The sequence below is a fragment of the Frankia sp. CpI1-P genome, assembly GCF_001421075.1.
Classification (GTDB): Bacteria; Actinomycetota; Actinomycetes; order Frankiales; family Frankiaceae; genus Frankia; species Frankia torreyi.
Genome location: NZ_LJJX01000001.1, coordinates 116,053 through 158,551, shown reverse-complemented (window position 1 = coordinate 158,551; position 42,499 = coordinate 116,053). Strand labels below are relative to the sequence as shown.

Annotated in this window: 33 protein-coding genes and 28 pseudogenes (2 of these 61 running past the window's edge); 34 read left to right on the top strand and 27 right to left on the bottom strand. The window is 71.7% G+C overall.

Annotation, left to right across the window (positions count from 1 at the left end):
- Positions 1–77: 77 nt before the first annotated feature.
- The 4 genes and pseudogenes from FF86_RS37450 to FF86_RS37435 all read left to right on the top strand — a co-directional run.
- Positions 78–609, top strand: a pseudogene (locus tag FF86_RS37450) (DUF4158 domain-containing protein); the annotation flags it as partial.
- A gap of 1 nt (position 610) precedes the next feature.
- Positions 611–2,105: pseudogene (locus FF86_RS37445) on the top strand (Tn3 family transposase); the annotation flags it as partial.
- Between the two features lies 1 nt (position 2,106).
- Positions 2,107–2,846, top strand: a pseudogene (locus tag FF86_RS37440) (Tn3 family transposase); the annotation flags it as partial.
- A 1-nt stretch (position 2,847) separates the two neighbouring features.
- A partial coding sequence (locus tag FF86_RS37435; RefSeq protein WP_242417929.1) for a transposase occupies positions 2,848–3,165 on the top strand: 318 nt, incomplete at its 5' end.
- Positions 3,166–3,513: 348 nt separating this feature from the next.
- On the opposite strand, the gene FF86_RS37430 is transcribed toward FF86_RS37435, so the two are convergent.
- A complete protein-coding gene (locus FF86_RS37430) occupies positions 3,514–4,017 on the bottom strand; it encodes a site-specific DNA-methyltransferase (RefSeq protein ID WP_052680899.1) in 504 nt (167 codons plus the stop codon).
- Complete coding sequence (locus FF86_RS37425; protein WP_044883179.1) at positions 4,014–4,406, bottom strand: DNA modification methylase; 393 nt, start codon at positions 4,404–4,406, stop codon at positions 4,014–4,016. The genes FF86_RS37430 and FF86_RS37425 overlap by 4 nt, the downstream gene beginning before the upstream one ends.
- Before the next feature lie 219 nt (positions 4,407–4,625).
- Here FF86_RS37425 and FF86_RS64640 point away from each other — a divergent pair, with 219 nt between their 5' ends.
- On the top strand, positions 4,626–5,516 hold the full coding sequence (locus FF86_RS64640; RefSeq protein ID WP_396229728.1) for a tyrosine-type recombinase/integrase: 891 nt from the start codon (positions 4,626–4,628) through the stop codon (positions 5,514–5,516).
- Between the two features lie 125 nt (positions 5,517–5,641).
- Here the strand turns inward: FF86_RS64640 and FF86_RS35195 are convergent.
- Positions 5,642–5,839, bottom strand: a pseudogene (locus tag FF86_RS35195) (hypothetical protein); the annotation flags it as partial.
- A gap of 385 nt (positions 5,840–6,224) precedes the next feature.
- On the opposite strand from FF86_RS35195, the pseudogene FF86_RS64635 reads away from it, so the two are divergent.
- The 4 genes and pseudogenes from FF86_RS64635 to FF86_RS34065 form a co-directional block, all read left to right on the top strand.
- Positions 6,225–6,584: pseudogene (locus FF86_RS64635) on the top strand (peptidase dimerization domain-containing protein); the annotation flags it as partial.
- Between the two features lie 66 nt (positions 6,585–6,650).
- Positions 6,651–6,977, top strand: a complete 327-nt coding sequence (locus FF86_RS64630; protein ID WP_396229727.1) for a hypothetical protein — start codon at positions 6,651–6,653, stop codon at positions 6,975–6,977.
- Between the two features lie 85 nt (positions 6,978–7,062).
- Positions 7,063–7,290, top strand: a complete 228-nt coding sequence (locus FF86_RS37420; protein WP_044883182.1) for a hypothetical protein — start codon at positions 7,063–7,065, stop codon at positions 7,288–7,290.
- A gap of 2,356 nt (positions 7,291–9,646) precedes the next feature.
- The gene (locus FF86_RS34065) at positions 9,647–10,024 is read left to right on the top strand and encodes a hypothetical protein (RefSeq protein ID WP_157866916.1); all 378 of its coding nucleotides are present in this window, start codon (positions 9,647–9,649) and stop codon (positions 10,022–10,024) included.
- Positions 10,025–10,255: 231 nt separating this feature from the next.
- Here FF86_RS34065 and FF86_RS64625 read toward each other — a convergent pair.
- The 4 genes and pseudogenes from FF86_RS64625 to FF86_RS37415 all read right to left on the bottom strand — a co-directional run.
- Positions 10,256–10,574 (bottom strand): annotated as a pseudogene (locus FF86_RS64625) (CHAT domain-containing protein); the annotation flags it as partial.
- Position 10,575: 1 nt separating this feature from the next.
- A partial coding sequence (locus FF86_RS64620; protein WP_396229726.1) for a CHAT domain-containing protein occupies positions 10,576–10,813 on the bottom strand: 238 nt, incomplete at its 3' end.
- Positions 10,746–11,054, bottom strand: a pseudogene (locus tag FF86_RS64615) (CHAT domain-containing protein); the annotation flags it as partial. The pseudogene FF86_RS64615 and the gene FF86_RS64620, both read right to left, overlap by 68 nt.
- Positions 11,055–11,457: 403 nt before the next feature.
- Positions 11,458–11,910: a hypothetical protein gene (locus tag FF86_RS37415; protein ID WP_044883186.1), complete on the bottom strand. Its 453-nt coding sequence runs from the start codon at positions 11,908–11,910 to the stop codon at positions 11,458–11,460.
- A 1,159-nt stretch (positions 11,911–13,069) separates the two neighbouring features.
- Between FF86_RS37415 and FF86_RS00720 the strand changes: the two genes are divergently transcribed.
- The 6 genes and pseudogenes from FF86_RS00720 to FF86_RS00685 all read left to right on the top strand — a co-directional run.
- Positions 13,070–13,321, top strand: a complete 252-nt coding sequence (locus FF86_RS00720; RefSeq protein WP_044883189.1) for a hypothetical protein — start codon at positions 13,070–13,072, stop codon at positions 13,319–13,321.
- A 540-nt stretch (positions 13,322–13,861) separates the two neighbouring features.
- Positions 13,862–14,290 (top strand): PadR family transcriptional regulator, encoded by a 429-nt coding sequence (locus FF86_RS00710; protein WP_044883191.1) that lies wholly within the window; start codon positions 13,862–13,864, stop codon positions 14,288–14,290.
- Complete coding sequence (locus FF86_RS00705; protein ID WP_044883192.1) at positions 14,287–14,892, top strand: hypothetical protein; 606 nt, start codon at positions 14,287–14,289, stop codon at positions 14,890–14,892. The genes FF86_RS00710 and FF86_RS00705 overlap by 4 nt, the downstream gene beginning before the upstream one ends.
- Before the next feature lie 445 nt (positions 14,893–15,337).
- Positions 15,338–16,340, top strand: a pseudogene (locus FF86_RS00695) (DMT family transporter); the annotation flags it as partial.
- A gap of 1 nt (position 16,341) precedes the next feature.
- A partial coding sequence (locus tag FF86_RS61650) for a hypothetical protein (protein WP_255355671.1) occupies positions 16,342–16,432 on the top strand: 91 nt, incomplete at its 5' end.
- A 1,207-nt stretch (positions 16,433–17,639) separates the two neighbouring features.
- Positions 17,640–18,586, top strand: a pseudogene (locus tag FF86_RS00685) (NAD-dependent epimerase/dehydratase family protein); the annotation flags it as partial.
- A gap of 221 nt (positions 18,587–18,807) precedes the next feature.
- On the opposite strand, the gene FF86_RS00680 reads toward FF86_RS00685, so the two are convergent.
- Positions 18,808–19,518 (bottom strand): MOSC domain-containing protein, encoded by a 711-nt coding sequence (locus FF86_RS00680; RefSeq protein WP_044883197.1) that lies wholly within the window; start codon positions 19,516–19,518, stop codon positions 18,808–18,810.
- Positions 19,519–19,751: 233 nt separating this feature from the next.
- Between FF86_RS00680 and FF86_RS00675 the strand changes: the two genes are divergently transcribed.
- Positions 19,752–20,189: a TIGR03618 family F420-dependent PPOX class oxidoreductase gene (locus FF86_RS00675; protein WP_011604801.1), complete on the top strand. Its 438-nt coding sequence runs from the start codon at positions 19,752–19,754 to the stop codon at positions 20,187–20,189.
- On the opposite strand, the gene FF86_RS33010 is transcribed toward FF86_RS00675, so the two are convergent.
- Positions 20,177–20,467 (bottom strand): hypothetical protein, encoded by a 291-nt coding sequence (locus FF86_RS33010; protein ID WP_128423245.1) that lies wholly within the window; start codon positions 20,465–20,467, stop codon positions 20,177–20,179. The genes FF86_RS00675 and FF86_RS33010 overlap by 13 nt on opposite strands.
- 120 nt (positions 20,468–20,587) lie before the next feature.
- Here FF86_RS33010 and FF86_RS00665 point away from each other — a divergent pair.
- From FF86_RS00665 to FF86_RS63880, 7 genes and pseudogenes are all read left to right on the top strand, one after another.
- Positions 20,588–21,237: pseudogene (locus FF86_RS00665) on the top strand (SAM-dependent methyltransferase); the annotation flags it as partial.
- Between the two features lies 1 nt (position 21,238).
- On the top strand, positions 21,239–21,412 hold a 174-nt coding region (locus FF86_RS37410; RefSeq protein ID WP_242417976.1), incomplete at its 5' end, for an SAM-dependent methyltransferase.
- A 205-nt stretch (positions 21,413–21,617) separates the two neighbouring features.
- Positions 21,618–22,142 (top strand): PadR family transcriptional regulator, encoded by a 525-nt coding sequence (locus FF86_RS00660; protein ID WP_044883200.1) that lies wholly within the window; start codon positions 21,618–21,620, stop codon positions 22,140–22,142.
- Positions 22,139–22,650: pseudogene (locus FF86_RS37405) on the top strand (ABC transporter ATP-binding protein); the annotation flags it as partial. The gene FF86_RS00660 and the pseudogene FF86_RS37405, both read left to right, overlap by 4 nt.
- Position 22,651: 1 nt before the next feature.
- The coding region (locus FF86_RS37400) for an ATP-binding cassette domain-containing protein (RefSeq protein WP_242417928.1) at positions 22,652–22,924 on the top strand (273 nt) is incomplete at its 5' end.
- Positions 22,921–24,859, top strand: a pseudogene (locus FF86_RS63885) (FtsX-like permease family protein); the annotation flags it as partial. The gene FF86_RS37400 and the pseudogene FF86_RS63885, both read left to right, overlap by 4 nt.
- 1 nt (position 24,860) lies before the next feature.
- The coding region (locus tag FF86_RS63880) for an FtsX-like permease family protein (protein ID WP_313954286.1) at positions 24,861–25,170 on the top strand (310 nt) is incomplete at its 5' end.
- A 367-nt stretch (positions 25,171–25,537) separates the two neighbouring features.
- On the opposite strand, the pseudogene FF86_RS64610 reads toward FF86_RS63880, so the two are convergent.
- Both FF86_RS64610 and FF86_RS00640 read right to left on the bottom strand, forming a co-directional pair.
- A pseudogene (locus tag FF86_RS64610) lies at positions 25,538–25,712 on the bottom strand (DsbA family protein); the annotation flags it as partial.
- Positions 25,713–25,731: 19 nt separating this feature from the next.
- Positions 25,732–26,154, bottom strand: a 423-nt coding sequence (locus FF86_RS00640) for a DsbA family protein (RefSeq protein ID WP_242417927.1), incomplete at its 3' end; no start/stop codon positions are given.
- Positions 26,155–26,242: 88 nt separating this feature from the next.
- Here FF86_RS00640 and FF86_RS61645 point away from each other — a divergent pair.
- Positions 26,243–26,476, top strand: a pseudogene (locus FF86_RS61645) (TetR/AcrR family transcriptional regulator); the annotation flags it as partial.
- A gap of 15 nt (positions 26,477–26,491) precedes the next feature.
- Positions 26,492–26,878 (top strand): hypothetical protein, encoded by a 387-nt coding sequence (locus tag FF86_RS64605; protein ID WP_396229725.1) that lies wholly within the window; start codon positions 26,492–26,494, stop codon positions 26,876–26,878.
- A gap of 438 nt (positions 26,879–27,316) precedes the next feature.
- On the opposite strand, the pseudogene FF86_RS64600 reads toward FF86_RS64605, so the two are convergent.
- The 6 genes and pseudogenes from FF86_RS64600 to FF86_RS00605 all read right to left on the bottom strand — a co-directional run.
- A pseudogene (locus FF86_RS64600) lies at positions 27,317–28,131 on the bottom strand (endonuclease/exonuclease/phosphatase family protein); the annotation flags it as partial.
- 1 nt (position 28,132) lies between these two features.
- Positions 28,133–28,390: pseudogene (locus FF86_RS37390) on the bottom strand (hypothetical protein); the annotation flags it as partial.
- 519 nt (positions 28,391–28,909) lie between these two features.
- Positions 28,910–29,815: pseudogene (locus FF86_RS00625) on the bottom strand (beta-ketoacyl-[acyl-carrier-protein] synthase family protein); the annotation flags it as partial.
- A 1-nt stretch (position 29,816) separates the two neighbouring features.
- A partial coding sequence (locus FF86_RS37385; protein WP_396229716.1) for a beta-ketoacyl synthase N-terminal-like domain-containing protein occupies positions 29,817–30,121 on the bottom strand: 305 nt, incomplete at its 3' end.
- 2,157 nt (positions 30,122–32,278) lie between these two features.
- A partial coding sequence (locus FF86_RS00610) for an epoxide hydrolase family protein (RefSeq protein ID WP_242417925.1) occupies positions 32,279–33,488 on the bottom strand: 1,210 nt, incomplete at its 3' end.
- 86 nt (positions 33,489–33,574) lie between these two features.
- Positions 33,575–33,934, bottom strand: a complete 360-nt coding sequence (locus FF86_RS00605) for a hypothetical protein (protein WP_044883207.1) — start codon at positions 33,932–33,934, stop codon at positions 33,575–33,577.
- A 121-nt stretch (positions 33,935–34,055) separates the two neighbouring features.
- Here FF86_RS00605 and FF86_RS64595 point away from each other — a divergent pair.
- From FF86_RS64595 to FF86_RS00595, 7 genes and pseudogenes are all read left to right on the top strand, one after another.
- Positions 34,056–34,180 (top strand): annotated as a pseudogene (locus tag FF86_RS64595) (Clp protease N-terminal domain-containing protein); the annotation flags it as partial.
- Between the two features lie 20 nt (positions 34,181–34,200).
- A pseudogene (locus FF86_RS64590) lies at positions 34,201–34,563 on the top strand (Clp protease N-terminal domain-containing protein); the annotation flags it as partial.
- Position 34,564: 1 nt separating this feature from the next.
- Positions 34,565–34,615 (top strand): annotated as a pseudogene (locus FF86_RS64585) (hypothetical protein); the annotation flags it as partial.
- A gap of 1 nt (position 34,616) precedes the next feature.
- Positions 34,617–34,880 (top strand): annotated as a pseudogene (locus FF86_RS64580) (Clp protease); the annotation flags it as partial.
- A 215-nt stretch (positions 34,881–35,095) separates the two neighbouring features.
- Positions 35,096–35,232, top strand: a pseudogene (locus tag FF86_RS37380) (hypothetical protein); the annotation flags it as partial.
- Between the two features lies 1 nt (position 35,233).
- Positions 35,234–35,395: pseudogene (locus tag FF86_RS37375) on the top strand (amidase family protein); the annotation flags it as partial.
- Position 35,396: 1 nt separating this feature from the next.
- On the top strand, positions 35,397–36,583 hold a 1,187-nt coding region (locus FF86_RS00595; RefSeq protein WP_242417924.1), incomplete at its 5' end, for an amidase.
- On the opposite strand, the gene FF86_RS00590 is transcribed toward FF86_RS00595, so the two are convergent.
- The 3 genes and pseudogenes from FF86_RS00590 to FF86_RS37365 form a co-directional block, all read right to left on the bottom strand.
- The gene (locus FF86_RS00590; protein WP_044883210.1) at positions 36,567–37,208 is read right to left on the bottom strand and encodes a bifunctional 2-polyprenyl-6-hydroxyphenol methylase/3-demethylubiquinol 3-O-methyltransferase UbiG; all 642 of its coding nucleotides are present in this window, start codon (positions 37,206–37,208) and stop codon (positions 36,567–36,569) included. The two genes, FF86_RS00595 and FF86_RS00590, sit on opposite strands and share 17 nt — an antisense overlap.
- 134 nt (positions 37,209–37,342) lie before the next feature.
- Positions 37,343–37,854: pseudogene (locus tag FF86_RS37370) on the bottom strand (transcriptional regulator); the annotation flags it as partial.
- A 1-nt stretch (position 37,855) separates the two neighbouring features.
- On the bottom strand, positions 37,856–38,126 hold a 271-nt coding region (locus tag FF86_RS37365), incomplete at its 3' end, for a helix-turn-helix domain-containing protein (RefSeq protein ID WP_242417923.1).
- A gap of 18 nt (positions 38,127–38,144) precedes the next feature.
- Between FF86_RS37365 and FF86_RS00580 the strand changes: the two are divergent.
- Positions 38,145–38,630, top strand: a pseudogene (locus FF86_RS00580) (SDR family NAD(P)-dependent oxidoreductase); the annotation flags it as partial.
- A gap of 94 nt (positions 38,631–38,724) precedes the next feature.
- Here the strand turns inward: FF86_RS00580 and FF86_RS00575 are convergent.
- From FF86_RS00575 to FF86_RS64570, 7 genes and pseudogenes are all read right to left on the bottom strand, one after another.
- Positions 38,725–39,585 carry a class I SAM-dependent methyltransferase gene (locus FF86_RS00575; protein ID WP_044883212.1) on the bottom strand — a complete coding sequence of 287 codons (861 nt, stop codon included), beginning with the start codon at positions 39,583–39,585 and terminating at the stop codon, positions 38,725–38,727.
- Positions 39,582–40,601, bottom strand: coding sequence for a cation diffusion facilitator family transporter (locus FF86_RS00570; protein WP_044883213.1), 1,020 nt, complete (start codon positions 40,599–40,601; stop codon positions 39,582–39,584). Before FF86_RS00570 ends, FF86_RS00575 begins: the two co-directional genes overlap by 4 nt.
- A complete protein-coding gene (locus FF86_RS33005; protein WP_128423249.1) occupies positions 40,541–40,861 on the bottom strand; it encodes a hypothetical protein in 321 nt (106 codons plus the stop codon). The genes FF86_RS00570 and FF86_RS33005 overlap by 61 nt, the downstream gene beginning before the upstream one ends.
- A 39-nt stretch (positions 40,862–40,900) precedes the next feature.
- On the bottom strand, positions 40,901–41,308 hold the full coding sequence (locus FF86_RS00560) for a helix-turn-helix transcriptional regulator (RefSeq protein WP_044883215.1): 408 nt from the start codon (positions 41,306–41,308) through the stop codon (positions 40,901–40,903).
- Between the two features lie 137 nt (positions 41,309–41,445).
- On the bottom strand, positions 41,446–41,931 hold the full coding sequence (locus FF86_RS00555; protein WP_199865307.1) for a group II truncated hemoglobin: 486 nt from the start codon (positions 41,929–41,931) through the stop codon (positions 41,446–41,448).
- Positions 41,932–42,131: 200 nt separating this feature from the next.
- Positions 42,132–42,268 (bottom strand): annotated as a pseudogene (locus tag FF86_RS64575) (ergot alkaloid biosynthesis protein); the annotation flags it as partial.
- Between the two features lie 2 nt (positions 42,269–42,270).
- Positions 42,271–42,499 (bottom strand): annotated as a pseudogene (locus FF86_RS64570) (hypothetical protein); its annotated part runs 19 nt beyond the window's last position; the annotation flags it as partial.
- A pseudogene (locus tag FF86_RS00545) lies at positions 42,427–42,499 on the top strand (TetR/AcrR family transcriptional regulator) (its annotated part continues 122 nt past the right edge of the window); the annotation flags it as partial. The pseudogenes FF86_RS64570 and FF86_RS00545 sit on opposite strands and share 92 nt — an antisense overlap.

The window sequence follows — 42,499 nt, the reverse complement described above, 5'->3', positions numbered from 1 at the left end:
GTCCGAGGAAGAACCGCGCAGGATTGAACGGTTAGGGCGGCTCGGTCGTCGGCGGCCGCAGGGTCGATGATCTGTGTGTGCCGGTGGAGTTCCTCGCAGATGAGCAGGTTGCGGCGTACGGGCGGTTCGATGGTGAGCCTGTGCGGGCTGAGCTGGAGCGGTTCTTCTTCTTGGATGACGCCGACCGGGAGCTCGTGGGCCGGCACCGGGGCGAGCACTCGCGGCTGGGGTTCGCCGTTCAGCTCGGGACGGTGCGTTTCCTGGGGACGTTCCTGAGCGATCCGCTGGAGGTGCCGTGGGTGGTGGTGGACTACCTCGCGGGCCAGCTGGACGTTGCGGACTCGTCGGTGGTGAAGCGGTACACCGAGCGGCTGCCGACGCAGCATGAGCATGCCCGGGAGATCCGGTCGGTCTACGGCTACCGAGACTTCACCGACCCGCAGGCAGCCGCGGAGCTGCAGGCGTTCCTGGCGAGCCGGGCGTGGACGCAGGCAGAGGGCCCGGTGGCGCTGTTCGGCCAGGCCACCGCGTGGCTGCGCCGTAGCCGGGTCCTCTTGCCGGGAGTGAGTGTTCTGGCTCGTCTGGTGGTCTCCGTGCGCAGCGAGGCCANCGACCGGGTGCACCAGGAGCTCGCCGTCGCGGCTGAGCAGGCCGACCGGCAGCTGGCCGGACGGCTGCGGAATCTCCTCGAGGTGGCGCCGGGTGCCCGGGTGAGCGAGCTGGAGCGGCTGCGGCGGGGGCCGGCGCGGACGTCGGGCCCGGGCTTGGAGCGGGCGTTGGCCCGGGCCGCCGAGGTCATCGTGGTGGGCGCCGGCGAGGTGGACGTGTCGGGAGTGCCGGCGAACCGGCTGGCGATGCTGGCCCGCTACGGCCTGGCGGCCAAGGCGCCGCTGCTGCGTGAGCTCGCCGAGCCGCGGCGTACCGCGACCCTGCTGGCGACGGTGCGCGGTCTGGAAGCGGCGGCGGTCGACGACGCCCTGGATCTGTTCGACGTGCTGATGGCGACCCGGCTGCTCAACCCGGCGCGCCGCGCAGCAGGAACGGCTCGCCGTCCTGCCGAAGCTGGAGAAGGCGTCGGTCACCCTCGCCGGCGCAGCATCCGCGCTGCTGGGCCTGCTGGCCGGCACGGACGGCGAGGCGCTCGACGTCGCCGCAGCCTGGGCGGTCGTGGAGCAGGTCGCGCCGCGGGAACGGGTGCTGGAGGCCGCCGCGCTGGTCGAGGAGCTGGTGCCCGACGACGCCAGCCTGGAGACGGTGATGCGCGCCGAGCTGGCCCGCCGCTATGGCACGGTCCGCCCTTTCCTCCCCCTGCTCGCCGAGGCGCTGCCGCTGGCAGCGACCGGAGACGGCCAGCCGGTCCTGGACGCGGTCCGCCGACTGCCGAATCTGGTCGGCCGACGTCGGATCCGCCCGGACGAGGTCGACGTCGACCTGGTGCCGCCGGTGTGGCGGCGCGCGGCGCTGGCCAACCCGACGTTGCCGGCTGGCACGGTCGACCGCGACGGCTACGTGCTGTGCGTGCTGGAGCAGCTGCATCGGGCGCTGCGCCGGCGCGACGTGTTCGCCTTGCGTTCGCAGCGATGGTCTGACCCGCGGGCCCGGCTGCTCGCCGACGAGGGATGGGACCGGGTCCGCGGCGAGGTGCTCGCCGGTCTCGGCCTGGCCGCCCCGGTCGAGACCCACCTGCGCGAGCTCGCCGGCTCGTTGGACGCCGCGTGGCGCCAGACCGTCGACCGGCTCGCCGAGGCCGGACCGGACAGCCCGGTGCGGGTCGAGCCGGCGGCCGACGGGCGAATGCGCCTGGCCGTGAGCCGGCTGGAGGCGCTCGGTGAACCGGACAGCCTGGTCGCGCTGCGGGCGACGACCGCGGCGATGCTGCCCCGTGTCGATCTGCCCGATCTGCTGCTGGAGGTGCACGCCTGGACTGGGTTCCTCGACGCCTACACCCATCTGGGCGGGTCGGGCAGCCGGATGGAGAACCTGCACATCTCCCTCGCGGCGCTGCTGGTCGCCGAGGCCTGCAACGTCGGGCTGACCCCGGTGACCAAGCCGAGCGAGCCTGCGCTGACCCGTGACCGGCTCTCCCACGTCGACCAGAACTACCTNCGCGCCGACACCCACGCCGCGGCGAACGCGGCGCTGATCACCGCCCAGGCGCGGATCGGGCTTGCCCAGGCGTGGGGCGGTGGACTGGTCGCCTCCGTCGGCGGGCTGCGGTTCGTCGTGCCCGTGCGGACCATCAACGCCGGCCCCAGCCCCCGCTACTTCGGGCTCAAACGCGGCGTGACCTGGCTGAACGCGGTCAACGACCAGGTCGCTGGCATCGGTGCGGTCGTCGTGCCCGGGACTGTGCGCGACTCCCTTTACATCCTGGACACGCTGCTCACCCTCGACGCCGGACCGAAACCGGAGATGGTCGCCACCGACACTGCCAGCTACTCCGACATCGTCTTCGGCCTGTTCCGCCTGCTCGGCTACCGGTTCTCCCCGCGGATCGCGGACCTGTCCGACCAGCGGCTGTGGCGCGCCACCCTGCCCGGCGACGCCGAGGGCGACTACGGGCCGCTGAACGCGATCGCCCGGCACCGAGTCAACCTCGCCCGCATCAGTGATCACTGGCCGGACATGCTGCGGGTCGCTGGTTCCCTGGTCACCAACCAGGTCCGCGCCTACGACCTGCTGCGCATGCTCGGCCGGGATGGACATCCCAGCCCACTCGGGCAGGCCTTCGCCGAGTACGGCCGGATCGCCAAGACCCTGCACCTGCTTGCGCTCGTCGATCCCGTCGACGAGACCTACCGGCGAGCCGTGAACACCCAGCTCACCGTCCAGGAGTCCCGCCACCGNCTGGCCCGGAAGATCTTCCACGGGCAGCGCGGCGAGCTGCGCCAGGCCTACCGGGAAGGTCAGGAAGACCAGCTCGGTGCGCTCGGCCTGGTCCTCAACGCGGTCGTGCTGTGGAACACCCGCTACCTCGACGCCGCCCTCACCACGCTGCGCACCGCCGGCCACGACGTGCACGACCTCGACGTTGCCCGGCTGTCCCCGCTGGCCGACCGGCACATCAACATGCTCGGCCGCTACGCCTTCGCCGCCCCGCCCACCGGCACGGGCCTGCGTCCTCTGCGTGACCCGGGGGGCAAGCACGATCAGGAGGAATCATGACCCAGGATGGCGACCGGCCCGCGGGGCAGGACACGGCGGTGCCCCGGATCGGCCGCCCGACCGGGCGCACACGAACCTTCCACGGCCCGGTGCGGGTCGAGATCGCCAACGAAGACTCCGCCACCCAGGTCATCAGCTTCTACGGCAGCGAGGAGTCCGACCTGCTACACGCCGCCGGCGACTGGATGAACGACCATCTCTACGCAGTGATCCTCGGCTTCGGCTTCGCGGACCTGCGCTATGACGACGACGGCGACAAGCTACCGCCGCAGCTGCGNCTGACGATGACGGTCNACATGTCCTACTACCGCTGATCAACGGCGCCGGGATCGAGCCGCGTGGGCCTGGTCAGGAGGCCGGCTGGTCGATACCGGGCAGCGGCCGCTCCAGCAGCCGGGTACGGAGCGCGAGGCGGTGATAGTCGGGGTTGAGATCGATCCCGACGTAGCGGCGGCCGAGCTGCAGCGCGACCATGCCGGTGGTCGCCGACCCGGAGAACGGGTCGAGCACGACCCCGCCGGGCGGGCAGCCGGTCAGGATCGCCCGCCGCGGGATCTCGGGCGGGAAGACGGCGAAGTGCGCACCGGGGAAGCTGGCGACCGGGATCTGCCAGACGTCGCCCGGATTGCGGCCGGCCTGGTGGGCGGCGAAGTCGCGGTCGGCGGCCGTCACCGACGGCTCGGGGTTGCGGCCGCGACGGCCGGGCACACCCCGCTGCCTGCGCTGGGCCCACTCGGCACCGCCGGTCGGGTCGACCGGTGTCTCCCGGACCGGGTTGAGGTCGAAGTGGTAGCGGGCCGAGCGGGTCACCAGGAACAGCGTCTCGGTGCGCGAGGCGAACCGGTCGGTCACCGACTCCGGTATCGCGTTCGTCTTGGCCCACGTGATCGCGTTGCGGACCGTTCCAGGCCGATCTGGCCGGGCTCGCCATAGTCGCGCAGCCCGAAGTACGGCGGGGAGGTCACCACGCAGTGCACCGAGGCGTCCGGCAGGCCCCGCAGGACCTGCGCCGCCTGACCGACGTAGAGCGTCACCGTGTCGTCGTCGTGGAACGGCGCGACCGGGGCGGCGCTGGCCAGCGCGCGGCGCCGGGCCCGCTGCCGGCACGCCGGCGAGGCGAAACGGCCCGGCCGGCCCGTCGCGTTGCGGACGACCGTCTGGCCGCACTGGCAGGCACAGAGAGTTTCGCGACCGGTCGTCGCGGGTTTCGTGACGTCGGTCGGGGCGGCGCCCAGGTCCATCGGGGTCCTCCGCATGGTTCTGATACCTACCAGTATCAGAACCATCGTAGCCGTTTGGTTCTGATACTGCGGCCGAACGGCGCTACGATCGTCGGCGGAATGGTTCTGATACCGGGACGCGAAGTCGGAAGGACGTGGTTGGTGACGACCAGCGCCGCCGCACCATTCACCGGCCGCGGCCGGCGCGGCGGCGAGCGACCGCCCNACCGGTACGCCGATCTGTTCGCCGCCTACCGGGCAGAGCTCGACCACGTCCGGCTCGCCGAGCACTCCCGGCGCGCCTACGCCTCCCGGGTCGCCGGGTTCCTGCGCTGGCTCGACACCGACGGCGCCGCCGCGGACCCCACCGGCGCCGACCCGCTGTCCGACGCGCACGCCCGGGACTTCGCCGTCCGTGACTACCGGGCCCACCTGCTTGCCGTCGCGAAAAGGCGACCTGCGACCGTCAACGCGCACCTGACCGCGCTCGACCACTTCTTCACCTGGCGCCACCTCGGCCGCGCCGTCGTCGACCGGGCAGACCTGCCCGAGCAGGCCCCCCGCGCCCTGTCCGATGACGAGGCCCGCCGCGTGCTGCGCGCCGCCGAACGGCTGCCCTCGCTGCGCGACCGCACGATCATCGAGCTGCTCTACAACACCGGCGTCCGCTGCGCCGAGCTCGTCGCCCTCGACGTCGACGACGCCCCGGTCACCGCCCGCACCGGCGCCGTCCACGTCCGGGCCGGCAAGGGCCGCGACGGCGGCAAACCCCGCACCATCCCGGCCAACCCCCGCGGCCGCCGGGCACTGAGCGACTGGAAACCGGCCCGGGCCACCTGGCCGAACGCCGACAACGACCCCGCGCTGTTCCTCAACCGCTACGGCCGCCGCCTGTCGACCCGCACCGTCGACCAGGTCGTCGCCGACCTCGGCCGTTCCGTCGGCATCGACGATCTGAGCCCGCACGTCCTGCGGCACACCTTCGCCACCGCCATGCTGCGCCGCGGCGCCGGCCTCGTCCTCGTCGCCGAGCTTTTGGGCCACGCGCGCACTGACACCACCCGCGTTTACACCAAGCCCACGGAGGCCGACCGCGTCCGAGCCGTCGAGCTCCTCCCCGGCGACTCATGAGGCCCGGCCGCGCCAACCCCTTTTAGATCATCACCACCGGCGAGACGCCTCAGATCATCACGGCGATGCACCGCGAGTATCGGCATCCTGATCACCACCGTCTATGAACCCTGCGTGGTGTCCTNCCTCCGTGAGGCCCGCCGGCCAGGAGGCTTCTGGCGTCGGAACAGGAGAATCTGCAGCACCTGGAGCGCTGTCCGACGGCGGGTGCCATCACGGGTGTACACGGCGGTGAGAGCGACCGTCGCGACCAGCAGCAGGTAGAGCAGCGGGAGAAGCCCAGCGCCGGCCAAGAGCCGGGCGTTGAGCAGATCGAAGGGCACGTCGTCTCCGTCAGCGCGTTCCTTCCGCGCTGACGGGGCGGCCATTTTCCGTCACGGCGAAGAGACCGGTCCCGACGATCTTGTTCGATCGCCGGCCGGAGACGGCCCTGGATTTTTTTAGCGCATGTGGACCAGGACAGAACCTCGCGCGTGACGTGCCTTCTCGTGATCTCGGGTCACGTGGCCGGGCGCTGCCCCGGACGAAGGCGCTCAGTGAGCACGCTCATTCTGGCACAGACGCTCCGCGGATCGGATCTCGGCGGCACGCTGCGCGCCGAGGCCCCGATTCGCCGCGCGCGGGACCGGCCGCAACCGCCTGCCAACCGTTCAATCCTGCCCAGTTCTTCCTCGACCCCCGACCTCCCGGGAGCTGATCGAGCAGTCCGTGCGTGGGTGCGCGGCCGCCTTCGTCCTGGAGGCGGCCGCGAACGAACAGGGCGCCCTCAAGACCGCCCGTAAGGGCACCTCACGCTACGAGGTCGTGGTGTCCGGCAAGGCCGCCCACGCGGGGCTGGAACCGGAGAAAGGGGTCAACGCCGCGATCGAGGCCGCGCACCAGATCCTGGCCATCGCCGGCCTCGCAGCCTCGGTGGAGACCACCCACTCCGTCCTGGGCGCGCCGACCATCACGCCCACCCTGCTCTGCGCCGGCAGCACGCTGAACACGGTGCCCGCGCGGGCGAAGGTATCGGTGGACGTGCGGGTGCCGACCCTGGCGACGCAGGACCGGATAGACGATCTCATGNGGGGGCTCACCGCTCAGACGCCCGGCGCCCGGCTGAAGGTACTGGGCGGCAGGAAGCGGCCGCCCATGCAACCGGAATCCTCCGCCGACCTGTTCACCCTCGCCGCCAGAATCGCCGCGGAGCTGGGCCAGGAGCCGCTGCGGGGAGTCGCCGTCGGCGGCGCCTCGGATGGCAACTACACCGCCGGCGCAGGCTGCCCGACGCTGGACGGACTGGGAGCCGTCGGCAGCGGCGCCCATGCGGACACCGAACACGTCGAGGTCGCCCAGATGGCCCCCCCGCGCCCACCTGCTCGCCGAACTGATCGCCCAGACACGGCAACAGACACGGCAGCCGAGACGATCGACCGCGGCGGACGGATCCCACTCCCACCGACAGAGCCGACCATCTGATGATCGTTGACCGGGAGCGGATCGAGAAGGCCCTGCCCGCCTATCGGATCGGGCAGCAGGTGGGATCGGGCGGTTCGGACTGGCCGTGGCCGTGGCCGCGGCATTGCCGCATGCCCATGGCCAAGGGGTGTTGCACCGTGACATCAAGGCCGACAACATTCTGTTCGCCGCCGACGGCACTCTGAATGCGCTCGGGGTGGTGTTGTACCGGCTGCTGGCCGGTGCCCCGCCGTTCGATGCCGTTCGGTCCGAATCAGTCGTGAAGAGGTTGTCTCAGGTGGGGAGTTTCTTCCAGCAGGTGATCGCGGCATAGGCTGAACCGGCCCGTCAGCCGGAGCTGATCCCAGGGAGCCGCCGTGGCCACCGGAGTACTGATCGCCGAGAGCCTGCGGGTGGGAGCGGTCGTCGACGACCTGGCGCTCACCGTTCGGAAGATCCAACGATCGGCATCCGGGAATGCCACCGCCGACCAGCCATCCGTGTGGACGCTGGTCTACTTCGACGTCGCTGACGCCGAGGCCGCGACCCTGGCCGCGCACCTGAGCGAGGTGCTGGAGGTGCCGGGGTGGTACGTGGACCTGCACACCGCCCAGGAAAGCCTCATCGTGTTCTCCGGTCGAGTCTTCCGCTACCGGCGCGGGGATCCGCGGGGGCGTGCCGAGGCCGAGGAGTACGNCCGTGCCCAGGGCGTCCCCGACTCCCAGCTCGACTGGCCAACCTGACCCGAACACCGGTTCCGAGGTGACGTCCGATCCTGGCGGTCGGTGGCATCGTCGTCCTGGCCAGCGGTTCCCTCGGATGGGTCGTGCACAGGGGGCCGTCTCGCCCGCCCGCGGGACCGGGGCGGGCGGGCGCGACGGCCGTGGTGGGTCTTATTGCTCTGCGGGGCGCCGCGGGGGTCAGGCGTTCGGGATCGCGTCGAGGAAACCGTCGGCGACGGTGGGNCAGTCGACCTCACCCAACGCCGCGGCCTCGTCGGCGGTGAGCGCCCGGCGGGTGCCGTCACGGACCTCGAAGATCTCCCCGTCGCTGTTGCGGGTCAGATAGGTGTGCTCGCGGGGCACCGGGCCGAGAGTCATGACGAAACCGAGCGGGGCGTCGATGACGTCCGGCTGACCGAGCGCGGCGTACTCGGCGGCGCTGAGCGGGTGCTCGGCGCCGGCGACGACCTGGTAGACGATCGCGCTGAGAGGATCACGCAGGAAGTAGCTGCCGACAGGCGTCCGGCTCGCGACGGCGTCGAGGAAACCCGCCGGCACGTCGACGTGGGCGGGGCTGCCCAGACTGGTGTACTCGGCCTGGGTCAGGGGGTACTTCGCCGCGCCGAGGATCTGCCAGACGGTGTGCGTCGCCGCGTCCCGCAGGAAGGTGTCGTCGATCGGCACCACGTCGAGAACGTCGACGAGCCGCGCGGGCACGGTGACCGACGACGGCTTTCCCAGCGCGTCCCAGTCCGCGGGGGTGAGCCGGTACTTCGCGTTCCCGGCGATGAGGAAACGGGTGCCGTCACCGGTGGCCACGATCGTGCCGTCCCGCATCAGCTCCGGCATGTCCTCGAGGGTGTCGGCGGGAATGTCGCGCACCTGCGGGGAACCGAGGGCCGCATATTCCGCCGGCTCCAGTTCGAAGGGCACGCCACCCACGATCAGGTTGATGCCGCCGTCGGGCTCACGCACCAGAGAACCGTCCGAGTTCGGCGGCGGGGAACCGGCCGACCCGGCGCTTCTCGCCGCCAGCAGCGTGGGCCGCGGGGCATTGACCGCCTTACGGTAACGAATCGGCGTGTAGGTGCTCAGTTCGCTCCAGGTGTCGAAACCGATCCTTCCCTGGTTGGTGGGTGCCGTCGGGTTCTCGACGGTTTCCCCGGTGTGGTTGAAGGAGTACACGTACGCGCCGGCGGCGTGGTTCGCCTTGTTCTTCCACTTCACGAACAGCTCGATGTGCTCGCTTCGGAGCAGGGCGTCGCCGNGCCTGAGGTCGTGCAGGCTCGACAGGCGGATCTTCCCCGACCAGGAGGCGAAGGTGTACGTCGTGCGGCTGGACGACAGGTGCCAGGCCATGGACACCAGGCCCGAGCAGTCCCGCCGGTACCGGCGCCCCCGCGGGTCAGGTGCCGAGGCCGACTGGGTGTAGGTCACCTTGTGGTTGACCCAGAACTGGGCCCGGNCGAGAATCTCCGACCGCTGGATCTGCCCGTCGACGCTCGACCCGGCCGGGACCGGGTCCCGCGCGAGGATCCCGAGCTGGGCGGCCGAGAATTCCGTGTCCGTCATCTCCGTGTTCCTTTCCGAGGGTGGAGACGTGCAGGTGGGGTGCGTGCACACGTTCACAACTGTCGGGTGCCGGCCGACCGGAGACCGGAATCCTCCGTGACATCAACCCGGAAGCCGGTCACCGCCGTGACGTCGCCGATGTTTCGGCTTCTACCGCTGGCGGCGACCTCGCCTGCGCTCGACACCCAGTTAGGCGCGCAGCGGCAGCGGAAGGTTGTTGTAAGGCAGCCGACAGGAAATGTCGCCGTCCCCCTCGAGGAGAAAAGTTCGCGGAATTTTGTCGCGGGAAAGCACCGAACCACGCTGATCTTCAGTGCGGAAGGCGGTGTGCAGGGGAACGGTGCCACCTGTCTCCTCCGCAGGGACAAATCGGACGCCGAACCCTGTGGAAGAGCCATGGAGACGCTTTCCCGCGCATCCGCCGCCGATGCACGAGCCGCCGCTCCAGGCGGCGGTCCTTTGTCTGCGGCTGCGTCGCAGCCGACGGCGCCTCTCGCGGCTCCGGGCGCGCGCCTGCTCGGTTGTGGTCGCGACCCGTACGTCTCGCCCGACGACGAGAGCGCGGCCTATCGCGCGTGGAACACCGAGCGGGGTCGTCTTCCGGGCCAGGCGACGCTCCGGGTCAGGGATGGCATCACGGTGACCCCGTGGTTCGATTACCTGGCAGTGTCCCCCGACGAACTGGCTTACCTTGTCGAGAGCTCGCCGTGGCGTCTGCGCGCGGTGCAGCGGGACGGGGCCGACTATCTCGCGGTGCTGGATCTGGCCGGCTGACCCGCCACCCCCGACGGCCCACAGCTGCGGCTGTCTTCGGCTGCCTTCAGACCTCCGCCGGACATCCCGGGATGTGGGTACCAGCCCAGGTCGGAGAACGACCGCAGCGTTCCGCTGGCGACGAGCCAGCGGAAGGCCTGCTGGTCGACCTGCGGGCGTTCCCGGCGACCGACCTGACGGCCGTTGCCTCTTTCTGCCGTATCTCGGTGGCCCCGGTAAGGCCGGGCACGGTCACGGCCCGATGTGGACGTACGGCGCCCAGACCAGGGGTGATCGGCTGTCGTCCCGGTCGCGCAGGCGGCGCACCGCCTGGTGGAGCAGTGCCGCGAGGTCGCGGGTCTGCCCGGCGTCGGCCAGCGCCTGGTAGACGTCCTGGCCGACCTGCGGGGCCACCGCATCGTAGATCGGCCACAGGGTGGCGATGACGTGCCGGAAGCCGGCGGTCTGCAGGGAGGAGGCGAGGTGGATCGCCTCGTCGGGCAGCGTGGCACCTCCCGATGCGGTGGCGCACGCGGACAGAAAGGCCAGTTCGGCGTCGACGGCGCCGAGGNGGGCCACGTCGAGAACGGTGAGGGGTTCGTCGTGGAGCAGGACCGCGTTGCGGGAGGGCTCGTCGAGATCCTGCTGTCCGTGGCAGGCGAAGTGCACCCACGCGTGGCGGCCGAGCTCGTCGAGGATGTGTCGGCGGGTGGCCCTGGGCCCTGGGCCCGGTGACGACGGTGGCGCGGGAGCCGAAGAGCCGGACGAGGGTGTCGGTTTCGCCGGCGACCTCGAGGCCGGGTGCGCCAGGGGTCTGGGGCATGGCCACGACGAGCAGCCGGCGTTGGGCTGGCAGTGCCCGGCCGCGGGCGGTGATCAGGTCGCGCAGGGTGGGAGTGTAGGAGGACACGACCTGGTCCACGGCGGATTCCTGCGTGCCTGGACGGATCGCGGCGTGCAGCGGGAGAAACGACAGCAGCCCGGTGGGGCACCACCAGATCCGGCGGACCGGACCCACCGCGGCGAGCACCGGACCCGTGACGGCCGTCCANAGCCATTCCAGCACGCCGGTGACGCTCTGATGGGTGCGCACGAGCGCGGCCAGGTTCGCGGGAGGATCGTCGAAGGTGCTGAACAGGTCGTCGGCGACGGCCGCACGTGTCCAGCGGACGCCCGCTTCGAGGTCCGCGGGGTCGCCGGCCTCGTCGTAGCGGTAGTAGTAGCTCAGCCCCAGGACCGACAGCGCCCTGGGCTGCGGATCGGTGGACTCCTCGACGGCCCGCCGCAGGACCTCGATGGATTCGTCCAGCGCGCCCAGCGTCCCGGAGGCGTCGTACAGAGCGCACAGGGCGCAGCCGAGAGTGGTCAGGATGTACAGCCCCAGGCTGTCGCTCGGGGGCAGGAGGTCCACCGCACGCCGGGAGGCGGACACCGCCTCGGCGGCGGCGTCGGCATCACCGGTCAGCGTGCATCGTTGTTTGCAGGACGAGGCTGAGCAGGTCGTACGGGACTGCCCGCCGGGCGGGGTCGGCGTCATGCACGCCGTGGACCGCCGACGCGCGCACCACCGCCAGCGCCTCGGCGTTGTCCGACAGCGACCCGCGAGCGGACGCACGGGCGTGCAGGGCGATACCCAGGGAAAGCAGCGCATACAGGTGCTGGGGGGCGGCTGCGGGCCACGCGGCGACGGCGAGCCGGGCGCAGGCGGCGCGCTCGTCGAGATCCCGGTCCTGCGCCAGGGGCACGGCCAGCCGCTGGTCGACGAAGATCGACGACACCGCGGTGATGTAGGTGAAGATGTCGCCGTCGGGGTCGACTGCGGCGAGGGCCGAGCGCGCCGCCTCGGCGAACGCGATGCCGGCCGCGGGAGTGTCGTCGAGGTCCGCCACGGCCTTGAGTGCACGCACGAGGACTAGCGGGCCCTGTCCAGGATCTCGTGGTCCGCGGGAGCGGACTCCAGCGTGGCGCGCAGCCGCGCGACGGCGGTGTCCAGGTCCGGCCGGTTTCCCGCGCGGGCCCCCCGCGTGCTCAGATGCTCGCTGAACAGCACCGAGGCCGTGACCCGGCGCGGGGAGTCCGGCGGCGTCAGGCGTCGCGCGGTCTGTATCGCCGCCATCGCCCGGTCGAGCAGCGCCACGTCCGCCTCCGCGTCCGCACGCTGGTAGGTGAGCCACCACACCCCGGAGAGGTTGAAGAACAGCTCGACGAAGTAGTCCCGTCGTTCACCGTCTCCGGCGAAGTCCAGTGCCACCGGCTCGCCCGCGACGGCGGCGTCGACGACGTCGAACCCGGTCTGCAGCCCGTACGGCAGCGCGTCGGGATCCTGCGCGCGCACCAGGCCGCCCAGGCGGACGGCAGCCGCCAGCTCCTCGTGGGCCGTCGATGCGTCGAGGTGGTGGTGGGCCCTGCGTGGCGTCCCCGGCGTCCTGCCCGGGGTCTGCCGGGCGGCTTCCGGCTGCGCGGTGCCTGAGCCGATCCGCCTCGGCCACGGCGTGNGGCGAGAGCAGTGCGTCGTCGTCACCCGCCTCGTAGGCCTTGATCCGGGCCCACAGTGCGGCACCTGGCCTCTCCGTCACGGCGGCTCCCCCAACCCGCTACTTTCCTGCACTGAATGTACAAGGTTGGACTCGGACCGTGGCGCTTTGTGCTACATCACAGGGCCATGACCGAGGAGAACTTCGACATCCTGCTGGATGCGTCGAGAGCACCCGGGGACCTCCCGGACGACGTGGCGGTGCTCGACCTGCCGCCGGGATGCCGGGCCNTCGACGCCGCGGACGCGCTGGAGTCGCTGTTTGCGACCGACCGCGCCGTGCAGGAGGTCGCCGTCGGTGTCGACGGGCGGATCGTCGGGGTCGCCACCCGGGCGTACCTCGGTGGGCTCCGCGCGAGGGTGCCGCGGTCGGTGGGGGACGGCGACGGAGCCACCCTGCCGGGGGCGTCGCTGCGCTACGAGATCCTCCGCTACCGCTGCCCCACCTGCGGAGCGCTGCGACGACGAATCCACGTCGATGAGCGGTCGGCTCCCGTGTGCCCGAACGGCCACGGCGTGCTGGAACGGCAACGGTGAGCCTCGAAGCGGCAGCCCGGCCGGCCCTGGCGGGAGGCCGGTTCTTCCTGGTCGACTACCTGCCGACGTATGCGGCCGCACTGTTCGTGTTGACGCTGAGCTGGGCCGGCGCCCCCGCAGGCGCCCCGGACTTCGGCCAGGCGTGGCGGACCGCCGCCGATCTGGGCGCGGGCGAGGCCCTGGTCGTCGCGCTCGGCGTCACCCTGGGCGCGGTCCTCGGCCGTCCGCTGCAACTCGCCGTCGTATGAACCCTACGGGCTCGACGCCGTCGTCGCCTGGCCGCGGCTGTATCCGGTCCTCGGCGAGACGACCCGCCTGATCGTGAGCGACCGGCGCAACACGCTCGACGCAGCGGCCCGGCTGTCCGTGACGATGGCAGCCACGGCCGTGGTGGCCGCCGTCCTGCTGCTGCCGTCCTCGAGCTGGTGGGCCTGCCTGGCCCTGATACCGCTCACGATCGCCCGCGTCGCCTACCTCGGTGCCGTCCGGGCGGCGCTCGCCTACGGCGAGTGCGTGTGCACCGCCTTNGACCTGCACCGCTTCGACATGCTGACGGCCCTTCACGTCCCGCTTCCGGGCACCCCCGAGGCCGAACGCGCCCTCAACCGTCAGCTCTGCTCAGCCTGGCGCCAGGGCACCCTGACCACGACGCCCTACGACGACCCGCAGCGGCTGGACNGTCGGGACCGGCCACCGCACGGCGCGGCCTGACCGTCGCGGCCTGCGNCACCCGGCTGACCAGCGTCACCCTACTCGACAATGCAAGGTACCTGGCTTAGTCTGTCCTCATGGCGCCGACGCATGATCCCCAGTTGCTCAAGGGCGTCCTGTCGCTGCTGCTGCTGCGGCTGCTCGCCGAACGGGAGTCCTACGGCTACGAGGTCGTCCAGCGGCTGCGTGAGCTCGGGCTGACCGACATCAGCGAGGGCAGCGTCTATCCCGCGCTGGCCCGGCTGGAACGCGAGGGTCGGCTCCACGGGCGGCTGGTCGCCTCCCGCTCCGGCCCGGCCCGCAAGTACTACCGGCCGACCCCGGCCGGGGACCAGGCGTTGGCGCAGGGCACCGAGAGCTGGCTGTCGCTGGCCGCGGTGGTCCACCCCGTCCTGGTCCGGCGCCTTCCCGATCCGCCCACCGCCGATCCCGCCACCGCCGGCCCGCCCAGGGCCACCCCGCCCACCGTCACCCCGCCCACCGCCACGGAGGACACCGGACGATGACCACCTCGCTGAGCACCCTCGACCGGCTGCGGATCGAACGCGCCGTGTGGACGATGGACACCAGGCTGCAGGACCTGCCGCGCCGATCCCGGGCCGCGCGGCGTCGGGAACTACGCGACAACCTCCACGCCGCGGCCGCGGACGTCGGCGCCCGCCAGGCCGTGCGCCAGCTCGGGGACCTGCGCGTCCTCGCCGCCGGTTACCTCACCGCCGAGTACGGCGAGCTGGCGCGGCGCCCGTCCTGGGCGGCGGCCGCCTTCGCGATCTTCGCCGTCGAGGCCGTCATGATGCTGGTCGACTATGTCGCCAGGAGCGCCTTCGACGCCGGGATCACCGCGACCCCCGAGGCCACCGGCACCTTTCGCTGGGCCGGCGTTCCCTACCTGACCAGCGACGCCACCTTCACCTACCACCACGGAACGCACACCTCGGTCGGTGGGGCGTGGACGCCGCTGGTCTACGTGCTCATGTTCGTCGGGGCTTTCGTCGCCGGGCGGATGTGGCGGCTGCTCTCCGCCTCGCGGCGCCAGCGCCGCCGCACCCCCCTGGCTGTCGGCACCCCAGGCGCCGTCGACGGGAAAGCAGACGGCGGCCGAATCTGACGTCGGGCCCGGATACGCGGCTCGACATTCCTCCCCGCGCCGAGGGGGCTGGCACCACACCGCACGACATGCGCAGAATCAGCACAGGCGCGAAAGCGAGCCCAGGACCAGGACGTCGAACTAGCGTTCGACACGACGGGGGTGCGTGTGCTGTGCTGGTGGCTGTGGAGCAGGATGTGCGGTGGNGGATCAACGTCGCCTGGGACGGCGAGCATCGCTACCTCGCCGACGCGCTCGACTGGCGCCTGACCGACGATCCGCGCGAGGCACAGACCTGGCCGACCCGGCTGCAGGCCGTCCGCGAGGCGAACGCGTTCGCGCGGGCCCGGGCCTGGCGCATCGAATACGGCGGCGCCGTGATCGCCCCNGTGCCGTCCACCGGCACGCCGGATCCGACGGTGCGGTATCTGTCCCCGGAGGCCTCGCCGTAGGGTGGACATCGTGAATGCGATGGCGCTCTCCCCTCCCGTCGCGTAAAGGCGGGCCGCAGCGGAAAACCGTCGTGCCGGAGGAGGACCTCCGGCGCGATGGTCGTGCTGCCCGCACACGGGACGACACGACCATTTCCCGAGGCGGAGAGCGCACCATGTCGAATGCTGTTGACGTCCTGCCCGTCAGGCGGGGCCTGATGTATCTCGCGTGTGCCGGGGCCACCTGGAGCACCACCGGAGCGGCGGTGGACCTTGTCTACCGATCCAGCGACCTGGGACCGGTGGCGGTGTCTTTCTGGCGGTTCCTCGGCGGCCTGGTCCTGCTGCTCATGGCGCGAGCCGTGCGACCGTCGCGATCGGCGAACCGAGTCCCCGCGAGCACCCAGTTCCGCCGCCCGCCGCTGCTCCTACGCGCGGGGACGGCAGCGGGGCTCGCCGTGTTTCAGACCGCCTACTTCGGGGCTGTCGCGATGACCGGCCTCGCGGTGAGCACGATCGTCTCGCTCGGAGCCGGGCCGGTGCTCACCGCCATCGGCGCTCGGTGGGCCTTGGACGAGCGGCTGGGACGCGGCGGGGTTCTGGCGATCACCGGAGCGGTGAGCGGCCTGACGGTGCTCGTCCTGGGTGATCAGGGCGCGGCCGTGAGGCCGGGCGGGGTCGGTCTGGCAGTGCTGTCCGCCGCGGGATACGCCACAGCCACGCTGCTGGCGCGGGGCGCGGGGCGCGCTGGCCGGGGCGAGGACCCCGCCGTCGTGACAGCGTGGTCCTTCGGCATCGCCGCCGTGTGTCTGCTGCCCCTGGCGGTGCCGGCGGGACTGCTGCCGCACACCACGCAGCTCGGCCGTCTCCTGGTGATTGCGGCATACGTGGCCGCCGTACCGACCGCGCTGGCCTATCCGCTCTACTTCGCGGGCGTCACGGTCGTGCGCGCTGCCACCGCATCAACGATCATGCTGATCGAGCCGGTGGGTGCCGCCGTGCTCGCGGTCGTGGTGCTCGGGGAGCAGCTCACGGCGGNGATGCTGGTCGGGGCCGTGCTGCTGCTGTTTCCCATGATCCTTCTGGCGAGGGTGGAGGCGCGGCTCGCGGGTGGGACCGTCGTCTCCTGATCCGGCGTCTCCTGATCCGGCACCGCGGGTGGGGTGCGAGGCGGACGGCCTCGCCTCCCACCCGGCATCGGCCGGTCCGCCACCGTCCNCAGCGGACCTCGGTGAACGCCGCGNACGCGTCAGCCTTCGAGGAAGACGATGTGTTCCGGGGGGACGGTCAGGGTGACCTTCTCCTGCCCGGTGGCGGGATCGGTCCGCACCCGGACCAGGGTGTCCAGGGCGGTGGCCTGTCCCGCGGGGACGGTGAACAGCCTGTCGTCGCCGGCGGCGAGGAAATCCGCGAAACCGGCCAGATCGACCCCGCCGGTCTCGTCGAGGGTCAGATATTCCNCCAACCGGCGGAACAGCTTCGGCAGGATGACCAGATCGTCGGTGAGCTGCTCGCGGGAGGTCACGGTGAAGCCGGACGTGGTGGCGTCGAGCTTCCAGATGCCGCTCGCCGCACGGCGCACCGCCGCGGTGGTCGCGGCGAGATCGGCGCGCAGGTCGACGTACAGCTTGGAATAGAACGTCGGGTACACCCAGCCGGCGGCCAGCAGCCGGTGGTTGACCGACCGGTGCAGCCCGTCGACGTCGAGGAACACCGCCGCGCCGTCGGTCTGCCCCGCCGGCGGCGCGCCGGCGAAGGCCACCGCCACCGCCCGGCCGTACTTGTCGGCGAAACGGGTCAGGATGTACCCGTCGGCCTGGGTGGGGGTGGCGGCGGTGACGGTGCCGCGGGCATCGCGGGTGACCTCGGTGAAACCCAGTTCGTGCAGCAGGGCGTCGGCGGCACCCCGGCCGAACTCGGCACGCTGATGCCATTCCCGGCCGTGCGGCGGGGTGTAGTGCGTCTCCAGTGCGTCGATGGCGTCCAGGCGAAGCTGCACTCCACCCGCCCGGTTGGCCTTCACCGTGATGCCCGCCCGGCGGAAAGCCTGCGGATTGTGCGGGTAGAAGCGGACCGAGTCGCCGTCCGGGGAGGCGCCCACCACCCGGAAGGTTCCGGTGATCAAAGTCAAAGGCATGGATCACACGTTCCCCTGCGGCACAGGCGGAATGCGGATCGTCACCGTGAATGTCCGATGANCCCTTGCCGTCGTGCGCGATGATTCGCCGTCACGGGCGTCACCGCCGCAGCCGTCACGCCCGGCGCTGCTATGGTTGTCGCCGTCGGAGTTACCTGAGGGAGATGACGGTCCTATGGGTGCGGTGAGCGTGTTTCGCGATGCCCCCATCCGGGTCACCGACTGAGGCGGTCTGCGCACCGCCGTGGCCCGGACCACCCACACCTCGTCCGGAGTCGCACATCATGCCAGGCACCATCTCCCGACCGCGCAGCATTCTCGTCCTCGGTGGCACCCGCTTCGTGGGCCGAGCCCTCGTCGAGGCCGCGCTGGCCGACGGCCACCAGGTGACCCTGTTCCACCGCGGTCAGACCAATCCCGGGCTGTTCGCCGCGGCCGAGACCGTCCTCGGGGACCGCACCCGTACCCGTGACCTGTCCGCTCTCGCCGAGCGCCGTTTCGACATCGTCATCGACGTCGCGGGCTACGACCCGCAGGTCGTGCGGCGCGCCGTCGAGGCGCTGCACGGCCGGGCCGCCCACTACGTCTTCATCTCCTCGGTGTCGGTCCTCGCCGACCAGGACACTGCGCAGAACGAGGACGGCGACCTGCTGGAACTCGGCGACGGCACGCCGCCCGAGAAGCTCTACGGGGCGCGCAAGGCGGCCTGCGAGCGCCTGGTCCGCGACGCCTTCGGGGCGCGGGCGCTCATCGTCCGTCCCGGCATGATCGTCGGACCGCATGATCCGACGGACCGCTTCGCCTACTGGCCACGCCGGTTCGCCCGCGGCGGGCGCATCCTGCTGCCCGGGGGCCCGACGGACCTCGCGCAGTTCATCGACGTGCGGGACCTGGCGAGCTGGACCCTGCGCTCGGCGGCGGCGGGCCTGGGCGGAGTGTTCAACGTGACCGGCCGGCCGCTGGCGTTCGCCGCGTTCTTCCAGGCCTGCCAGGCCCTCGCCGGCGCGACGGGCACGCCGGCCTGGGTGCCGAGCGATCGGCTGATCATCGCCGGGGTCAACCCGTGGATGGGGATTCCGCTGTGGATCGCCGTCCCCGGGTGCGCCGCCATCAACCAGATCGACGTGTCGCGGGCGATCGCCGCCGGNCTGACGATCCGCCCGCTCGCGCAGACCCTGGCGGACACGCTCGCGTGGGACACCGCCCGCGGTGGCCCGGCGCCGGGCGACGAAGGGCTCAGCGAGCCGGAGGAACGCCGGCTCCTGGGTGAGCTGGTGGGCTGACCCGCCCGGCAAGGAGAGCCGGTCGCCCCCCGCCTGACGACCGCCACCGGGCGGGGGGCGTCGGCTGTCGGCCGTCGGTGCTGCGTCAGGAACGGCGGCGGCGCGGCGGAGCCGTGCGCTCGCGGGCCCAGTCGTACCAGGACGCCGGCAGGTCGGGGGCGCCCAGCACCGCCGTGGCCAGCGCCGCGTCGTGCCCGTGGTAGGCGCGGGCGAGCGCGCTGACCCCGACCGCCGTCGGCGCACCCGGCGTGACGTCGATGGCGTCGCCGGCGCCCAGCTCCCCCTCGGTGAGCACCCGCAGGTAGATCCCCGGCCGCCCGGCGGCGGCGAACCGCCTCGGCAGGCTGCGATCGGCGAAGCGGATCCCGAGCTTGAAGCACGGGATGCGCGGCTGGGCGACCTGCAGCCGCGCCGACCCGATCGACCACACCTCGCCGACGACGACCCCGGCCGCGTCCAGCCCGGCGATGGTCAGGTTCTCCCCGAACGCCCCCACCGGCACGTCGCGGCCCAACTCCCCCGCCCACCAGGCGAGATCCTCCCGGGTGTAGGCGTAGACGGCCTTGTCCGGACCGCCGTGGTTGACCAGGTCGGCCTGCCGGTCGCCGTCGAGATTGTGCCGGCGCACCGAGACCCGCCCGGCCACCGGCTCCTTCCAGATCGCCGTCATCACCTCGCCGCCGTCGCCGGTGCCGTCACCGCCGGTGCCGCGGGGGACGGCACGGGGTAGACCCACGTTGACCGACACCACCCGTGGGCCTCGCACCCCACCGATCGGGCCGTGCACACCACTCATCCCAGCCTCCCGACCCCGCCCCCCGCGGAACTTTCCACCAGGGCGTTTCTACGTCGCCGCAGGCACCGGCACATCCCGCCCGCCGTCGCCACCCGCACCCCGCACCCTGCGACCTGCAAGCGACACCGGTCACCCCGGGCAGAGCTATACGGTGGAAATCGTTACCACAAGGACGGACAGTGACGAGGCCGCACGGTCGGATCCGGGCCATCGCGACGAAGGGCGAACAAGCCGTGACCAGCTTCGAGGACGCCGCCGCCCTCAGCCGCGCCGAGAGCGGCCTCGCCGTCATCTCCACGCTGCGCGACGATGGCGGCATCCAGGCATCCGTCGTCAACATCGCCTTCATGCGCCATCCGCTGACCGACATCGAGGTCGTCGCGTTCGTGACGTACGGCGCGGTCAAGCTCGCCCACCTGCGGGCCCGCCCGCAGGCCAGCGCCACCGTGCGCTCGGGCTGGCGGTGGGCCACCGTCGAGGGCGTCGCGGAGATCATCGGCCCCGACGACCCGCGCCCGGGGGTCGACGCCGTGCGGCTGCGGCTGCTGCTGCGCGAGGTCTTCCTCGCCGCCGGCGGCACCCACGACGACTGGCACACCTACGACCGGGTGATGGCCGAACAGCGCCGCACCGCGGTGTTCCTCACCCCCACCCGCATCTACGGCCCCTGACCCGCAGGTGCTGACCGTGCGCTCTGCTCGATCCGGGTCGCGGGGACACTCGGATTGCAGGTTCGCGTCGTCGCGAGCGCGATGCGCACGGCCGGGGTGAGCGAGCCGTTGACCCTCGCGCAGGCGAAGTCGTGGCGGGCGATGACCGTCGAACCGCCGGCCTGGATGATCGCTCTGCTCGTCGACGCGGCGACCCGCCGCAGTCGCCGGGAGCATCGTCGAGCCACGCAGCGGCGCCGCAGTCGCCAGGCCGGACGGGCGGTGGGCTCCGTCGACACGGAACCGGAACCAGGTCGGGACGATGCGTGTGTATCCGTTCGGTCTGCCCTGTTCCCTGCCGGTAGGGTGACCGTCTGATGGCATGAGCGTGAGGGGGCTGAGCGTGAGGGGGCAGGGCGATGGCGGACCCAGGTGCTGACACGGGCTCGACGGGCACGACGCTGCGGACGGATCTGCCGCACCCGGCGCGGATGTATGACTACTACCTCGGCGGCAAGGACAACTTCCCGGCCGACCGGGAGGCCGCCGAGCTGGCGATCGCCGCGTTTCCGAACGCGCGGGTGACCGCCCGGGAGAACCGGGCCTTCATGACGCGGGCGACGCGTTACCTGGCCACGGAGGCAGGGATCAGCCAGTTCCTGGACGTCGGGACGGGGATTCCGACGTCGCCGAACCTGCACGAGGTGGCCCAGAGCATCGTCGCCGAGGCCCGCGTCGTCTACGCCGACAACGATCCGATCGTGCTCGCCCACGCCCGCGCCCTGCTCACCGGCACGCCGCAGGGCCAGACCGCCTACATCGACGCCGACATCCGCGACCCGGCCGCGATCCTCGACTCGCCCGAGCTGCGCGAAACCCTGGACCTGGCCCGGCCGGTCGCCCTGTCCCTCGTCGCGATCCTCCACTTCGTTGCCGACGAGGAGGATCCCCACGCGATCGTGCGTCGCCTCGTCGAGGCGTTGCCGTCGGGGAGCTATCTGGTCCTCACCCACGGGACCGCGGATTTCGACCCGGAAGCCGAGGAGTTCGCGGCCGCCTACCGCAAGCGNGGTCTGCCGTTCCAGCTCCGCACCCACACCCAGGTGGAACGCCTGTTCGACGGACTGGAGCTGATCGAACCGGGCCTGCTCCTCGCGCACCACTGGCGGCCCGACGACGACCGGTCCACCACGCTGCGCGACGCGCAGGTCGGCATCTACGGCGGGGTCGCCCGGAAAGCGTGATCGGGGACTGTTCGCCACTCGTCATGATGACGACGTAGCGCTCCGATGGCCACGACGTCGCGATCGGGGAGCCGTTCTTTCCGGACCCGATTCGGACCCGATCCGGTCCCGATCGCACCGCCGACAACCTGGCGCCCCGCGCCCGCCAGGCGACCNGCGACGGCATTATTGACCGCGTGTATACACCCGATGTAGACATGGGGGTGTGACAGTCCCCATGGCCCTGCTGGGCCTGCTCGAGCGAGAGCCGAGCCACGGCTATGACCTCAAACGCGACTACGACGCCTACTTCGGCCGCGGCAAGCCCCTGCCGTTCGGCCAGGTCTACGCCACCCTGGGCCGCCTGGCCCGGGACGGAAAAGTCCTCGTCGGCGAGGCCGAGCCCGGCGCCGGGCCCGACCGCAAGCGTTACGTGATCACCGAGCAGGGGGTCAGCGAGGTCGAGGCGTGGCTGCACGAGCCCGTCGCACCCGAGCCCCACCTGCAGACGGTGCTGTTCGTCAAGGTCGTGCTGGCCCTGATGTCGGGGCGCTCCGCCGAGGGCTACCTGGACCGCCAACGCGCCGCCCACCTGCAGCGGATGCGCGAGCTGACCGCGCTGAAACGGACCGGCGGCCTCGTCGACGCGCTGCTGGCCGACCACGGACTGTTCCATCTGGAGGCCGATCTGCGCTGGCTCGAGCTGACCGCGGCCCGCCTCGACGCGCTCGCCGCGGCGGTGCGCGCATGACCGCCGAGACGGCCCAGACCGCTGGGACGGCCCAGACCGCTGGGTCCGCTGGGACCGCCGCCCGGGCGCGATCCGACGCGGCCGGAGCGTTGATCGAGGCACGGGACGTGACGTTGGCGTTCGGGCCGACGCCGGCGCTGCGCGGCGCCAGCGTCACGGTGCGGGCCGGGGAGATCCTGGCCGTCATGGGGCCCAGCGGCTCGGGCAAGTCGACGCTGCTGCACTGCCTGGCCGGCATTCTCCTCCCCGACAGCGGCGAGATCCTCCTCGACGGGCGCCGGGTGGACACGATGCGCGAGAACGCCCGCAGCGCGCTGCGCCGCGACCGCTTCGGGTTCGTGTTCCAGTTCGGCCAGCTCGTCCCCGAACTCAGCGCCGAGGAGAACGTCGCGCTGCCGCTGCTGCTGCGCGGCATCCCCCGCGCCGAGGCGCTGGCCCGCGCCCGGACCTGGTTCACCCGCCTCGAGCTCGGCGCAACCCGGACCCGGCGCTGCGGTGAACTCTCCGGNGGGCAGGCGCAACGCGTCGCACTCGCCCGCGCCCTGGTCGCCCGCCCCCAGGTCCTGTTCGCCGACGAGCCGACGGGCGCGCTGGACTCCCTGACCGGCGAACACGTCATGGACCTGCTGGTCGCCGCCGCCCGCGAGCAGGGCACGACCGTCATCCTCGTCACCCACGAGCCGCGCGTGGCCGCCTACGCCGACCGCGAGATCATCGTGCGCGACGGCACGGTCACCTCCTACGACCTCGCCCCGGTCCCGCCCGCGCCGGTTGCGTCGTGATCCGACTCGGTCTGCGCCTGGCCCTGCGCGGCGGCCGGGAGGCGGCCGTGCGCCTCGCCCTCATCGCCGGCGCCGTCGCCCTCGGCGCCGCCCTGCTGCTGGCCACCCTCGCCGGGATCAACGCCGTCGACACCCAGAACGCCCGCTACGCCTGGCTCGCGACCGGCACCGCGTCGAACGAGGCGACACTGCCGGCCGGCCGTGCGGCCGATCCGCTGTGGTGGCTGCTCAGCGTCGACGAGTTCCACGGCAGGCAGATCGGCCGGATCGACCTCGCCCCCACCGGCGCGCACCCACCGCTGCCCCCGGGCCTGACCCGCCTGCCCGGGCCGGGCCAGTTCTACGCCTCCCCGGCGCTGGCCACGCTGCTGCGCACCACCCCGCCCGCCGAACTCGCCGCCCGCTACCCGGGTCGGCAGATCGGCACCCTCGGCCCCGCGGCGCTGCCAGCCCCGGACTCGTTGATCCTCGTCGTCGGCCGCCGCGCCGACCAGCTCGCGCGGACACCGCAGGCCACCCAGGTCACCGCCATCGCCACCACACCGCCCAGCGGCTGCAGCGGGCAGTGCCTCGACGTCGGCATCAACGCGAACGGCATCGACCTCGTCCTGTCCGTCGTCACCGCCGCGCTGCTGTTCCCGGTCCTGATCTTCATCGGCACCGCGACGCGGCTGTCCGCGGCCCGCCGCGAACAGCGCTTCGCCGCGATGCGCCTGGTCGGCGCGACCCCGCGGCAGATCTCGGTGATCGCGGCGGTCGAGTCGAGCGTCGCCGCGGTCGGTGGCGTCGCCGCCGGGTTCGGGCTGTTCGCCCTGCTGCGCCCGGCGCTCGCGCCGATCCCCTTCACCGGGGAACGGTTCTACACCGCCGACCTGTCGTTGAACCTGGCCGACATCCTGCTGGTCGCGTTCGGCGTGCCGATCGCCGCCGCGGCGGCGGCCCGCCTGGCGCTGCGCCGGGTGACCCTCTCCCCGCTCGGCGTCACCCGGCAGGTGACCCCCCGCCCCCCACGGGCCTGGCGGATCCTGCCCCTGCTGGCCGGTCTGGGCGAACTCGTGTGGTTCGTCCACGCCGGCCAGCCCGCCAGCACCGCCGGTCAGGTCCAGGCCTACCTGTCCGGGATCCTGCTGACCATGATCGGGCTGATCGTCGTCGGGCCGTGGCTGATTCACGCCGGGGCCCGCCTGGCAGCCCGGCGCGCCCAGCGGCCCGCCGTGCTCATCGCCGGGCGTCGCCTCGCCGACAACCCGCAGGCGGGCTTCCGCGCCGTCGCCGGTCTCGCCCTGGCCCTGTTCGTCACCAGCGTCGCCGTCGGGATCATCACCACGATCAACGCCTACGGCACCACCGGCACGCGCGACCACGTCGCCGCGCGTGGCCCGGCGCAACGCCACACCCTCATCGACCGCTTCACCACCTACACCCCCGCAGGACCGCAGGACATCGCCTCGATCCCGGCCTCCCTGCTGCGCGATCTGCGCCGGGTCCCCGGCGTGCGCGGCGTGACCGTGATCCATCGGCCTCCCGGCGCGGGGCGCGTCGACCCGCTGATCGGCGTCGTCTCCTGCGCCGAGCTGTCCGGCACCCCGGCGCTCGGCCGCTGCGCGGCCGGCTCGGACACGGCCACCCTCAGCACCGACTTCGAGGCCAGGTTCGGCGACCACGCCGGGATGGTCCGGCCGGCGGCCCTGTCCCCCGACGGTCTGCGCCACCTTCCGGTCCAGTCCCTCGCCGTGGACACCGACGGGCCGGCGGCGGTCGAGCGGGCCCGCACCGTGCTCGACCTCGCCTACCCCTCCGCCTACCTGTCCGTCACCATCGCCGAGGACCTCGACCGCGGCAGGCGGCTGACCACCGCCTACCAGCAGTTGGCGAACGTCGTGATCCTCACCAGCCTGCCGATCGCCGGGTGCAGCCTGGCGGTCAGCGTGGTGGNCGGGCTCAACGACCGCAGACGACCCTTCAGCCTGCTACGGCTCGCCGGCGCCCCCCTCGGGATGCTGCGCCGCGTCATCCTGCTGGAAAGCGCGCTGCCGCTGCTGGTCCTCACCGTCGTGTCGATCGGCACCGGATTCCTCGCCGCCGGCCTGTTCCTACGCTCCCAGCTCCACGAGACGCTCCGGCCACCCGCGGGCGAGTACGATCTCATCGTCCTCGCCGGCCTGCTCGCCGCGCTCGCGGTCCTCGCCGCCACGTTCCCCCTGCTGCGCCGCATCACCGGACCCGAGGCCGCCCGCAGCGACTGACCGGCACCGCGCACGCCGTTTCGCCACGATGCCAGCCCCCTTCTGTCGTGCCAGAAGGGGGGGCGGTGGGCGTCGATCACTGCCGACGATCGACAACTTCGCGCCTGTGGGTATTGTTTTCGTTACTGTCGGGAGCGTCTGGTGCGGCNGCGCCGTCGACGTGCTCGGTGCCCCGCTGGTCCACCCCTCAGCCAGGGATGGTGCCGTTCGCGACTTCAAGCGCCACCTGAAGGCCGAGCGTCGCAAGCCGACCACGGTCAACAACCACCTNGCCGCGCTCGCCGACTTCTACGAGCGTCCTTCGCCGCGCACTCCACTTTCCTTCGGGGTGCATGAGGTGGGTGGTCAGACCTGGGTGGTCAGTGANGTGAAGGCGCGGGCGTAGTCGGTGACCGTCGCGCCGCCGGCCAGCACGACGCGGTTGTCGATGACGATGTAGGGCACGCCGGTCGCACCTCGGTCGAGTGCTTCTTCGCGGTCGCGTGCCACCTCGGCCTTGAAGCGGTTGCCGGACAGCACGTCCGACACGTCGTCGGCGTCCANGCCGCCGGCCACGGCCGNCCTGGTGAGCTCCGCGGGATCGAACGGGTTGATGGTTCCGCCGAAATAGCCTTGCTGGAGCTGGGCGAACCAGGACGCTTCCAGCCCGTGGGTCTTGGCGAGCTGCAGGACGCGCAGGACATCGTGTGTGTTGGAAGCAAGTCGGTCCGTCGTGAACGGCAGGCCCACGTCGTTCGCGAGGCCGGCGACCCGCCTCTCGGCAGCGATGGCGTCGTCGATGGTGCCGCCGTGCTTCTTCACGAAGATCTCCGGGATGGAGATCGTCGTGGTCCTGGAACCCGGGTCCAGCTCGAACGCGTGAAGTCTCAGGTCCAACGTGGCGTTCAGGTTCGCCTGCTCGAACCCGAGCTCCAGGCGACGACGCCCCACGTAGCCCCACGGGCATCCGAGGTCGGTCCACATGTCGGCGCGCACAGTTCTCATATCGCTCCCTGCCTATGTGGGGAACTTCCCCCACATAGGAAGCTACCACGAAGTGGGGAAGATCGTCCACTTAGGTTAGGATGGGCGCGTGACTACCGGCGGCAGCAGCCCGAGCAAGCCGTTGCGGGCCGACGCGGAACGCAACCGGTCCGCCATCCTGGCTGCCGCGGCGCGGCTGCTGGCCAAGAACGGCCTGTCGGTGTCACTGGACGACGTGGCCGCGGAGGCCGGAGTCGGAAGCGCGACCATCTACCGGCGCTTCAGCAGCAGAGACGAGCTCGCGTCGGACGTCCTCGGGCAACAGATGGCCGAGTACGTCGCCNGGACCGAAGCAGAACTGGCCCGATCCCAGGACGACCCGTGGGGGGCCCTGACGTCGTACACCCACTTCGTGGTGGAACGCCAGATCGCCGATCGCGCCTTCGCCGAGGTCCTCTCCTCGCCCGGGCTGGGCACCGCCGCGCTTCGAGAAGACCTCGATCGGACCTACCGAGACTTGCAGGCCATCGTTCAGAACGCACTGGACGCCAAGGTTGTGCGACCGGACATGCACTGCAGCGACCTGCTCATGCTCTTCCGTGCGGTCAACGGCCTCATCGCGGCTGACGCCGAAACGGCCACAGCGGCGTGGCCACGGCTCGTGGCCACCTTCCTCGCGGCCTGGCGGAGCGACGGTCCTCCGCTGCCGCCGGTGTCCGCGGTGTGGGATCGGACAGAGGCCTAACCCGGATCTTTCAGCGGCGGCCCTGCCTGATGCGAAGGTCGCGGTGCTGGCCGCGTCGCGGACATGCCGCGCCTCGAGTCCTGGTCTGCCTCGCCGGAGTACGCGGCGGCGACGAGACGACCCTCCTCAACCACGCCCTTCTCCAAGCATGCCGCCGCGGCGGCGGCTGACCCTCGTCCCACCCGGCCACGACCTGGTCGGGGATCCTCTGCAACCACGCGATCCCCGACCAGACGATCCCCGACCAGACGATCCGTTCCGATCCCGCTCAGAACCTGATACGCCTACCCGCCTCCACGACCTGTCTGCCGCGCGGCGGAGTGGTGACGTCTCGTAGCTCTGGTGGCAGGCTGATCGGCCATGGGCACGGGAAACCAGACCACCTCCCGCGAGCTACGGTGCGCCACCGACACATTGCAGGGTCAATGCCGTGCAGGGTCAATGCCGCCGCGGGGAAACGGCGAGCACGGCTACGACACCCGCATGATCAGAGGGCCACAGCCCGGAACGGGTCCGGTCGCGTAGCTTGTCGCCAATCACGGTCGCCCGCACCGCCTGGACCTGTTCGAGGCCGGGGTGCGCGGGACGCGTAGGTTGGTACAACACGTAGTCGATGCGCCGATCAAGGTCTGCGGGTACGGCATCGAGCTCGATCTGTGTGGCGGTGAAGCCGTTGTTCGGGCCGTGGATCGCCGCCCACGCGTCCGTATATCCGCCCTGGGTGAACTGGCCATGCGGGCCGGTGGAGTCACTCGGTCGCGAATTCAGATCGCCGAGCAGGACCACCGGGTGTTCCGCGGTGGCGAGTGCGGCATGAAGCTCTTTCGCCTGGTCGTTACGAACCTGCGCGTCGACGGGTTCCAGATGGGTGTTGACGACTCGTACCGTCCGGCCCCGAGCGGTCACGTCGACTGCCGACCAGCCGTCCGGGAGCGTGAACGGCCCAGCCGCGGTCGGGACAGTCAGTCGAGCCGCGTACTCGTGCGACTCGGAATGGCTGGCTCGCCACCTGCCGGGGATGCCGGTTCGCACCAGAATCGCATCGTGGTCGGTGAAGCTCACCTGTCTGGTGGCGCTGATCGGCAACTGGCCGGAGAAGTTGGTGTTCTCCGCGGCGACCGCATAGTCCAGGCCGTGTTTCTTGAGCGCCTTCAGCAGGATCGGCAGGTAATCGACAGTAGTATGCAGTGGACCACCGATCGGGCCCTCTTTCCACAGTGCGACCTCCTGCAGGCCGAGCACGTCGGGCTGCTNCCGGGCGAGCAGCTTCGCGATGGCCTGCGCCCGCGCCGGAAAGTCGGCCCACAGCACGTGCTTGTAGGCGGTCCTGGTCCGACGGACTAGCTCCTGCTGGTCCGGGGCGGTGGCAATCGGGGTGAGATCGGCGCCAAGATACAGGTTGTAGGTGTTGACCGTGAGTTGCTGGGTCGGCTCCGTTTCGGCCAGTGCTGGCATGGCAAAGGTAAAACTGGCTATCAGCACCGATGCCGATATCGTGAGGCGTCGCCGCATATAGGGTCTCATACGTCCTTCAACTTCCGAAAGATGATGCAAGAAACAAGAGATCTCGACAGGCCGCAAGGGCAAGGCATCCTTCCGACGCGGAAAATATCAAGTCCGCGCGAACCACTGAAGCGACGCGCCGCGGTGATCAGCGCAAAAAAATACTGCGCATGACCGGATGAGATGGTTTGCATGCGGCCCGGGCGGGCATTCCAGGAAAACGACCCGGGGATGACACCGGAAGTCGCTGGCACGCGAGCCAGGAAGNCGCACATATACGGAACCGGCCGAAGACATCACAGGTCCGGAGAACGGCGAAGCCGCGTTCTGAACTCCTGACCCTCCGACAGGATCAGGCCTGCGGTGCGGCGGGTCGCGGCGTGCGGTGCGCGGGATCGGGGTCAGGGAAGGCGCACGGCACGCCGCAACGGTCCGTCGCACCGTGCCCGGTGAGACGGACGGCGGGGGGCGGGGCCGGCGTGGTGGCACAGCCGGCCCCGGTGGTGGGCCGTCAGGCGTGGTCGCTCGTCAGGCGGCGGTGAACACGAGGGTGGCGTTGTGACCGCCGAAGCCGAACGCGTTGGCGACGGCGGCGTGGACGGTGTCGTGGCGGGCGGTGCCGGTGACCACGTCGAGTTTGATCGCCGGGTCGAGGCGGTCGAGGTTGCGCACGGGAGGGATCGCGCCGTCGCGCAGGGCGCAGATCGTCGCGATCGCGCCGATGGCGCCGGCGGCGCCGAGGGTGTGGCCGGTCATCGACTTCGTCGCGGTGACCGCCGGGTGGGTGCCGATGGTCTGGGCGATCGCCTCGGCCTCCAGCGGGTCGCCGACCGGGGTGGAGGTGGCGTGGGCGTGCACGAGGCCGATGTCGGTCGGCGCCAGGCCCGCCCGGGCCAGGGCGGTGCTGATGGCGCGGGACTGCCCGGCCGGGTCGGCGGTGACGATGTCGAGGGCGTCGGAGTTGACCGCGGCGCCGGCGGCGACGGCGTGCACCCGGGCGCCGCGGGCGGCGGCGAAGGACTGCCGTTCCAGCACGACGATGCCGGCGCCCTCGCCGAGGACGAAGCCGTCGCGGTCGGCGTCGAAGGGGCGGGAGGCGGCCGCGGGATCGTCGTGGCGGGTCGACAGGGCCCTCATCTGCGCGAACGCGGCGAGCGGGAGGTTGTCGATGGCGGCCTCGACGCCGCCGGCGACGACGACGTCGGCGAGGTCGTGCTGGATCATCTCCAGGCCGATGGCGATCGCCTCGGCGCCTGAGGCGCAGGCGCTGACCGGGGTGCGGGCGCCGGCACGGGCGCCGAGGTCGATGCTGACCCAGGCGGCCGGCCCGTTGGCCATCAGCATGATCACCGCGTGCGGGGACATCTTGCGGGCGTTGCCCGCCTCGACGATGCGGTGCTGGCCGAGGGTGGAGGCCACCCCACCGTAGCCGGTNCCGATGACGACGGCGAGGCGCTGCGGGTCGACCTCGGGGCGGCCGGCCTGCGCCCACGCCTCGCGGGCGGTGACGATCGCCATCTGCTCGCAGCGGTCGAGCCGGCGGCTTTCCTTACGGGGCAGGGAGGCCGCCGGGTCGACGGGCAGCGGGGCGGCGAGGCGCACGGGCAGGTCCGCCGCCCAGGCGTCCTCGAGGACGGTGACGCCGGAGCGGCCCGCGAGCAGCCCGCTCCACGTGGTGTCGAGGTCACCTCCGAGCGGGGTCATCGCGCCGATCCCCGTGACCACGATCTTCTCGTGCACCACCCTGTCTCCCCTTCGCTGTCGTGGTGGCGCGGGACGGCCATGTCACCGTCCCGCTACCGTTGTCCGGGGTTCACCTTCGCAGCCGCGCCGCGCCCGGCCCAGCTCTGACGGCGCCGAGGTCGGCGCCCTGTCCTTGTGGCTTTCCCACAAAGGACGACCGTGAGCACCGGCCTCACGCGTAGGCCTCGGTGGAGACCGGGCAGGTACGTGCCGGATCGCCTTCATCGTGGTCACCGATCCGCATCACCCGGTTGCGCATCCTGTGTCACGGTGTCGGTCATGACGTTGCTTGGGGACGCACTGGAAGCGATGGTCACGTGCGGCGAGCGGTGGACCTCCCTGCGGGCCGAGCTGCACTGGCGGGCCGACGGCGAGGCACGCTGCGCGGCGCAGACGGCGACCCAGACGNCACTCGGACAGCCCCCCGTGATCCACCCGCCCGGTGCCCCCGGGCCGACCAGGGCGGCCGGCGCGGTGGACCAGCGCAGCGGTTCCCTGCTGGCCACCCCGGACCTGCTGCGGATCGACTGGCACGACGACGACGCCGTGACCCTGGTGCACGGCGACCAGTGGCGTCGGCGTCGCGACGGTCGGGTGCAGGGTTCACGGCCCGCCGAGCCCGGTAATCGGCTGGTCGCCCTGTGGATCTCCGAGATTGTGCTGGTGCGGCCNTGGCAGGTCCTGTCCGCCCTGTCGCTGTCCGTCCGTGCCGTGCAGGACCGGCAGGGGCGGCGGGCGACCTGGCTGCGTGGGGTGCTGCGCGAGCCGGGTGCNCTGCGTCAGATCCACGGCCTTCCCGAGGGCGACGCCTACGACCTGGTCGTCGACGACGCCACCGGACTGCTCCTGGAGCTGACCGCCTGGTCCGGCGAGCGGGAGGTCGAGCGGGCCACCCTGCGCCACCCGCAGGTCGACGGGCCACTCGACACAGCCCGCTTCGACCTGGATACGGTCGGCACGGTTGACGCGTCCGAGTCGCCCNTCGGCCGGTCGCGGCCGCTGGCGACGTTGGCCGGCGAGGTGGACTTCACCCTGCTGTGTCCGCGCGACGAGGCCTACTTCGGCAGCGTCGATCCTGACGACGAGGACGGGATCGCGGTGATGGCGCACCCCGCCGGGGGACGCCCACTCGACCGTCGCCTGTGGTTCATCCAGTCCCGGGGAGCAAGAATGGCGGACCCGGCCGCGTGGGAGACGATCGTGTTGGCGGACGGCACCCCCGCACGCTGGTGGTCGCCGGCCGCCGACCCCGAGCAGGGCCATCTGCGGTTNGAACGGGCCGGCACCCAGGTGTGGATCCAGGGCCGCGGCCACCAGGACATCCACGATCTTGCCGCCGCCCTCGCACCGGTGCCGCCGGAGCGCCTCTAGGCTTCGGGTGTGTCGCGCACACCTCGTCCTGGTGATGGTGGTGCTTTATCGGGCCCGGAGACCGCCCGCGCGTTGCGGACGCGGCATCGCCGGGCCTGGGGGACGGTCGGCATCGGCGTGCTTCTGATGGTGGTGGCGTTCCCGGTGGGCCTGATCGGTGATGGGGGCCTGGCGATCGCGCCGTTCGCGTTCGGCGCGCTGGCGGTTGCCGGCGGACTGGTCGCGCTCGTCCACGTGGCGCGGATGCGGTTCCTCCTGGCGCGCAACCCGTGGACGGTGCGGCCGTGCAGGTTCGGATCGGTGGGTGGCGGCAACGGCCAGCCGACGCTGGTCCTGTGGCCACCGGAGCCGCCGAGTGACTCCGAACAGCTCGGGCCGGCCGCCGTCGAGCCGCGCGGGCCGTATGAAGCCGTCATGTCCGTGGTGTCGGTCGTCTGGCGATGGGGCGCGCTCGAAGCCTGCGATGGTGCGACGGTCTGGTTCGTGGGAAGCCGGCGCTGGGGCGGGGTGGTAGCCGCGCCCGNCACGATGGAACTGTTCTGGGTACGCCCCCTGCGCATCCCGCCGCTGCGGTGGTTCCTGGCACGCCGCGTTCTCGATGCGGGCGGTCAACGGAACCGGCGGTAGCGGATCATGCGGCTGTGCGACGGCTGCTGTTCTGGCGTTACCTGCCGATCTGGCAGAAGCCGATCACCCCAGAAGGCTGACGACCAGGCACGTTCATCCGTTGTCGCATCAGACGAGCCCGCAGGGTCGTTCAGGGCCTGCGGCCGTGGAAGGTGNGGCGCAGGTCGCTGACCCAGGCGTCGGGGTTTTCCCAGGGGATGAAGTGGCCGCCGTGGTCGTGGGCGTTGACGTTGACGTGGTTGAACCAGGCGGCCTGCGGGCCGGTCGTGAACGCCTGGACGCGCTCGTCCGCGGTGTGGATGCCGGGCGGGTTCTCGTAGGTGACGAAGGTGAGGCCGACCGGGGCCTGCACGACCGGGGTGCGGTCGTGGGCGGGGGCCCAGGGGTAGCGGTTGGCGTTGGCGTAGTACCGCATCGACGTGGCGATGGAGTTGTTCACCCAGTAGATCGTGGCGTGGGTGAGCAGGTCGTCCCTGGTGAAGACGGACTCGACGTCGCCGCCGTTGTCGCTCCAGGCGTTCCAGCGTTCCAGCAGCCAGGCGAGCAGTCCGGCGGGTGAGTCGGCGAGCCCGTGGGCCAGGGTGGCGCCGTCGAGCGTGTGCACGGCGAGGTGGGACGCCGAGCGGTGGTCCAGCTCGATGATCCGGGCGCGGACGTCGGCGGGCTGGTCGTCGGTGAGGGGCCGGTTGCGGGCGAGGTCCCAGGCGCGGGGGCCGGTGAAGAAGTCCAGCGGCAGCCCGGAGCCGATGTGGATGCCGTACAGCTCGTCGGCGTACTTGTGGCCGAGCTGGCTGGCGACGATCCCGCCGATGTCGCAGCCCCCGGCGGCGTACTTGTCGTAGCCCAGGGTCTCGGTCATCAGGGTGTGCCAGAGGTCGGCGACCTTCCAGAAGTTGACGTCCGGAAAGCCGGTGAGCGGGCCGGGGAAACCGAAGCCGGGCAGGGACGGCACGAGGACGTCGAACGCGTCGGCGGGGTCAGCGCCGAACGCGGCCGGGTCGGCGAGCGGGTCGATCACCTTCGACCAGTGCCAGAACGTCCACGGCCAGCCGTGGGTGAGGATCAACGGAATCGGGCGGGGGCCGCGGCCGGGTTTGCGCAGGAAGTGCACCGGGACACCGGCGACGCTCACCTGGTAGTGCTCGTAGGCGTTGATGGCGGCCTCGGCCTTGCGCCAGTCGTAGCCGTCCCGCCAGTAGGCGACAAGCTCACGCAGATAGCTGTCCGGGACGCCGTAGGACCAGTCCCCGTTCCCCTCGTCCAGCGGCGGACGGGTCAGGGTGAGACGGACGCGCAGGTCATCGAGGACCTCGTCGGACACATGAATCGGGGCGGGCTGGAGGGGGAAGGCGCCCAGGAGGGTCATGACGTGATTCTCCCGTGCGCGCCATCCAGGCTCGGGTGCGGGAGCACTGTGCCGGCAACCCGCTGGCATGGTGCTGCTCGCGCCGGTCACTTCCGTTCCAGTGCGGCGAGCCGCAACTCAAGCTGGTCAACCCGGTGCCGTAGCAGGGTGACCTGGGCTTCCAGGCTGACTTCCCGTTCCGCCCTGCGCTGAATGCGCGGTGACGCGGCGGCGCGCTCGATCACCGCGTCCAACTGGACCAGGCGCTGCGGCCCGTTCGGGCCGTCCACCAGCCGGGACTGGATCTCGCCATTGCGGTACCAGGACCGCAGGGCCGAGCGGGAAACGCCGGTCTCGGCTTCCGCCTTGGCCAACGTGACCCAGGGTTTCTCGTCCAGCTGCTCGAACAGCTCCAGCTCATTCTGCCAGCGCGCGAGCCGATCCTCCCAGTCCGACGGTGTCTCCATCACACCCTCCCTTCAGCAGGGTGACCATATCAGTAACAGTGTATTGACACGGTTGAGAGCATGGAGCCATGTCCTTTGAAAGGTTCANGGTGGAAGCCCGCAAGGTGGTCGTCACGGCTCNGGAGGAGGCAAGGCTGCTCAAGCACAACTACATCGGCACGGAGCACATCCTGTTGGGGCTGCTCGACGCGCCGGACAGCATGGCGGCGAAAGTTCTGCACCAGTTCGGGTACGACAAGGAGACGGNGCGGGTCGATATTGCCGCGGTGGTCAAGCCCGGCACGCAGGAGCTGAGCGGCCATATCCCCTTCGCGCCGCGCGCGAAGAAGACGCTGGACCTCGCCCTGCGCGAGGCGCAGCAGCTGCACCACAACCACATCGGTACGGAACACATCCTGCTTGCCCTGGTCAGGGAAGGTGAGGGCGTCGGCGCGACGGTGCTTGCCGAGCGGATCAATCCGATCAGCAGGATCCGTGCCGCGGTGCTGGCGTCGTCGGAGGGATCGCAGGACGTCGCGGCCAGCCGATGGCCGACCGGCACCTCTGCCACCGAGGACACCGTGTCCGCCGCCAGGGCGCTGGCCGGTGGCGCACCGGTCGGCAGCCATCACCTGCTTGAGGCGATGCTGNGGGCGGAGAACAGCATGGCGGCCACGGTGCTGCGCGAACTCGGGGTCGACCNGGACGCGGTCGCCGCCAAGATCGACGAACTGGATCCGGAGACGACCACGGACGCGAACCCGGAGGAGGCCGCCGCGCGCAAGATGGAAATCCGGCTGGTCGACGACGAGGTGCACCTGATCCTGCGGGACCCGACAACGGTCACGATCGCCAAGAAGGTCACCGAGCTGTCCCATGGCCCGATCCAGGGCGTCGGACCGGTGGCCGGCATGTTCGTCCCGCTCTGGCGCTCGACCAACCACCTGCTGCTGCAGATCCAGCGTGTNCTGGAACCGGAACCCGGCGAAGAGGACGGATCCGCCGCGAGCAACGTGGCCAAGGTNGTGCGCACGGTCCTCGCGCCCCGGCTCCGCCGGTGAACCGGCTGATCAGCAGGCCGGAGCCTGTTGTTCCACCGAGTAGCTGACCTGTACGAACAGGAAATCGGCCGCTCGTTTCCATATTTTATGACCTATTCCAGGGGGCGGTAGCGTCGGAATCATGGAGTGGAGTTTTCGGTCAGCCGAAGAGCTCGCGGCCGCGTTGCGTGCCGGTGACGTGACCTCGGCGGAGCTGACCGACGAGGCGATCGCCCGTATCGAGCGGGACGACAAGGTGATCAACGCGATCTGCGTGCCNGACTTCGACCGTGCGCGGGAGGCCGCGCGCGGCGCCGACCAGGCGCGCGCCCGCGGCGAGGACCGGCCGCTGCTCGGCATTCCGGTGACGGTCAAGGAGTCCTACAACATCGCCGGGCTGCCCACGACCTGGGGCATGCCGCAGCACGCGAACTACCTGCCGNCCGAGGACGCGGTACAGGTGTCGCGGCTCAAGGCCGCAGGCGCGGTGGTGCTCGGCAAGACCAACGTGCCGTTGGGGCTGCAGGATATCCAGAGCTTCAACGAGATCTACGGCACCACCAACAACCCGTGGGATCACGATCGCACGCCGGGCGGCTCCTCCGGTGGATCGGCGGCGGCCCTGGCGTCCGGGTTCGGCGCGCTGTCCATCGGCTCCGACCTCGCCGGTTCGCTGCGCACCCCCGCGCATTTCTGCGGCGTCTACGCGCACAAGCCGACACTCGGGCTGGCGGCGACCCGCGGCATGGTCGCGCCTGCCGCGCCGGCATTGCCGACCGACCTCGACCTCGCCGTCGTCGGTCCGATGGCGCGCACTGCCCGCGACCTCACCCTCCTGCTCGACGTCATGGCCGGACCGGACCCGCTGACGCTCGGCGTGGCGCACAACGTGGCGCTGCCGCCCGCGCGCCACGAGCGCCTCGCCGACTTCCGGGTCCTGGTCCTCGACGAGCACCCGCTCCTTGCGACCGGGTCCGCTGTGCGGGCGGGCGTGCACCGGGTGGCCGACGCGCTTGTCGGCGCAGGAGCCCGCGTCGAACGGCACACTGCGCTGCTGCCCGATCTGACCGAAGCCACGACGCTCTACACGCAGTTGCTGTTCTCGGGCTCCGTCGCGCGTTTTCCCGTCGAGGCGTACGAGCAGCTGCGGACCCGCGCCGCCGGGCTGAGCGCGCACGACCAGAGTCTCGACGCGGCGCGGCTGCGCGCCATGGTGTTCAGCCACCGCGACTGGATGGAGGCGAACAACCGTCGCGAGCTGCACCGCCACGGCTGGCGGCAGCTGTTCGCCGAGTTCGACGCCGTGGTGTGTCCGATCACGCCGACTCCCGCGTTCCCCCACGACCACAACCCCAATCCGCTGGAACGCCGGATCGACATCGACGGCGTCGAGTACCCGTACTTCGACCAGCTCGTCCTGGCCGGCCTGGCCACCATGCCGGGCCTGCCGGCCACCGCGATACCCGCGGGCCGGTCCCCCGCGGGCCTGCCGGTGGGAGTGCAGCTCATCGGCCCGATGTTCGAGGACCGCACCCCGCTGCGGCTGGCCGAACTGCTCGAGCAGAAGATCGGCGGCTTCCAGGCACCGACACCGGGCGGCCGAGCCCGGCCCGTCAGCCGGCCGGGGTGATCGGCTTGTGCCAGACCAGCAGGTAACGCCAGAACAGCAGCCGTCGCACCCGCACGCCGGGCAGCATGGCGGCGGCCTGGCGGGCAACCTCCCGAGTGGTCAGCGGCGGGTTCATGACCACGGGCATGCTTGCGTGCGCCGGGTCCTTCGCGAACCCGCTTCCGCGTCCCAGCAGCCTGGTCGCGAGGAACACCGCGCCCAGCAGACGATGTCCGAACGCCGCGACGATCTCGACGGGCAGTTCGTGACGCAGATCCGTCCGGGGCAGGGCGACGACGGCCAGGACCCCGCCGGGACGCAGGGCGGCCGCGAGCACCCCGAGCGCCTCCGGCAACGGCATGTGGTGCAGCGCGCTGATCGAGAAGATCGCGTCGTAGTCCTTGCCCGGCAGCGGGTCGGTCAGCACATCACCGAGAACGCAGTGCACATTGCGCGGGGTGGCTCGCCTCGCCTGCTCGATCATCTCGGCGGAGCGGTCGACGGCGTCGACCTGCTCACTGCGCCGGGCGAGCCGGGCCGCGAACGCTCCGGCGCCACAGCCGACATCCAGCACCCGCCGGCCCGGCTGCGGCAGCTGGCGCAGCAGCAGCCGCTGGTAGTAGGCGTTGTGACTCCAGTCGAGCATGGCCGTACGCTACCCAGCCGCACGCAGACGCTGATCTCCGCCCGGCTGCGACAGCGTCTGGGTGCCGAGGGCGGCGAGCAGCGCGAGACGTTCGGCGTCGGGCGAGCCCGGTTCGGCCGTGTAGACCAGGATGNGCAGGTCGCTGCCCGCGACGCTGAGCACGTCGCAGTCCAGCGTCACGGCGCCCACCTGCGGATGATCGATGGTCTTACGCCCCGCCTCCGGCCGGCTCACCGCGGCGGAGTCCCACAGCCGCGCGAACCGGTCACTGCGCCCGCGCAGCTCGGCGATCAGGCGACGCAGCCGCTGGTCCGCCGGATACCGGCGCGCCGCCGCCCGCAACGCGCAGACCTGCGAGACCTCGAGATCGTCCTGGGACTGCGCGGTGTGGCGCACGCGGCCGGGCGCGCCGAGGAAGGTGCGCCAGACCGCGTTGCGCTCGCTGCCGCGGCGCTGCCCCATCAACGCCGTGTACAGCGGGTTGGCCAGCAGCAGCGTCCACGCCGCGTCGCTGACCGCCACCGGGGTCCCGGTCAGCCGGTCCAGCAGCCGCTGCACCCCCGGGGTGATGTGGGCGGGCACCGTGCCCCGCCCCGGCGGCACGAGCCCGGCGATCCGGAACAGATGCTCACGCTCGGCCGCCGACNCGCGCAACGCCCGCCCCAACGCCTCGACGACCTGCTCCGACGGGTTGGTTGCCCGGCCCTGCTCCAGCCGGGTGACGTAGTCGACCGAGATCCCGGCCAGCAGGGCGAGTTCCTCGCGGCGCAGCCCGGGCGCACGCCGACGGCCGCCGACGGGCAGCCCGGCCGCCTGCGGGGAGACCCGGTCGCGCCAGCGCCGCACCGTGCGCCCGAACTCGCTGCGCCCGAGCTGCCAGTGTGCGGCCTCCCGGTGCTGGGACTCCGGGCGCGCCATGACGCCACTGTGCACCGCGTCACCGACGATGCCTCCGTGCAGGCCGCGGCAAGCGCCGTCGCCGCCGACGGAGGACTCGACGTACTGATCAACAACGCCGGCATCGCGCCGAGCGGTGACCCGGGAGCCGCGGACGTCACCGCTGAGGTGATGCACGCGGCGTTCGAGACGAACGTCGTCGGCGCGGTGCGCGTCCTCCACGCCTTTCTGCCCCTGCTGGCCCGGTCCGCCGCCCCGGTCGTGGTCAACGTCAGCAGTGGCCTGGCCTCGCTGACCGCGGCCACCACCCCGGGCACCGCCCGATACGCCTACCCGGGCGTCGCCTACCCCGCCTCGAAGGCCGCCCTCAACATGATCACCGTGCAGTATGCGAAGGCGTTCCCGACCATGCGGATCAACGCCGTGGAACCCGGCTTCACCCGGACCGACCTCAACGCCAACACCGGCACGCAGACCGTCGAACAGGGCGCCGAGATCATCGTCCGCATGGCGATGGTCGACCCCNACGGCCCCACCGGCGGCTACGTCGACGCCGACGGCACCCTGCCCTGGTGAGCGAGCCCCGGGCCGCCGCCTGATTGTTCCCATAGAGACGTGTTCAGTGCGCCGCGCGCACCGCCGAGACCAGTCCACCAGTGCCCTCGTCCTGCTGCGACGGGGTGAGCACCGGACGGCCATAGGCCTCGGCGCGCTCACGCAGGGTGAAGGTCTCCGCCTCCCAGCCGAGGCCGTCCAGCCAGCCGACCGGGTCCTGCGGCATCTCCGAGACCCACATCGACGCTGCCGACCCCGAAGCGGCGTCCCCCCGGAAGCGTTCGACCACACCGCGCGGGCCCAGTGTCAGGCCCATCCTGCTGCCTGCGGCGGACAGCGCGCCGACCCGTTCGAGCAGCGACTGCACCGCGTCCTCGGGCAAATAGATCAGCAGTCCCTCGGCGATCCACACCGTCGGCTGCGCCGGATCGTGCCCGGCCGCGGCCAGTGCGCCGGGCCAGTCCTCGCGCAGGTCGACCGGGACGGTGATCCGCGCGCAGCGCGCAACGGCCCGCTCCTGACGCAGCACCGAGGCCTTGAAGCTCAGCGGTTCAGCCGTGTCGACCTCGAACAGCCGGGTCCCCGCAGGCCAGTCCATCCGGAAGGCCCTGCTGTCCATCCCGGCTCCGAGCAGCACGACCTGCCGGACGCCGGACGCGACCGCCCGGTCCAGCAGGTCGTCCAGGAACTTCGTCCGGATGACGATCGAGAAGGCCACACCGAGCCAGCGGCGCCGCGCCGCCTCGTCCGCGCGCGGGGGCGGCGGCGTCTCGGGGCCTCTTCCGCCGGCCGTGGCGAAGGCCAGCGCCAGCGGGTCCCGGAACAGCGGCTGCTCGCATGCCGTCTCCATCGCCCTCACCCGGGCCACGCCCACGGCTGTGGCCCACACCCCGGACGGCTCGACCCGGCCCGCCGCATCAGTCATGCGTTGGCGCCGTCGGGGGCGTGGCTGCTGACGGCAGTCGATCGGCCGCGGCCGGCCCTGGACGTCCTCGGCTCGCCGGCCGCCGCCCGGTCGCGGGCGATGCCGCACGGGTCGTCGTGCGGGGGGGTGCACGGCTCGCACTCGGACTCGATCGTCACGTGGGTGATGGCGTACCGCTCGGCGAGCATCGCCTTGATCCCGTCGGACACCGCCCGCGCCTGCGCGAGGCTCGGATGGCCGTCCTGCACGCCGTCGAGATGGCCGAGCTCCAGGTGCACCGACGCGGCGAACACCCGGTCGGACAGGCTCCACACATGCAGGTCGTGCACGTCGAGGACATGGGTGTCGCGCAGGATGTCCGCGCGCACCGCGGCGACGTCCAAGCTCTCCGGCGTCGCCTCCAGCAGCACCCGCGACGCGCTGACCAGCAGCTTCACCCCCTGCCCGGCGATCAGCACGGCGATCAGCAGCGAGACCAGCGGGTCCAGCCAGTACCAGCCGCCGACCAGCCAGATCACCAGACCCGCCGCGGCGACCGCCACCGACACCGCCGCGTCCCCGGCCAGATGCAGCACGGCCGCGCGGGTGTTCAGATCGGCGTCGCGCTCGTGGACGACCAGGGCGCTCACCGCGTTGACGACCGCCGCGGCGAGCGCGACGCCGACGACCACCGGGCCGTCGACCGTCCCGTGCGCGCCGAGGCGGCGCAGCGACTCGACGGCCAGCAGTGCCGTCACCACCAGCACCGCCGCGGCGTTCGCCTGCGCGGCGAGCACCGGCCAGCGCACCCCGCCGAACGTGCGCCGCGCCGACGGCGGACGCTGCGACAACGTCAACGCCACCAGCGCGAGCAGCACCCCAGCCGTGTCGGTCAGGTTGTGTCCGGCATCGGCGAGCAGGCCGACGGACCCCGCGGCGAAGCCGGCCACCGCCTGCCCGACGACGATCGCGAGGTTCAGCCCGGCCGCCAGCCACAGCCGGCGCCGCTGGCGCGCGCCCCCCCGCCCCGCCGGCACCCCATGGCCGTGTCCATGGCCGTGCGCGTGACCGTGCCCTGCACCGGAGGTAGGGCCGGCGTCGCGCGCAGGACCGGCGCCATCGCCCTGACGGCCATCGCCATCATGAGGATGGTGGCCGTCGCCGTCACGGTGATCGTGCCCGCCGCGATGATCGTGCTCGTGCTCGTGCTCGTCGTGCTGGTCATGGCCGTCACGGTGTTCTTGACGGTCATGACGGTCATGACGGTCATGGCGGTCATGGCGGTCGGGACGGTCATCGTGGTCGTCACGGTGGTGGCCGTGGCCGCCGGGTACGCTCATGATCCGTGCCCGTCGGTCAGGGGTGCGGCCGCGCGTGCGCCCACCCCGGCCCCGACCGGCTCCCGCGACGTCGCGACGCCACCGGCGTCGGGGTGCACGTGCTCGGTGTCGACGTCGACGGCGAGGACGACGTCGAGCAGATCCCCCAGCGCGTGGCGGAGCTTGTCGTCGGCGAGCTCGTAGCGCTGGCGGCGACCCTCGGGGGTGGCGACGACCAGCCCGCAGGCGCGCAGGCAGGCGAGATGGTTGGACAGGTTCGTGCGGCCCACGCCGAGGATCTCGGCCAGCTCCGACGGGTAGGCCCCGCCGGAGCGCAGCACCAGCAGCAGCCGCGCCCGCGTCGGGTCCGACAGCGCGTGACCGAACCGGGCGAGGACCTCCGCGGGTGAGGCGAGCTTAACCATGTCCCAACGGTACAGCGGACGCTGACATCAGCCAATCCTGACCTGTTCCCCGCCGTGCCGCGGGCCACAGGTCCCCCGCCCCCGCCGGCCGTCCGCCTCGGCCCGTGAGGAACAGCGGAACGAACGGAGAGTCCAAGTCAGGGCTGGTACGGAGGCGCGACGCCCCAGCCCCAGTGCGGCACCGGGGCGTGCTCGAGCACGACTGCCCCCGGCTGGGAGTTGTGCTGAGCCAGCCGGGTGCCCCACTCGAGGTAGCCGACCAGCGCCGCCCTGAACTCCGGGTCGTCCGGCAGGTGGGCGTCGTCGGCGGCCCGGCTCATCGTGGACGCGAACCGGAACCGCTGCTCAGGGGTGATCCCCAGCTCCCGGTGGTGGGCCAGCATGGCCTCGTACCCGCCGAGCTGGTCGGTGTAGTCCGCCGGACCGCCGAACACCTCGATCCACCAGCGGCTCACATGGGCGCGGTGGCTCTCGCTCACGCCACCCGGGAAGAACGGACTGAGCAGGTCGTCGGCCTCCACCCGGTCGTAGAAGGCGTCGATGAGCCGCCGGAGAGCGGTCGGTCCGCCGGCCCATTCCAGCAGCGACGGCACCGCGGCCGCGTCACCCTCGGTCGTTGTCAAGTCTCAGATCCTCCCGCTCGGATAATCGGCGACGCTGATTACAGCATTACACAACACCATCAGTGCGGCTGCCGCGTCGCCCGGCGGCGGTGCGTGACGGTGAGTCGAGGCGTCGGTGGGCCAAGTGCCTCACCGACGCCGGGCGCAGAGCCGTCTCCCCTGCTGGTGTGGACCTACGCGAGCCCTACGGCCGCGCTGACTCACCTCGAACTCCGCATCTCCCTCTCAAGGAGGGCCCGGAAGGCGCGCGGGGGCCGACCGGTGAGACGGTGGACGGTGTCGGTGACGCGGTCCTCCGCCCCTCCGGCGATGGCACGGTCCAGGTCGGCCAGCATTGNNGCGAACTCCACCGGGACCTCCGCCGTGAGGCGATCGCGCATCTGTCTGTAGGACAGACGGCGGTGGACGACGGGCCGAATGATGCCCTCGTCGCGGATGCTGCGAGCGTGCGCGTGCGTGCCGGTGAAGTTCTGCATGAACCACGAGGGCCGCAGTCTGGAGCAGATCCCCGGCCTGACCGACAGCGGCTTCACCGCCCACGCCCTGCTCGCCCCCATACGAGCCGACC

Coding starts and splice junctions, on each gene's coding strand:
- FF86_RS37425 (WP_044883179.1), bottom strand. CDS start 4,406: ATGGACCTGGGCGCCGCCCCGACCGACGTCACGAAACCCGCGACGACC.
- FF86_RS64630 (WP_396229727.1), top strand. CDS start 6,651: ATGCAACCGGAATCCTCCGCCGACCTGTTCACCCTCGCCGCCAGAATC.
- FF86_RS34065 (WP_157866916.1), top strand. CDS start 9,647: ATGGAGACGCTTTCCCGCGCATCCGCCGCCGATGCACGAGCCGCCGCT.
- FF86_RS00710 (WP_044883191.1), top strand. CDS start 13,862: ATGGCGCCGACGCATGATCCCCAGTTGCTCAAGGGCGTCCTGTCGCTG.
- FF86_RS00705 (WP_044883192.1), top strand. CDS start 14,287: ATGACCACCTCGCTGAGCACCCTCGACCGGCTGCGGATCGAACGCGCC.
- FF86_RS00680 (WP_044883197.1), bottom strand. CDS start 19,518: ATGAGTGGTGTGCACGGCCCGATCGGTGGGGTGCGAGGCCCACGGGTG.
- FF86_RS00605 (WP_044883207.1), bottom strand. CDS start 33,934: ATGGAGACACCGTCGGACTGGGAGGATCGGCTCGCGCGCTGGCAGAAT.
- FF86_RS00590 (WP_044883210.1), bottom strand. CDS start 37,208: ATGCTCGACTGGAGTCACAACGCCTACTACCAGCGGCTGCTGCTGCGC.
- FF86_RS00575 (WP_044883212.1), bottom strand. CDS start 39,585: ATGACTGATGCGGCGGGCCGGGTCGAGCCGTCCGGGGTGTGGGCCACA.
- FF86_RS33005 (WP_128423249.1), bottom strand. CDS start 40,861: ATGACCGTCCCGACCGCCATGACCGCCATGACCGTCATGACCGTCATG.
- FF86_RS00560 (WP_044883215.1), bottom strand. CDS start 41,308: ATGGTTAAGCTCGCCTCACCCGCGGAGGTCCTCGCCCGGTTCGGTCAC.